Source organism: Pseudomonas sp. Irchel s3h9, assembly GCF_900187475.1.
GTDB classification, from domain to species: Bacteria; Pseudomonadota; Gammaproteobacteria; order Pseudomonadales; family Pseudomonadaceae; genus Aquipseudomonas; species Aquipseudomonas neuropathica.
On sequence record NZ_FYDH01000003.1, the window covers coordinates 344944 to 401507 of the forward strand.

Below are 56564 nucleotides of genomic sequence, written 5' to 3' on the forward strand. Positions count from 1 at the left end.
CGCCGGCACCGGCTTACCGGTTCGCAAACCCAACTCCCCGCGCCAATGAGCAATTGCCTTGCGTTGCACCGCCGGGCAATCGAGGGCGAAAAACAGTCGCTTCGCTTCTTCGGTCATGGCCCTGCTCCCCTGTTCAAAGTGATCCGCCGGATTCTACACAGCCTGATCTGACGACTCGTGACAGGAAGCTATAGTTCAAGGATTGCCATCAACCGGAGGCCGCCATGCGCGAGATCCTCAGCAAAGAACCGTGGTGGGCCCGGCCGCCCAATCCCGGGCAGGATGAAAGCGAACTGGAATGGGGCTGGCTGGTGCATTACAGCGAGGGCGAGCCGCGCTTCGAATTCGTCCGTGAACGCCCGACGGACGAGCAGATCCGCAACCGTAAAAGCTGCAGAATCACTCCCTCGGAGTGAACACAATACCTGTAGGAGTGAGCCTGCTCGCGATGGCGTTCGCACATTCAATGCTTCATTGACAGACCCACCGCGATCGCGAGCAGGCTCACTCGTACAAAAGATTTACGCTGGTTTCAGGGTTCGAGGATATTTTTAAAGCCACCAAAAATCATGCGCTGGCCATCAAACCCCATTGGATTGACGTCCGGTTGCATGCGCGGATCTTCCATCATTTTGCCCATGCCGGCGTCCCGAGTGGCCTTGTCGGGCCAGATCAGCCAGCCGGATGAAACCGTCTCGCCTTCCTTGAGTTTGACCGCCATCGGAAATGACGTGACCTTGCCCTCCGGCACGTCATCGCCCCAGCACTGCATCACATCCTGTGCACCGTATTCTTTAAACAGTTTCGCCGCGATTTCACAGTGCTTTTTGTACTGCTCACGATTGGCGGTCGGCACCGGCGCTACGAAAATATCGATGTAAGCCATGATCACTCTCCTTGCACGTTGGGTTCGATCTGCTGATTGGTCGATTGCGGCGGCTGCCATTCGACACGATTCCCCCCCAAGCCGACCGACGGTTCATCAACCCTATCCAGATTGCGCTCGACCTGCCCGGCCAGGTGCAACGTGCCGGCCATAACGCCAGTCGTCGGGCTCTGCACCAGTTTCAGCCAGGCTTTGTCGAAGGTGCTGCCCAGACTGGTGCGAATCAGCGCTTCGCTGTCGGGTCGGTCATTGGCCTGGATGATCGCGCGGATCCCCGCCACACCCACCGAGATCAGCCCTCCAGCCAGTTTCCCCGCCGCGGCCGCTACAGCACTGGCGGCCCCGCGCGGGGCCATTTCCGCTTCCATCCGCTGACTGGCGCGCTTGGCCACCGGGGCCATGCCAGCATCGGTCGAGGCAATGCCCTTGGCGCCGCCGTCAGTGTGGATCTTGTCGATCAACGCGGCATAGGCCGGCAAGGTGTTCAACGGTTCCGTGCTGATCACTTGAAACAACGAAGCATCCCGCGCTGGCGGCGGGCCCAGTGCAATGGCGGGGATTTTCTGCAAACGCCCGTTGAGCTGAGCGACAGGCACACCATGACGCTGGGCGATGAGCGGCATCTGCTGCGCCATCAACTGCGCATAGAACGCCGTCGCCTGCCCCAGAATTGCATCCGGATCGATCTCCACCGCCACCGGCGCCAGCACTCTTTCCTGATATTGCTCAAGCAGATACGCCGCCAGCCGCTTGGCTGATGCATCTTGCTCACCGCCGGCATTGATCGTGTACCAACTGACTTTCATCGACAGCCATTCCTGGGTCCAGTAGCTGCTGAACCACGGAATGAAATTTTCTTCAGTTTGCTGATAGACGCGAGTGCGCCAATGTTCCATCGAACCGCGGGCAAAGACTTTAACTTGCTCGGTGGACTGCTGCGAAGCGCTGACAATTTCCCGGTCGATCTGCTGCCAGGTGGCCGGCGAGACAAACACGGCTTGCGGCGCTGACACCGGCGCCCGCGCCGAAGTGGCGCAGCCGGCCAGCAACAACAGTGCGGCGACGAGCAGCGCACGCGAGTTCACGGTGGCGGTGTCCTTGAGATGAGTGGGATGCAGATTTGAGTATAGGTGTGTCAATTGAGCCTGATGTTGGATGTACCGGCCTCATCGCTGGCAAGCCAGCTCCCACAAGGATTTCCAGCAGCCGCAGATTTTGTGATCGCCTCAGAACCTGTGGGAGCTGGCTTGCCAGCGATAAGGCCATCAGCAACACCCCAAAAACTCTAACCATCACTGCCATCGATATTCACCATCGCCACGATTGCCTTCCGCCCACCGCCCATCAAAGGCACGATTGACCCATCCGAAACACAACGAGGAGTTCACAACATGATTCACACCCACGTCACACTCTCCGTGAGTTTCCCGGTGTTCGGCAGCAACTATTACGACCAGCACGCCGTGTCGCATAAGGCTCAAGCGCTGGTGTTCAACGAAGATTTCGAAGATCTGCTGATGCCCGCCGCCACGAATCATTTCAACAATGAAGTGGTCGGCATCAACGATCAGTTCCGTTTTCTGAGCGACATTCTCGCCACCCATTTGCTGGACATCGAGGCCTCTGTGCCTGCGCGATCCAGCGTCCGGGCGAGCGCTCATTTTTAATTGCAACAGGCACAAAAAAGCCCACTGGCCGTATCGGCGCAGCGGGCTTTTTCACATCAGGATTGCGCCGTTCAGCGCTTCCAGCACTCGGCGTAACGCGAGCAGACGTTGTACTGCGCATCCATTTTGGCCATACGGTCGAGATGGCGTATGACGGTTTCGCCCATGACCTCCTTGGACGACTGGAAGTAGTACGTGATCATGCCGGTTTCCATGTCGGCCTGCACCGCATTGCCACGCTTGCCGGAAGTACCATCGACGGCAGACCATTCTTTCAAGCGCTTGTCGTCGATACTGCGCAGACGTTTGCGATACTCGTCGCTGGAACGGGTGATCGCCTCGCTGGGAATCGCGGAACCCTCAATGTTGAAGGCGTCTAGATTCTGACGGTACAGCGCCCAGTAATCGTCTGGCAGTTCAAAGCCCATTTTCGCCTTGCGCTCGCTGACCAGCGAATCGAGTTTTTCCGGCGTAAACGTCGTCGCGGCGCGCGTCTTCGCGTCGGACTTCAACACCACGAAGAGGCTGCCATTGACGATGCGGTCGATCATGACCGTCCGCTCCGGCGTATCCGGCAGCAGCACTGGCGGCTTGGGAAAGATCGGGTTGCGCCCGGCACAGGCCGCCAGCCCCTCGCGTTTCATCGGGAGCGGCGTGCGTACGTCCTTGCCATCGATGCGCTGCACGCGCTGCATCAGCGTCGAACACTGGCGGCCCTTGAGGTCGAAGGTCAGCTCATATTCTGTATCGCGCTGAGGTTTGAAGCTGAAACCCGACCCGCACACGGCATAACCGGTCTGGGTGTTGACCTTCAGGTACATTTCCTTGTCGGGCGGCAGCTTGATTTCCAGGTAGCTCTTGGCCTTTTCCGGGGGCGCCACGCTCATGCCCACCCGGCGCGCACTGTCGACGATGAACAGGTTGTTGAGCAAGCCGGTGGTCTGGCCATCGCAATGCTCTGCATCGTAATAATCCACCGACGCGTTATCGGTGCTGGCGACAAAGCGCAGCTTAGCGGCATCAGGTGCGACCGAATCCTGATAGGTTCCCAACTGGGTGCACCCCGACAGCAGCAGGCCCGACAGAACTGCACTGATAACAACGGGTATACGGCGCGACAGCAAAGCCACAGACATGATCATCCTTGGGGGAGAAGGGGAAAAAAAACGGCGATGCTACTGAATTGCCATCATTGCGTCCACTCCCCCGCATCTGCGCGACTGTTCTACTAATGGGGCGCGCAGAACTCAGTCAATCATCATCCCGATCGCGGTAGTAGCGACGCCCGTCGCGACGATCATCGCGGTCGTCCCAGCGCCGGTCGTGGTCGTAATTGCGGCCATGATCGCGGTCGTAATGCCGGCCATGGCGGTGGTCATCATCAAAATCCGCCACACAGCCGCCGAGCAATACGGCGGCGGTCACGGTCAGCAGCATCGTTGTAGCGCGCTTCATTCAATACTTCCCTAAAACCAAGGTCTTGACGACGGAGTTGGCGACGCTGCCCGCGCCTTCAGGACGCGGTGCGCGCAGCCGCAGATACGACCGGGCAAAACGCCTTTGATTCAGTGGCCACTATCGACCGTTTGTCGCCCAGCCCGCGCTGACCGAACGGCGGCGAAACGCCACCTATACTCCTTGCAACCAAGCACCACGCAATGGATCTGCGCCCTCAATAACAACAAGCAGAGGTGGACCATGGTCTGGCAGCAAATTTACGACCCGTTCGGCAACCCGGTGATCTCCACGCTCATGGCCGCCGTACCGGTGGTGGTGATGCTTGCGGCGCTGGCGTTCTTCCACGTCAAGGCGCATCTCGCGGCGCTGCTGGCGCTGGCGTCCGCCCTGCTGATTTCGATTTTTGCCTTCGGCATGCCGGCGAGCATGGCCGGTTCTGCGGCGTTGTTCGGTGCGGCGAATGGCTTGCTGCCAATCGGCTGGATCGTCCTCAACATCATTTTTCTGCACCGTCTGACCACCGAGAACGGCTCGTTCAAAGTGCTGCAGGATTCCCTTGCGCGGATCACCGATGACCGCCGTTTGCAGTTGTTGCTGATCGCGTTCTGCTTCGGTGCGTTTTTCGAAGGTGCGGCGGGGTTCGGCACGCCGGTAGCGGTGACCGGGGCGATTCTGATCGGGCTGGGGTTTTCGCCGTTGGCCGCGTCAGGTCTGGCGCTGATCGCCAACACCGCGCCGGTGGCATTCGGCGCACTCGGTACGCCGATCATCACGCTGGCCAAAGTTACCGGGCTGGATGAAATGGAACTGTCGATGATGGTTGGTCGGCAGTTGCCGTTTTTCTCGGTGCTAGTGCCGTTCTGGCTGATCTGGGCCTTCGCCGGGTGGCGCAAGATGCTGGAGATCTGGCCGGCGATTCTGGTGGCCGGCGTCAGCTTCGCGATCCCGCAATTTCTGGTGTCGAACTACCACGGCCCAATGTTGGTGGACGTGATCGCCGCGCTGATTTCCATGGCCTGTCTGACGCTGTTTTTGAAGGTATGGAAACCGGCGACCATTCACACCTCAGCAGCGCTGTCAGGGCGCGTCGACAACTCCAAAGTCGAGGAAGAAAAAATCACTGCCAGCGCCGCGTTCAGCGATCAGGCGCGCCCGGCGGTGATGCGCGCGTGGATGCCGTGGATCATCCTCACCGTATTCGTTTTTGCCTGGGGCACTCAAGGCTTCAAGAATATGTTCGACACCCGGCCTGCGATTGATCCGGTCACCCAGTCGGCCAAGCTTGATCCCGCTGGCAAACCGCTGCGCGAGGCCAACCCGATTTTCGCCCCGGCGGTGACGTTCACCAGCCTGCACCTGCAAATCGAAAAAGTCCCGCCCGTGGTTGCCGCGCCGAAAGCGGAAGAAGCGGTGTACAAATTCACTTGGCTGACCGCCACCGGCAGCGGGATTCTGCTGGCAGCAATTGTCGGCGGTTTGCTGATGGGCTATTCCATCCCGCAACTGATCAAGCAGTACCTGCGCACGTTGTGGGTGGTGCGGTTTTCGTTGATCACCATTGCGGCGATGCTGGCGCTGGGGTTTCTCACGCGCTACTCGGGACTCGACGCGACCATGGGTCTGGCGTTTGCCGCGACGGGGATTTTCTACCCGATGTTCGGCACGTTGCTCGGTTGGCTGGGAGTGGCGTTGACCGGGTCGGATACCGCGTCGAACGTGTTGTTTGGTGGTTTGCAGCGGGTGACGTCGGAACAGCTCGGGATCAGTCCGATCCTGATGGCGGCGGCGAACAGCTCCGGCGGGGTGATGGGCAAAATGGTCGATGCGCAATCGATCGTGGTCGCCTCCACCGCGACCCGTTGGTACGGGCATGAAGGCGAGATTCTGCGCTATGTGTTCTTCCACTCGATTGTGTTGGCAATTCTTGTCGGCGGGCTGGTGACGTTGCAGGCGTATGTGGCGCCATTTACCTCGATGGTGGTGGGCGGGCATTAGTCCGGCCGAACACATTTCAAATGTGGGAGCGAGCCTGCTCGCGAAAGCGGCCGGTCAGGCAATGAAGATTTTGGCTGGGCCGACCTCTTCGCGAGCAGGCTCGCTCCCACAGGGATGTATGTAAGGCAGAAGATTGATGAGCTGTGCGCATAACTCTATAGCGCAAATCCGACAAAACCTTTTCCTCTTTCCGGCAGTCACTCCTTAACGAGACCGGCGATGACGCTGGCTGCCTGCTTGGGCCATTCACGACCCTGCTGCCCTGATGAAGAGAGAAAAGGAATCGAACCATGACGATTTCCCGACGCGGATTTCTGATCCTCGGCGCCGTGACCGCCACTGCCTTCGCGATGCCGCCGTTTATCAGCCTCAAGGCCTATGCGGCCAACCTGGAGCAACCGGCCATGAGCAAAGTGACGATCAACGTCAACGGCAAGCCGCGTGCGCTTGACGTCGACACCCGCACGACCCTGCTCGATGCCTTGCGCGAGCACCTGCACCTGAGCGGCACCAAAAAAGGCTGCGACCACGGCCAGTGCGGCGCCTGCACGGTGATCGCCGATGGTCGACGCATCAACTCTTGCCTGACCCTGGCGGTGATGCACGAAGGCAGCGAGATCACCACCATCGAAGGCCTCGGCATGCCGGACAATCTGCACCCGATGCAGGCCGCATTCATCAAGCACGACGGCTATCAGTGCGGCTATTGCACACCGGGGCAGATTTGCTCGGCGGTGTCAGTGATCAAGGAAATCCGCGACGGTATCCCCAGCCACGTCAGTGAGGGCCTCACCGAGGCGCCGCAGTTAATCGCCAGAGAGTTTCAGGAGCGCATGAGCGGCAATATCTGCCGCTGCGGTGCCTACTCGAACATCATAGAAGCCATTACCGAAGTCGCGGAGGTACCGGCATGAGACCGTTCAATTACAGCCGCGCCGACTCCCCCGCCGCTGCCGCTGCGCAAGCCGCACAGGTCGAAGGCGCACGCTTCATCGCTGGCGGCACCAACCTGCTGGACTTGATGAAACTCGACATCGAAACCCCGCTGCACCTGATCGACGTCAACCACCTCGGCCTGGATCAGATCGAAGCCACGCCCGAGGGCGGCTTGCGCATCGGCGCGCTGGTGCGCAACACCGATCTGGCGGCCGATATGCGCGTGCGGAAAGACTACGCCCTCCTCTCGCGCGCCTTGCTCGCCGGGGCTTCCGGACAGTTGCGCAACATGGCGAGCACCGCCGGCAACCTGCTGCAACGAACGCGCTGCCCGTATTTCTACGACACCCATCAAGCCTGCAACAAACGCAATCCCGGCAGCGGTTGCGCGGCGATTGGCGGGGTCAGTCGGCAACTCGGCATCATCGGCGTCAGCGACGCGTGCATCGCCACGCACCCGAGTGACATGGCAATTGCCATGCGTGCCCTCGATGCGCAGATTGACACGGTGAAACCCGACGGCAGCACCCGCAGCATCGCCATGGCCGACTTTCACCAGTTGCCCGGTACCACGCCGAACATCGAAACCAGCCTGACGCCCGGCGAGTTCATCACCTCGGTGACACTGCCCGCGCCCGTCGGCGGCACCCACATTTATCACAAGGTGCGTGATCGTTCGTCCTACGCATTCGCGCTGGTCTCGGTCGGCCTGATCCTGCAAAAAGACGGCAGCGGCCGCGTTGCGGTCGGCGGTATCGCGCCGAAACCGTGGCGGGTTGAAGCGGCCGAAGCGCTGCTGCCAAAAGGCGCCAAAGCCGTCAGCGAACGCCTGCTCGACGGCGCCACGCCGACCCACGACAACCAGTTCAAACTGACCCTGGTCGAGCGCACGCTCGGCTCGGTGTTGGCGCAAGCGAGGGATGAAGCATGAAATTCGACACGCCCGCCACCACCAACCCAATCGACCAGTTGAAGGTCATCGGCCAACCCACCGAGCGCATCGAAGGGCCGTTGAAAACCTGCGGCCAGGCCACGTATGCCTACGAGCAACATGAAGCGGCCGCCAATCAGGCCTACGGTGTCATGGTCGATGCGGCCATCGCCAAAGGGCGGATCAAAGCCATTCATCTGGACGAGGCGAAAGCCGCGCCGGGCGTGCTGGCGATTGTCACCGCCGCGAATGCCGGCAAGCTCGACAAGGGTCAATACAACGCCGCCCACCTGCTCGCCGGTCCCGAAGTGCAGCATTATCAGCAGGCCGTCGCGCTGGTCGTCGCTGAGACTTTCGAACAAGCCCGCGCCGCCGCGCAACGGGTCAAGGTCGATTATGAAACCACCGAAGGCAAATTCGATCTGGCCAGCGTGAAAGACTTGGGCGTCGAGCCGAAAGACGAGTTGCCCGACGTCAATCATGGTGACTTCGACAAGGCCTTTGCCGCCGCGCCGGTGCAGTTTGATCAGACTTACACCACACCGGACCAGTCCCACGCGATGATGGAACCCCACGCGACATTGGCAGCGTGGAAAGGCGATCAACTGACCTTGTGGACCTCCAATCAGATGGTCGCGTGGAGTGTCGGCGACATTGCGAAAACCCTCGGCCTACCGAAGGAAAAAGTTCGTTTGGTCTCGCCGTATATCGGTGGCGGTTTCGGCGGCAAGCTGTTCATCCGCGCCGACGCGATTCTCGCCGCCCTCGGTGCGCGCATGGCTGGCCGACCAGTGAAAGTGGCCCTCGCCCGCCCGCAGATGGCCAACAACACCACGCACCGTCCGGCGACAATTCAGCGCATCCGCATGGGCGCCACGGCGGACGGCAAGCTCACCGCCATCGCTCACGAAGGCTGGTCGGGCAACCTCGCCGACGGCAAGGTCGAGCTCGCCGCACAACCGAGCCAGTTGCTGTACGCCGCTGAAAACCGTCGCGTGAGCATGCGCCTCGCGCCGCTCGATTTGCCCGAAGGCAACGCCATGCGTGCGCCGGGTGAAGCACCGGGGTTGATGGTGCTGGAAATCGCCATGGACGAGATGGCCGAGCAACTGAAGATGGACCCGGTGCAATTCCGCATTCTCAACGATACGCAGGTCGATCCGGTGAAGACCGAACGACCGTTTTCCCAGCGGCAATTGATCAAGTGCCTGCAGACCGGGGCCGAGAAATTTGGCTGGGATCAGCGCAAGGCTCAACCGGGCAGCCGTCGTGAAGGTCGCTGGCTGATCGGCATGGGCGTGGCTGCGGCGTTTCGCAACAACCTGCTGGTCAAGTCCGGCGCCCGCGTTCATTTGGAGCGTGACGGCAAGATTGTTGTGGAAACCGACATGACCGATATCGGCACCGGCAGCTATACGATCATCGCGCAGACTGCCGCCGAGATGATGGGCGTAAGCCTCGACGCGGTGGTGGTGCGGCTGGGTGACTCGAACTTCCCCGTGTCGGCCGGCTCCGGCGGCCAGTTCGGCGGTAACTGCTCGACCTCCGGGGTCTATGCCGCGTGCGTAAAACTGCGCGAAGCAGTGGCGAGCAAACTGGGGCTGGCGGCGGACCAGGCCAAATTCATCGACGGTCAGGTGCGCGTCGGCAGCAAGAGCGTGCCATTGCGCAACGCGGCTGAAGGCGGCGCGCTGGTCGGCGAGGACAGCATCGAGTTCGGTGATCTGGCCGAGAAGTATCAGCAGTCGACCTTCGGCGCACATTTCGTCGAAGTCGCCGTCGACGCGGCCACCGGTGAAGTACGCGTGCGGCGCATGTTGGCGGTGTGCGCGGCGGGACGGATTCTCAACCCCACTTCGGCGCGCAGTCAGGTGATCGGTGCGATGACCATGGGCGTCGGTGCAGCGTTGATGGAAGAGTTGGCGGTGGACAAGAAACTTGGGTTTTTCGTCAACCATGATCTGGCCGGGTACGAGGTGCCGGTGCATGCCGATATTCCGCATCAGGAGGTGATTTTCCTCGATGAGACAGATCCGCTGTCTTCGCCGATGAAGGCCAAGGGTGTCGGTGAGTTGGGGATTTGCGGGGTCAGTGCGGCGGTGGCGAATGCTATTTACAATGCTACGGGGGCTAGGGTGCGGGAGTATCCAATCACCCTCGATAAAATCCTCTCTTCACTGCCGGAGATGATCTAAACGCCTGAAAAGAGCCCCTCACCCTAGCCCTCTCCCAGAGGGAGAGGGGACCGATCCGGGGATATTTGAGGGCTGCACCGACGTGAACGTCTTGCTGTGAATCCATAATCGACACCGCACTTTCAGGTCGGAGTGCTGTGAATCCGTAATCGACACGGCACTTTCAGGTCGGAGTGCTGTGAACCCGTAATCGACACGGCACTTTCAGGTCGAAGTGCTGTGAACCCGTAATCGACACGGCACTTTCAGGTCGAAGTGCTGTGAATCCGTAATCGACACGGCACTTTCAGGTCGAAGTGCTGTGAACCCGTAATCGACTCGGTCTCTCAGGTCGATGTATGGCGCAAGACACCTCGGTCGGCCCCCTCTCCCTCCGGGAGAGGGCTGGGGTGAGGGAAATCAGGTGGCGCACCAGCATGGGGTGCTAGTGCGCTACCAACAGCTTTCAGTCAGCTCGCGGATATTGCTCATCACTCACCTGCTCCATCCAATCCGCGACTTTGCCATCGAGCACTTCAGCAATCGCGATATGAGTCATCGCCGTGCCAGGCGCCGCACCGTGCCAATGCTTGGCCCCCGGCGCAATCCACACGGTATCCCCTGGACGAATCTCACGAACCGGCTGCCCCCACTCCTGCACAAACCCGGAACCGGCCGTGACGATCAAGGTCTGTCCCAACGGATGTGTATGCCACGCGGTGCGCGCGCCCGGCTCAAACGTCACCGTCGCACCACTGACCCGCGCTGCTTCGGTGCCTTTGAACGGCGCATCGACCCGCACAGTGCCGGTGAACCAGTAAGTTGGGCGGTTGGCCGAAGGTTGCGAACCATTCGGTGTGACGGTCACTCGTGGTGTTTCATTGGCCTGCACCTCACCCGCTAACAGGGAAAGGGTCAATGCAGAAGCGGCAATCGGGTTCATGGCGGTTCCTCCGGATAAACAAAGTCAGCACTCTACCGGCGTCAACTCTTCAGATAATCGACTAGAATTCGAAAAAACTTATGCAGGACACTCATCAATGCTTCGAGAAAACGCCACCGACCTGCTCGCCTTCCTCGCCGTGGCCCGCGAGCGCAGTTTCACCAAGGCCGCGGCCAAGCTCGGTGTCTCGCAGTCCGCGTTGAGCCATACCATCCGCGCACTCGAAGCCCGTTTGGGCCTGCGTCTGCTGACCCGTACCACCCGCAGCGTCTCGCCCACCGAGGCTGGCGAGCACCTGTTGCAAACCATCGGCCCGCGCTTCGAAGAGATCGAAGTGGAACTGGCGGCACTGAGCAATCTACGTGACACCCCGGCGGGCAAGATCCGCCTCAACGCCACCGACCATTCGCTGGACTGGCTGCTGCGCCCGGTACTCAAATCCTTTCTGCCGCAGTACCCGGACATCAGCGTCGAGGTGAGCTGCGACTATGGTTTCGTCGACATCGCCGGCCAGGGTTTCGACGCCGGCGTGCGCCTGGGCGAAGACGTCGCGCAAGGCATGATCGCCACCCGCATCGGCCCCGACATGCGCATGGCGGTGGTCGGTTCACCGGCCTATTTTGCCAAACGCGCCAAGCCGCAAACGCCCCGCGACCTGACCGACCACGCCTGCAACAACCTGCGCCTGCCGACCAATGGCGGGTTGTACAGCTGGGAGTTCGAGAAGGATGGCGAAAGCCTGAAAGTGCGGGTCTCCGGGCAAATCACCTTGAACGGTGTCTACCCGTTGCTCGACGCTGCGCTGGACGGTTTCGGCCTGAGTTACATCCCGGAAAACATCGTCGCACCGTATCTGGCCGACGGCCGATTGCGGCAAGTGCTGGAAGACTGGTGCCCGACGTTTGCCGGTTATCACCTGTATTACCCGAGCCGTCGTCAGGCTGCGCCGGCGTTTGCGTTGTTGCTGGAGGCGTTGCGCTATCGCGGCTGAGCGCCGTCTACGAGATCGATTAACCCAGCAGCGCAATCAACTGATGCCGCTGCGCATCGGTGAGCATCGGCCCGAACCCGGCCTTGGCGTTATCGGCCATATAGCGCGGATTGCCCGTGCCCGGGATCACGCAAGTCACCGCCGAATGCGAGAGCAGAAACTTCAACGCCAATTGTGGCCAACTGTTGACCTGCACATCCGACACCCAGCCCGGCAGCGATTTGCCTTTGAGCCGGGCCAGCAGTCCCCCGCCACCGAACGGCCGATTACAGATCACCGCGACGCCGCGTTCGCGGCACAAAGGCAAAATACGTTTCTCCACGCCTCGGTCATCGAGGGCGTAGTTAATTTGCAGAAAATCCAGTGGCTCGGCCTTCAGCACCGCTTCGACTTCGTCGTAGGCCGAGGGTGTGTAATGGGTGATGCCGATGTAACGGATGCGCCCCTGGGTTTTCCATTCACGTAGGGTCGGCAGGTGGGTTTGCCAGTCGAGCAGGTTGTGGATCTGCATCAGGTCGATGCGTTCGGTGCGCAGCAGGCTGAACGACTGCTCCATCTGCGCGATGCCTTCCTTGCGCCCGCGCGTCCACACCTTGGTCGCCAGAAATGCTGGCGAACGCGGTTCGTGGATCGATAGCAGTTCACCGGCAGTCTGTTCGGCGCGGCCATACATCGGTGAACTGTCGATCAGCGTGCCGCCCTTTTTGAACAGCTCATCGAGCACCGCCGGCAATTGCCGATAGGCCGGGTCACCGGGCGCGACGTCAAAGCCGCGATAGGTGCCCAGGCCCACGATTGGCAGCGACTCGGCACTGGACGGGATGGCACGGGTCTGCATGGTTTGGCCTCCGGTGGTCGCGGACGTGGTGGTTGTGGCCAGCGCCCGATCAAAGGTGAAGACCGCCGAAACCCCGGCAGCCAGCGTGAGCAATCGGCGACGGGAGTAACCCTCAGTGTGGCTCATGCTGGTTCCCCTGTTGCGCTGATCTGTTGCATGTTGTGTGTGCGAGCGGCCCGGTTGCAGGGCTGAACTACACTGCGACAGCGATCCTTCACACACCGTTAAAAGTAGCCGAATGTCCCGAACCTTGATGTCACTCGTCGCATTGATCGTTGCCGTGTACCTGGTGCTGTGCGCGGCGCTGTTCTTTTTTCAGCGCTCGCTGATCTATTTTCCGCAGCCCAATGCCGTCAGCGGCAGCGACTCACAACTGATCCTGTCGATGCCGGACGCGCGGGTTTCAGTGATCACCCGCGAGCGTGTCGGGCCACGGGCGCTGATCTATTTCGGCGGCAATGCCGAGGACGTGTTGCGCAATCTGCCGGAGTTTGCCGAGGCGTTTCCCGATTACGCGGTGTATCTGCTCAACTACCGCGGTTTCGGTGGCAGCGGCGGTTCACCGTCGGAAGCGGCGATTGCCGAGGATGCCTTGGCACTTTTTGATCAGGTGTACGCCAGCCACCCGCAGGTTTCGCTCATTGGCCGCAGCCTGGGATCGGGCGTCGCGGTGCGTCTGGCCAGTCAGCGGCCGCTGCAACATTTGATTCTGGTGACGCCTTACAACAGCCTTGAAGAAATCGCGGCGCGGCAATACCCGTGGGTGCCGGTGAAGTGGTTGCTCAAGGAGCGATTTGAGTCCGGCAAGTACGCCGCGCATATCCGCGTGCCGACGTTGCTGCTGGCAGCCAGTGACGACGAGGTGATCCCTCGCGCCAGCACCCAGCGTTTGCTGGAAAGTTTCCCGCAAGGCGTGGCGCTGCTCAGAGTGGTACCGGAGTCAGGGCATAACTCGATTTCCGACCGTGCGCAGTATTTGCAGTGGATGGGGGATCTGTTGAATCGCTAATGAGGATTCACCCGTGCTTTTTGTGTTGGCTGGGCGAACGCTATCGCTGGCAAGCCAGCTCCCACAGTTTTTGCGGTGAACACAATTTTTGTGTACGGCTCCGTCCCCTGTGGGAGCTGGCTTGCCAGCGATGAGGCCAGTCCAACCACGCTTAATCGTCCTGAAACATGCAGCAAGTCGTCGCCCCACAATAAACCCCCTCCCCGCCCCTTGAACCAAGTCCAAAAAGCCCAGTCCTACTCGCGCCGCTTTCTGCGGTTCACTCAACTTTTGCGCTGTCCTCCTTCAGAGCTGCCCGTCTCATGCGCCACGCCGTTCGTTCGTCTCGCTTCGTTTCGCTGTGCCTGCTGATCCTTTCACCGCTGTTCGCTGAAACCGCCCATGCCGGTGCGGAGCGACAACTGGTGGCTGCCATCAACGACTATCGTGCCCATCCGCAGCGCTGCGATCGACGCCCGGCGCAACGTCTGGCGCCGTTGGTGCTGAAGTCGAACCTGGCCTTGCCGATCGGTTATCGCTACGCCGGTGGCATGCGTGAAGCGCTGAAGTCGTCCGGGTATTCCGCCATCGCGGTGCGCAGTATTCGCGTGATTGGGGCCGAGGACGCCGAAGAGGCCTTCGACTTGCTGCAAGACGAACACTGCGCCGCGCTGCTGGATGCGAGCTACGCCGACATCGGTGTCAGTCGTTCGCGTAATGAATGGCAAGTGGTGTTGGCGCAACCGGTGCTCGACAGCCGTGTCGGCGATAACCGCAGCGTCGGCAAGGCCTTGCTCGCTGAGGTAAACGCCGCGCGCGCCCGGCCACGGATGTGCGGACGCCAGCGCTTCGCCGCCGCCCGGCCGTTGAGCTGGAACGCAGCACTGGGCGCAGCCGCGCAGGGGCACAGCAAAGCCATGGCTTACGGCAACTACTTCGCCCACCGCGATCCGGACGGCGACCTGCCTGCCGATCGCGCCCGGGCGGCCGGCTATCGCGGTCGGCAGATCGGCGAAAACATTGCTGCCGGACAGAGTTCACCGGGCAAGGCCATGGCTGGTTGGCTGGCCAGCCCCGGGCACTGCGCCAACCTGATGAATCCGATGTTTACCCAGGTCGGCGCCGGGTTTGCCAGTGAGACGCGCAGTGACGAAGGGGTTTACTGGACGATGGTGTTTGGCGCGCAGTGACTGGCAGCGTCCAGTGCCAATTTCAATAGTTCCTTGCGCAGCATTGAGGGTGCCCGCACGGCCAATCCGCCCTGCCAGTCGAGTGGCAACAAGCGATTGAGCTTTTGCTGGCTGACCTCGGCTGGCGCCAGAAAGCAGCTTTCGCGGTCGCGGATACTGATCACATTCAGCAGCCAGTCATCGCCCTGCTCTGCCATCCAGCAATTGATCATCGGCCGGTGCTTTTGCAGCAAGGTGTCGGCATCCCAAACAGTCATTTGCGCGAAAAAGCATGGCAGGTTGCTCTCGGGTTGCATCCGTTTCGAGTCGGCTGCCAATGCAGCGGCAAGGTTCGACTCGATGTTGGCCTGGCACTCGAGAAAATATTGCCGAGGCCAGTCTGCCGGCAGTTTTGCCCGTGAAGCGAGGTCGGCGTAAGCCTCGATGTCCGCTGGCGTGGTCATCTGTCCGGTGAAATTCTGCGTGTTGTCGAGAATCGCGGTGGCCAGCAAAGCGGCACTTTGCACGCTGATCTGCAGCAGCACACCGGCCGCCTGCCAGCGCTGAAAAACCTGAGTTGCCGCCGCGCCGATCGGGCGAATATCGGCAGCAGACCCAAGCTTCTGCGCCCAGTAATGCTCGTACCCCGGATGATGATCGATGACTTCCACCACCCGTTCGAGCACCACCAACGGGTCGAAATGGTGATAGTCCGAGACATCGACCAGGACAAACTCATCGTCCAGCGTCGGCTGGCAATCGTCAAAAGCAGCAGCCCAGCCAAGCACGGTGTGCGAAACGCTGGCGTTGGGTTGTGCGCTGCTCATGGCGCGGGCGGGAATGCCTCGCAGATTGAGCAGTTCTGCATAAGCGATGCAGCAGGCGTAGGCGTCGATGTCCAGATAGGACGCGCCGGAGGTGATGATTTTCATGGGCCGGCAAAATCGCACATTTTCATGACGTTGTGGTGACAGCGAAAAGATCGCAGCCTCCGGCAGCTCCTACACAGGATTTATGGTTTCCCTGTAGGAGTTGCCGAAGGCTGCGATCTTTTCATCTTCAAGCCGCCCGCTGCCCTCCCGCGACCATCGCCGAAGCCGCCAGCATCGCCCGCAACAACACCGCACACCCGGCCGCCAGATCATCCGGCGCGGCGTTCTCGATTTCGTTGTGGCTGATGCCGCCTTCGCACGGCACGAAGATCATCCCGGCCGGGCCGAGTTCGGCGAGAAAAATCGCGTCATGCCCGGCGCCGCTGACGATGTCCATATTCGACAAGCCAAGCCCTTTTGCTGCGCTGCGCACCGCTTCCACACAGCCTTTTTCGAAGTACAGCGGCGGGAAGTCCGCGGTCGGGGTCAGTTCATAAGTCAGGCCGTGTTCTTCGCAGGTGGCGTTGATGACTTGCTTTACTTCAGCGATCATCGAGTCCAGACGCGCCGGTTCCAGATGACGGAAGTCGAGGGTCATGCGCACTTCGCCAGGAATGACGTTGCGCGAACCGGGATAGGCTTGCAGGCAGCCGACGGTGCCGCAGGCATGCGGCTGGTGGCCGAGGGCGGCGCGGTTGACGGCGCCGACGATCACCGAAGCGCCGACCAGTGCATCTTTGCGCAGGTGCATCGGCGTCGGGCCGGCATGCGCTTCGACGCCGCGAAGTTTGAGGTCGAACCACTTCTGCCCCAGAGCACCGAGCACCACGCCGATGGTTTTCTGTTCGTCTTCGAGGATCGGGCCTTGCTCGATGTGCGCCTCGAAATAGGCGCCGACCTTATGCCCGCTGACCTTGCGCGGGCCAGCGTAGCCGATCGCGTTGAGCGCTTCGCCAACGGTGACGCCGTCGGCATCGACTTTGGCGAGGGTTTCTTCGAGGGTGAATTTCTCGGCGAACACACCGGAGCCCATCATGCATGGGGCGAAGCGTGAGCCTTCTTCGTTGGTCCAGACCACCACTTCCAGCGGCGCTTCGGTTTCCACACCGAGGTCGTTGAGCGTGCGCAGGACTTCGACACCGGCGAGCACACCGAAGCATCCGTCGAACTTGCCGCCGGTGGGCTGGGTGTCGATGTGGCTGCCGGTCATTACCGGCGGCAGGTTGGGATTGCGCCCCGGGCGGCGGGCAAAGATGTTGCCGACGGCATCGACCGTGACGCTGCATCCGGCGTCCTTGCACCATTGCACGAAGAGGTCGCGGGCCTGGCGGTCGAGATCGGTCAGGGCCAGGCGACAGACACCGCCCTTGACCGTGGCGCCGAGCTTGGCCAGCTCCATGAGCGACGCCCATAAGCGGTCGCGGTTGATGTGCTGATGGGTTGATTGCAGAACGTCTACGGCTGCGTTCATGGGGATCTCCTCAGGCTGCTTTTCCTATGGATACTGCTGTGGTGTCTGTCAGGCCGACATCGCTGGCAAGCCAGCTCCCACAGGTTTTGGGTTGAACACACAATTTGTGTACGACTCAATCCTTGTGGGAGCTGGCTTGCCAGCGATGGGGCCCTCACTTACACCGCTGATTTAACGACCGAAGGCTGCGCACGCATCACGCACAACCCGTAATAAATAATCCCGCCCAGCGCCGAGCCGGTGAACCAGCCATAGCTGTAGAACCAGCTGAACGCATCGCTACCCAGCGACAGCAAGGTCAGCACCACCGGCACACCGAACGCGAGAAACCCGGCCCAGTTCCACGCCGGATAGACGTCGTCGCGGTATAAACCGGCCAGGTCCAGTTGCTGTTTCTTGATCAGGAAATAGTCCACCACCATGATCCCGGCGATCGGCCCGAGCAGGCTCGAATAACCCAGCAGCCAGTTGGAATACACGGTTTCCAGGCTGACATCGGAGACGATCAAACCGAGTTTTTTCAGCAATTCATGACCCATCAGCAACAGTCCGACAAACCCGGTCAGCAACACCGCTTTGGTGCGGTTGATGACCTTCGGTGCGATGTTCTGGAAGTCGTTGGTCGGTGAGACGATGTTCGCGGCAGTGTTGGTCGACAACGTGGCGATAATGATCAGCGCCATGGCCACCGCGACCCACACTGGGCTCTGGATATGACCGATCAGAGTGACCGGATCGGAGACGGTCACACCGACCAGTTTCACCGAAGCGGCGGTCATGATCACGCCCAGCGATGCAAACAAAAACATCGTCAGCGGCAGGCCGAAAATCTGCCCGAGGATCTGATCCTTCTGGCTCTTGGCATAACGGCTGAAGTCAGGAATGTTCAGCGACAACGTGGCCCAGAAACCGACCATTGCGGTCAGCCCGGCGGCGAAGTAACTGACCACACTGGCGCCCTCCGGACGTTTAGCCGGAATCGCCAGCAACTCAGTCATCGACACATTGGGCATCGCCCACACCAGCAGCCCGATGCCGACCGCCACCAACAGCGGCGCCGACAGGGTTTCCAGCCACTTGATCGACTCGGCACCGCGAATCACCACCCACAGATTCAACGCCCAGAACACCATGAAGCCAATCACCTCCCCCGTGCCGCCGAGGGATTTCCAGCCCTCGAACACCGAGCCGAGAAACAGGTGAATCGCCAGCCCGCCAAACATCGTCTGAATGCCGAACCAGCCACACGCCACCAGTGCGCGAATCAGGCACGGCACGTTGGAGCCGAGAATGCCGAACGACGAGCGCAGCAACACCGGAAACGGGATGCCGTACTTGGTGCCGGGGAAAGCGTTAAGTGTCAGCGGAATCAGCACGATGACGTTGGCGAACAGAATCGCCAGCAGCGCTTCACCGACGCTCAAGCCGAAGTACGCCGTGAGCACGCCACCGAGGGTATAAGTCGGCACACAGATCGACATGCCGACCCATAGCGCGGTGATGTGCCACTTGTTCCAGGTACGTTCGCGCACCTTGGTCGGTGCCATGTCGTGGTTGTAACGGGGACTGTCGAGGACGTCGCTGCCGGCTTCGAGTTCGAACAAGCCGTCGCGCTCGGTCACTTGCGATCTGATCTGTTGCATGGCCGCTCCACTGTTCTTCTGATTATTTTTTTGCTCATCAGGCGGCTTGCACACGAGTGCGCGAGCCGGACGATGGCCGGAGGAACTGACAACTTTCGTGCACCGGCCATGGTGTCAGCGGCGGCATCAATAAACGTGCCGGGTGCCCCGCTTACGCATCGGGCGGTGTTTCAAACGCTTTGCAACTTTCTGATATTCATAAGTTTTAATTATTCACCGGATGAGTTCGCGGAAACTTGTCTGGGTGCTCAGGCTAAACACTTGGCAAGTTGTCCGAACAGACAGGACTCAATCTGGTGCACTGCATTTATTTTCACCGTGAGCGAGCAACCGCAGCTCAACTTCAAGCGGCTGATTTCACATAGGAAATCTTGCTCATATTTCCATCCTGTCAAGTGCGTCAAAATGGTGAACGGCCTCACCATTTTGGTGATTTATAGTTTTTATTCTTATTTTTCATACACTTAAAACAGTCATAAGCTTATAAAAAATAATCTTGATCTATTGCAAATCTGCGACTAGCTTCTATTCCTGACAGCGCTGACAGGAATACGACCTGCAACGCTGTACATCAATAAAACATCTAGAACCGGCACAAGTCGGTCAATGCCTGCGAGGAACTCGGAATGTCTCTGTTGATCCGTGGCGCCACCGTTGTTACCCATGATGAAAGTTATCGCGCCGACGTCTATTGTGCCGACGGCGTGATCAAAGCCATCGGTGAAAACCTTGATGTTCCCGCCGGCGCCGAAGTCCTCGACGGCAGCGGGCAATACCTGATGCCTGGCGGCATCGATCCGCACACGCACATGCAACTACCGTTCATGGGCACCGTGGCCAGCGAAGATTTCTATAGCGGCACGGCGGCCGGTCTGGCCGGCGGCACCACATCGATCATCGATTTTGTGATTCCCAATCCGCAGCAGTCGCTGATGGAAGCCTTTCATCAGTGGCGCGGCTGGGCGGAAAAGTCGGCTTCCGACTATGGCTTCCACGTCGCAATCACCTGGTGGAGCGAGCAGGTGCGTGAGGAAATGGCCGAGCTGGTCAGCCATCACGGGATCAACAGCTTCAAGCATTTCATGGCTTACAAGAACGCAATCATGGCCGCCGACGACACGCTGGTGGCGAGTTTCGAGCGCTGCCTGGAACTCGGCGCGGTGCCGACCGTGCACGCGGAAAACGGCGAGCTGGTTTATCACTTGCAACGCAAGTTGATGGCCCAGGGCATCACCGGGCCGGAGGCGCATCCGCTGTCGCGGCCCTCGCAGGTTGAAGGTGAAGCGGCGAGCCGGGCGATTCGTATTGCTGAAACCATCGGCACGCCGTTGTATCTGGTGCACGTTTCGACCAAGGAAGCCCTCGACGAAATCACTTATGCGCGCAGCAAGGGCCAACCGGTTTATGGCGAAGTCCTCGCCGGGCATTTGCTGCTCGACGACAGCGTCTATCAACACCCGGACTGGCAGACCGCTGCCGGTTACGTGATGAGCCCGCCGTTCCGTCCGCGGGGTCATCAAGAGGCGCTGTGGCACGGACTGCAAAATGGCAATCTGCACACCACCGCGACTGACCATTGCTGCTTCTGCGCCGAGCAAAAAGCCGCCGGGCGCGATGACTTCAGCAAGATTCCCAACGGTACGGCGGGTATCGAAGATCGCATGGCAGTGCTTTGGGATGAGGGGGTTAACTCCGGGCGTTTGTCGATGCAGGATTTCGTCGCCCTCACCTCCACCAACACCGCGAAGATCTTCAACCTGTATCCACGCAAAGGCGCGATTCGTGTGGGTGCCGATGCCGACTTGGTGCTGTGGGATCCGCAAGGCACCCGGACCATTTCCGCCAAGACCCACCATCAGCAGGTGGACTTCAACATCTTCGAAGGCAAGACCGTGCGCGGTGTGCCGAGCCATACCGTCAGCCAGGGCCGGGTGGTCTGGGCCGATGGCGACCTGCGCGCCGAGCGCGGGGCCGGGCGGTACATCGAACGGCCGGCGTATCCGGCGGTGTTTGATTTGCTGAGCAAGCGGGCTGAGTTGCACAAGCCAGTTGCTGTGAAACGCTGAAAGCGGCCTTCGGCCTATCGCTGGCAAGCCAGCTCCCACAGGGATCTGTGGTGCTCACAAAACCTTGTGGGAGCTGGCTTGCCAGCGATGAGGCCATCTCGAACGCCACAAAAACCACTGCCCGATAGAGGCAGAGAACCTCAATAACCGTGAGGCACAAAACCGTGATCGAGCCCCTGAACCATCTCCCCCACCCGCACGAAAGCGCGGCCGCCCTCGCCGGGCATTTCACCGATTTAGCGCCGCCGCTCAATGCCCGGCAGGCGCATCTGGAAGCCTCGCGCTGCCTGTATTGCTACGACGCGCCGTGCGTCAACGCGTGCCCCAGCGAGATCGACATCCCGTCGTTCATCCGCAACATTCATCAGGACAACGTCCCCGGTGCTGCGCAGAAAATCCTCTCGGCGAACATCCTCGGTGGCAGTTGCGCGAGGGTGTGTCCGACGGAAATTCTTTGCCAGCAAGCCTGCGTGCGCAATAACGCCCAGGAATGCGCGCCGGTGTTGATCGGCCTGTTGCAACGCTACGCCGTGGACAACGCGCACTTCAGCGAGCACCCGTTCCAGCGCGCGGCTGCCAGCGGCAAACGCATCGCCGTGGTCGGTGCCGGGCCGGCCGGTTTGTCCTGTGCGCATCGCAGCGCCATGCACGGCCATGACGTGGTGATTTTCGAAGCTCGGGAAAAGGCTGGCGGCCTCAATGAATACGGAATCGCCAAGTACAAACTGGTCGACGACTACGCGCAGAAGGAACTGGATTTCCTTCTGCAGATCGGCGGCATCGAGATTCGTCACGGGCACAAGCTCGGCGAGAATCTGACGCTGAGTGAACTGCATCAGCAGTTCGACGCGGTGTTCCTCGGCCTCGGCCTCAACGCAAGCAAGCAACTCGGTTTGGCCCACGAAGATGCCCCCGGCCTGCTCGCTGCCACCGACTACATTCGCGAATTGCGCCAGGCCGATGACCTCACGCAACTGCCACTGGCCGAACGCTGCATCGTCCTTGGCGCCGGTAACACCGCGATCGACATGGCCGTGCAAATGGCCCGCCTCGGTGCCCGCGACGTCAATCTGGTGTATCGCCGTGGCGCCGCCGACATGGGCGCCACCGGTCATGAACAGGACATCGCCAAAGCCAACCAAGTACGTCTGCTGACCTGGGCGCAACCGGAAGAGGTGCTGCTCGACGCTCAGGGCCAGGTGCGCGGCATGCGTTTCGCCCGCACCGATCTTGTCGACGGTCGCCTGCAAACCACCGGCGAAACTTTCGAGCTGGCCGCTGATGCGATCTTCAAAGCCATCGGTCAGGCCTTCGACGGCAGCGCCCTCGCCGACCCGTTGGCCCGTGAACTCAAGCGTCAGGGCGAACGCATCTACGTCGATGAAAACCTGCGCACCAGCATCCCCGGCGTGTATGCCGGCGGCGACTGCACCAGCCTCGATCAGGACCTCACCGTGCAAGCCGTACAGCACGGCAAACGCGCCGCCGAGGCGATCAATGCTCAACTGATGCTTAACGTGGAGGCTGCGTAAATGGCCGATCTGTCGATTGTCTTCGCTGGCATCAAAGCGCCGAATCCTTTCTGGCTGGCCTCTGCGCCACCGACCGACAAAGCTTACAACGTGGTCCGCGCCTTCGAAGCGGGCTGGGGTGGCGTGGTCTGGAAAACCCTCGGAGAGGATCCGGCGGCGGTCAACGTGTCGTCGCGTTACTCGGCGCACTACGGCAATAACCGTGAAGTGCTGGGCATCAACAACATCGAGCTGATCACCGACCGTTCGCTGGAAATCAACCTGCGCGAAATCACTCAGGTGAAGAAGGACTGGCCGGATCGCGCGCTGATCGTTTCGCTGATGGTGCCGTGCGTGGAGGAATCGTGGAAACACATTCTGCCGCTGGTGGAAGCCACCGGCGCTGACGGTATCGAGCTGAATTTCGGCTGCCCGCACGGCATGCCCGAGCGTGGCATGGGGGCGGCGGTCGGTCAGGTGCCGGAGTACGTCGAACAGGTCACGCGCTGGTGCAAGACCTATTGCTCGCTGCCGGTGATCGTCAAACTGACGCCGAACATCACCGACATCCGCGTCGCCGCCCGCGCCGCCCATCGCGGCGGTGCCGATGCAGTGTCGCTGATCAATACGATCAACTCGATCACCAGCGTCGACCTGGAACACATGGTCGCCCTGCCCACCGTCGGCAGCAAAAGCACCCACGGCGGTTATTGCGGCTCGGCCGTGAAGCCGATTGCGCTGAACATGGTCGCCGAAATCGCCCGCGATCCGCAGACCCAGGGCTTGCCGATCTGCGGGATTGGCGGCATCGGCAGTTGGCGCGATGCCGCGGAATTCATGGCGCTGGGCAGCGGCGCAGTGCAGGTGTGCACGGCGGCGATGCTGCATGGGTTCCGCATTGTCGAAGAGATGAAGGATGGGTTGTCGCGGTGGATGGACAGTCAGGGTTACGCCAGCATCGCCGAGTTTTCCGGGCGCGCGGTGGGCAACACCACGGACTGGAAGTACCTCGATATCAACTATCAGGTGATCGCCAAGATTGATCAGGACGCGTGCATTGGTTGCGGGCGTTGCCACATTGCTTGTGAGGACACTTCACACCAGGCGATCAGCAGTCTGAAGCAGGCGGACGGCACGCATAAATATGAAGTGATTGATGAGGAGTGTGTGGGCTGCAATCTGTGCCAGATCACGTGTCCGGTGGCGGACTGTATCGAGATGGTGCCGATGGAGACTGGGAAGCCGTTTCTGGACTGGAATCATGATCCGCGGAATCCGTATCACGTTGCGGTCTAGCCCCTCACCCTAACCCTCTCCCAAAGGGAGAGGGGACTGATTGGGGGATGCTTCAGAAATCCACCGACATGAACGATTTGCTTTGAATCCGCAATCGACTCGGTTCTTCAGGTCGATGTACCTCGAGAGACACCTCCGTAGACCCCCTCTCCCTCCGGGAGAGGGGACTGATTGGGGGATGCTTCAGAAATCCACCGACGTGAACGATTTGCTTTGAATCCATAGTCGAAACAGCCACAGGCTCGGACGGCTTTGAATCCGCAATCGACTCGGTTCTTCAGGTCGATGTAACTCGAAAGACACCTCGGTCGGCCCCCTCTCCCTCTGGGAGAGGGCTGGGGTGAGGGTCTGCTTCTAGGGCTCCAGCCCGATCCCACGCAATATCACACTCGTCACCGTCTGCACCGCCCGCTCAAACTGCATATCCGACAACGGCTGATGCTCATTCAGAATATTCACCTGATGATCAAAGTCGGCATAGTGCTGCGTCGACGCCCAGATCATGTACAGCAAACTCGACGGTTCCACCGGCAGAATCCGCTTGTCCTCGACCCACTGACGAATCTTCGCTTCCTTCATTTTCGCCCAGTCATACAGGCTGACATCCAGCGCCTCGCCCAACGTTGGCGCGCCGTGGATGATCTCGTTGGCCCAGACTTTCGAGCCGTACGGTCGGCTGCGCGAGTGGTTCATCTTGGCGCGGATGTAGCTGCTCAGCACCACGCGCGGATCGTCGAACATCTCAAAGCACAGCGCATCCTGTTTCCATACTTCCAGCAGATCGAACAGCACCGCGCTGTAAAGCTCGCTCTTGGTGCTGAAGTAGTAATGCAGGTTGGAGCGCGGCAGTTGCACTTCAGCCGCGATGTCGGCCATGGCCGTGCCGCCGAAGCCTTTTTCGGCGAAGACTTTTTCCGCCGCGAGGAGAATTTTCTCGACGTTGTTGCGACGAATCTCGATCTTGTGATTGCCCATGAGGGCTCCCTGACAACAGCGTTGCCCAAGACTAGCATCCGCTCTGGTCCGCGGGCGACCGCTGCAAACAAAACTTCGTACTGGCGTGAGCGGATGGCTAAACTGACGCTTCTTCACTCCTGCCTCAGAGGTATTCGCGATGCTGTTCAAGAACGTCCTGACCACCACTGCCCTGCTAGCTTCGCTGTTCGCCGCATCTTCCGTATTTGCCCACGCCCACCTGAAAAGCCAGATCCCGGCCGCCGATAGCACAGTCGCAGCTCCCGCCGATTTGCGCCTGACCTTTTCCGAAGGTGTCGAGGCCAGTTTCACCAAAGTCACGTTGACTCGCGATGGCGCACCGGTCGTGGTCAAACCGCTGACCACCGAGGGCGACAAGAAAACCCTGATCGTTACCCCCGCAGCTCCTTTGAGCGCCGGCGAGTACAAAGTCGAATGGCACGCAGTGTCTGTCGACACGCACACAAGCGAAGGCGCCTACCAGTTCAAGGTGAGTCAGTAATTCATGAGTGAAGCGCTGGTGCTGTGCCGCTTTGTGCATTTCATCGTGGTGTTGATGCTGTTCGGGGCCTGGTTGTTCAGGCCGTTGCTGCTCAAGGATGAAGCGCCGCAAGTGGACCGGCACCTGGCGCGACTGGCGCGTTGGCTGGCGACTGTGGCACTGCTCAGCGGAATTGCCTGGGCGCTGTTGATCACCGCGAGCATGGCCGGTTCGGCAGCGGCGGCGTTTGACCCAGACACGGTTGCGCTGGTGCTGGGTCATACGTTTTTTGGTCAGGTATGGCGCTGGCATCTGCTGATCAATGCCGCGCTGTTGGCGCTGTTGTTCACGCCTTGGCGTTCGAGCATGCCGTTGCGTTTGGGCTTGAGCGCATTGTTGCTCGCGACCCTGGCACCGGTCGGGCATGGTGCGATGCTCGATGGTTTGAGCGGGCAATTGCTGATTCTCAACCAGATCGTTCATCTGACCTGCGTGGCGGCGTGGTTGGGCGGGTTGTTGATGCTGGTGCTGGTGCTGATTCTGCGTCAGCCGACGGAGCCGATGCGTGAAATTTTGCGGCGCTTCAGCGGGATCGGTTATGCCTTGGTCGCGGGGTTGCTGATCACGGGGTTGATCAATGTGCGCGTGCTCACTGGCCAGTGGTGGCCGACGCCGCTGTTCAGCGGGTTTGCCTTGATTCTGTTGATCAAGGCGCTGCTGGTGTTGGCCATGCTCGGATTGGCGCTGTTCAACCGCTTGCGGGTTGAGGATTGCGAGCAGCGGATGGGCGCGCTCAGGCGCAGTGTGATGCTCGAATGGCTGCTGGGCATTGGCGCGGTTGCGGCTGTCTCGCTGCTCGGTACCCTGCTCCCGATGATCACAACCTGAAAATCAAAAGATCGCAGCCTTCGGCAGCTCCTACATGGGTAATCTGTAGGAGCTGCCGAAGGCTGCGATCTTTTGATCTTAATGGGGTTGGGTGTCGCCCGCTGCGGTGTCGATGCTGACCACCACCGACATCCCCGGCCGCAAACGCTCCTCTTCCTGCTGATCCGGATCGATGGTGATCCGCACCGGCACCCGCTGGGCAATTTTGACGAAATTGCCGGTGGCGTTGTCCGCCTGCAACAGGGCAAATTCCGAGCCCGTCCCCGGCGAAATATGCTGCACATGCCCGGTGAATCGGCGGTGATTCAGCGCATCGACGGTGAAGCGCACCGGTTGCCCGACGCGCACGTTATCCATCTGGGTTTCTTTCATGTTGGCGATCACCCATTTCTGGTTTGGCACCAACGCCATCAACTGCGCTCCGGAGTTGACGTAGGCACCGAGGCGCACGCCGATCTGCCCGAGCTGGCCGTCACGCGGGGCGACGATGCGCGTATTCGACAGATCAATCCGTGCCAGTTGCACCGCCGCTTCGGCGCTGGTCACGGCCGCCTCCAGCGAGCCACGATTGACGATCACCGTTTGCAGATCCTGACGGGCGATTTCCAGATTGGCCTTGGCTTGCGCGACCGCCGCAATGCTTTGCGCATTCGCCGCCAGCGCGACGTCCATCTCGCGCTTCGACACCGAACCGTCGCGTACCAATTCCTGATTCCGGCGCAGATCCGCTTCACTCTTGCGCAACTGCGCTTCGCTGTCGGCCTGCGCCGCCTGACGCAATTTGATCGTCGCCTCGGCGCTGTTGCGTTGCTGCACCACATTGGCCAACGCGGCTTTCTGCACCGCCAGTTGCGCCAGTGACTGGTCGAGTCGCTGCTGATAGATGCGGTCGTCCAGACGCACCAGCAAATCCCCGGCCTTCACGTACTGGAAATCCTGCACCGGCACCTCGTAAACATAACCGGCGAGTTGCGGGCCGATGATCGTCACCTGCCCGCGCACCAAGGCGTTTTCGGTAGTCTCAACCGCACTGCTGAACGGCGGCAATTGCCAGGCATACAAAACGATCAACACGCCGACGATGGCAATCGCGGCAAAGCCCAGCGAAGAAATGATCCGCACGCGCAGCGAGCGCGGCTCGGTGTTCGGCGATGACGGCGGTGCCACACCCTCGGGCGTGGCGGCAATGGCATTGGTGGTTGTGGTGGTCGGTTCGGTCATGAAGAAGTGGCACCGCTCGAAGGTGTGGAAGGCGCGGGGGCGACGGCTTTGGTGGTGCTCATCAGCCACAGCGCACGAATGGACAGCCAGATCATGGTCAGCACCGCAATTACGGCGATCAACATGAACACATCGTTGTAGGCCAGTACATTGGCCTCACGGGTGGCGGCATTGGACAGGCTGCGAATACCCGCCAGATTGCGCAAACTCGGGTCGGCCAACAGCGAGCCATACGCCGAACCACCGCTCTGCACACGCGCAGCCACCAAAGGGTCAGACAGCGTCAGGTGCTCAACGATTTGACTGGAATGAAATTTTTCCCGGACGATCTGGAAAGTGCCCAGAAGCGCCGCACCGAGCAGGCCACCGAGGTTGTTGCAGATCCCGAACAGCACGGAAAAACTCACCAGATTGCGCGGATTGGTCAGCACGTTGCGCGTACCGAAAACCATGGTCGGGCCGAGGAAAAACGTGCTGCCGAAGGCCAGCAGAAACTGGCTGAAGTAGAGGTTTTCCGGGCGGGTCAGGTTGTTGGAAAAGCTGTCCATCACCGACCCGGTGGCCATCAGTGCCAGCGAGATAATCAGCGGCATCAGCAGGTGTTTGGGGTCGATGGTCAGCGCACTGGTCAACAATCCCGCGACACTGCCGATCAGCATCACCACGTACAGGCTGTGCAGTTGCTCGTAGCCCATGTTCAGGTTCTGCATGAAACCGACCGCACCGGTGGACTGCTCCGAGGTGACCATGCGAATCAGGGTCACCGCCAGCGCCAGGCGGATCATCGTCCCGCTGCCAAGCCAGCGGGTCATCAGCAGCGGGTTGCTGCGGTTATGTTCGATGGCCAGACCGGCGAGGATCAAAGCAATCGAGGCAGCCAGCGCGTAGCCGATCCAGTTGGCCTCCAGCCACCAGTCAATCCGCCCCAGCGACAACACCGCACACAGCAGCGCCACGCCAGTGGCGAGAATGGCGAAGGTGAGAAAGTCGAGTTTTTCGAAGGTTTTGAAGCGGTCGCCCGGTGGCAACTTGAGCATCAATACGCAGCCCAGCGACAGCAGTGCCATGCCTAGTTCGAACAGATACAAGCCGCGCCATTCGGCGATCTGCAGCAAGTCTTCGGAAAATAATCGCGCCAATGGCAAGGCCAGTTGCGAGGTGCCGAGGCCGAGTACCAGCGCCTTCAGCCGCCACTTCGCCGGGAACGCCTGGACCATGTAATACAGGCCCAGCGAACTCAGCGCCGCGCCCACCATGCCGTGGGCCGCGCGCACCGCCACCGCGGAATTCAGGTCGTTGACGAACAGATGGCCGAAAGTCACCAGCGCATACAGCACCAGAAACACTTCGGTGAATGCACGCAAACCGAACTGCTGACGAAACTTCACCAGCAACAGGTTCATCGACACGTTGGTCATTACGTACGCCGCCGGTAACCAGGCCATTTCCGCCGTGGTCGCGCCGAGTGCGCCTTGCAGATAAGGCAGGTTGGCCACCACCAGCGAGTTGCCCAAGCCACCGGTCACCGCCACCAGTAAACCGACCAGCGCATAGGCCAGGCGCTTGGGGTTGGAGTGCAACGGCGTCGAGGGGGAACCGGGCAGACTGGGTTTTTCGTGGGGCTGCCAGTTGCGCGGGGCGTATTGATCCATGGAAAGGCCTTGTGCGGAACGTGGGTGAAGTTTGCCGCAAATTCACCGGCAACACACATCCCATGGACAACACAAATCTTTGTAGGAGCTGTCGAGTGAAACGAGGCTGCGATCTTTTGATCCTGTTTTTTAAAAAGCCAGATCAAAAGATCGCAGCGTGCCGCAGCTCCTACAAAGTGATCTGCGTCGCGACGGCAAGTCATCGTATAACTTGCTGTTGACATTCCCGGAAAACCGAGGAAATATCCGCAACCATGTTGTACGACGACGTATGACAAATAATAAAAACAACAAACGCAACAGGGAGCGTCACAGTGAGCACACTCGTCTGCAGTTCCGTCCGCCCTTCCCGCTTTGCCACGCTTCGCCCGCGTTCCACCCTCGGCCTGATCGGCTGCAGCAGCCTCGCCCTTGCCTTACCGATGAGCGCCGATGCCGAAGGCTTTCTCGAAGACAGCAAAGCCACGCTGAACCTGCGCAATGCCTACTTCAACCGTAACTTCGTCAACCCGGCCAACCCGCAGGGCAAGGCTGAAGAGTGGACGCAGAACTTCATTCTCGATGCCAAATCCGGCTTCACCCAAGGCACGGTCGGCTTCGGGCTCGACATCCTTGGCATGTACTCGCAGAAGCTCGATGGCGGCAAAGGTACGGGCGGTACGCAACTGTTGCCGATCCACGATGACGGGCGTCCGGCCGACAATTTCGGACGGCTCGGCGTGGCGTTGAAGGCCAAAGTCTCCAAGACTGAATTGAAGGTCGGCGAATGGATGCCGGTGCTGCCGATCCTGCGTTCCGACGATGGCCGCTCGCTGCCGCAGACCTTTCGCGGCGGCCAGATCACCTCCACCGAGATCAATGGCCTGACTGTCTACGGTGGCCAGTTCCGTGGCAACAGCCCGCGCAATGACGCGAGCATGGAAGACATGTCGATGAACGGCCGCGGCGCGTTCACTTCCGACCGCTTCAACTTCGGCGGCGGCGAATACACCTTCAACGACAAGCGTACCCTCGTCGGCGTGTGGTACGCCGAACTCAGCGACATCTACCAGCAGCAGTATTTCAACCTCAGCCACAGCCAGCCGTTGGGCGACTGGACCCTCGGCGCCAACCTCGGTTTCTTCACCGGCAAGGAAGACGGCAGCGCCCAAGCTGGCGACCTCGACAACAAAACCGCGTTCGCCCTGCTTTCGGCCCGCTACGGCGGCAACACCTTCTATGTCGGTCTGCAAAAGCTCAGCGGCGACGACGCGTGGATGCGGGTCAACGGCACCAGCGGCGGCACCCTCGCCAACGACAGTTACAACGCCAGTTATGACAACGCCAAGGAACGCTCCTGGCAGTTGCGCCACGACTACAACTTCGTCGCCCTCGGTGTTCCGGGCCTGACCCTGATGAACCGCTACATCAGCGGCGACAACGTGCACACCGCCACCACCAATGACGGCAAGGAATGGGGCCGCGAGTCGGAACTGGCCTACACCGTGCAAAGCGGCCCGCTGAAGAATCTCAACGTGAAATGGCGCAACGCGACGATACGCCGGGACTTCAGCACCAACGAGTTTGACGAGAACCGGATCTTTATCAGTTATCCGATTTCGTTGTTGTAAAGCCAGTCGTCACACCGAGTTTCCCTGTGGGAGCGAGCCTGCTCGCGAAGGCGGCGTGTCAGTCGATGCAAGAGTTGCCTGGGCCGGCCTCATCGCTGGCAAGCCAGCTCCCACAGGATTTTGTGGTGAATGCGGTAATTGAAAACAACGCTGATACCTGTGGGAGCTGGCTTGCCAGCGATGGCGGCGGCAGATTCAGCATTGATGTTGATTGGCACACCGCTTTCGCGAGCAGGCTCGCTCCCACATGGGATTGCATTGCAAGTACGGAACGGTGGTGATCGAAAAGAGAACCGGGCCTTCCGTCATTTACACCAAAAGTCGCGTTGACAAGTTCCGGAAACCCTACCGATACTTCAGCTCAGTCATACGACAACCTACAACAAACCTAATAACAACGTGTAAGGGCTTGCCATGACGTCTACCTCTACTCCCCACGCCCCGTTCAACCGTCTGCTGCTGACCGGCGCTGCCGGGGGCCTGGGCAAAGTTCTGCGCGAACGTATGCGCCCTTATGCCAATGTCCTGCGCCTGTCGGACATTGCCGCCATTGCCCCGGCCGTCGATGATCGCGAAGAAATCGTCCCTTGCGATCTGGCCGACAAACACGCCGTGCATCAACTGGTCGAAGGTGTCGATGCGATCCTGCATTTCGGCGGCGTCTCCGTCGAGCGGCCCTTCGAAGAAATCCTCGGCGCCAATATCTGCGGCGTGTTTCACATCTACGAAGCGGCGCGCCGGCATGGCGTGAAGCGAGTGATCTTCGCCAGTTCCAACCACGTCATCGGCTTCTACAAACAGGACGAACCGCTCGACGCCAGCTCCGCGCGCCGCCCGGATGGCTACTACGGCTTGTCCAAGTCCTACGGCGAAGACATGGCCAGTTTCTACTTCGATCGCTACGGCATCGAGACCGTCAGTATCCGCATCGGCTCCTCGTTTCCCGAGCCGCAAAACCGCCGAATGATGCACACCTGGCTGAGTTTCGACGACCTCACGCAATTGCTCGAACGCGCGCTGTACACGCCGAACGTCGGCCACACCGTGGTCTACGGCATGTCCGCCAACAAGGACGCCTGGTGGGACAACCGCTTCGCCAGCCACCTCGGCTTTGAGGCGAAGGACAGCTCCGAAGTGTTCCGCGAAAAAGTCGAGGCGCAACCGATGCCGGCCGCCGATGACCCGGCGCGGATCTATCAGGGCGGCGCGTTTGTCGCCGCAGGTCCGTTCGGCGACTGATCACCCTGACAACGACGCGAAGGAATGAGTATGCAAGCCGAATTGATCGTCGATGCCCGCAACGCCGTGGGCGAAAGCCCGGTCTGGGTGCCGCAGGAAAACGCGCTGTATTGGGTGGATATTGCCAACGGCGGGCTGCAACGCTGGAGCGCCGACACCGGCCACGTGCATGCCTGGAAAACCCCGGAAATGCTCGCCTGCATCGCCCACCATAGCGGTGGCGGCTGGGTCGCCGGCATGGAGAGCGGCTTTTTTCATCTGCACCCGCACAGCGACGGCAGCCTCGACAGCGAACGGCTGGCCAGCGTCGAGCACAGTCGCGCAGACATGCGCCTCAACGATGGTCGCTGCGACCGACAGGGCCGTTTCTGGGCCGGCAGCATGGTGTTGAACATGGGGCTGAGTGCGCCCGAAGGTCGGCTCTATCGCTACGGCGCCGGGCAGTCTGGCGTGATCGCAGCCCAGCTCGACGGTTTCATCGTGCCCAACGGCCTCGGCTTCAGCCCTGACGGCAAGACGATGTACCTGTCCGATTCGCACCCCGACGTGCAACTGATCTGGGCGTTCGATTACGACACCGAGACTGGCACGCCGTCGAACCGTCGTGTGTTCGTCGACATGAACCACTTCCCCGGGCGGCCAGATGGCGCTGCCGTGGATGCTGAAGGTTTCTACTGGATCTGCGCCAACGACGCCGGCCTGATTCACCGCTTCGCGCCGGACGGTCGTCTTGATTTCTCACTGGAGGTGCCGGTGAAAAAACCGACCATGTGTGCCTTCGGCGGCAGCCGCATGGACACTTTGTTCGTCACCTCGATTCGTCCCGGCGACGACCACGATCCGCACTCTCTGGCCGGTGGCGTATTCGCCCTGAACCCCAACGTCAAAGGCCTGCCGGAACCGCTGTTCAACGATTTGCTGTAACACCCGCCTCTGCTGCACCGCTGCGCCTTGAACACAACAATAACAAGACTGGAGACTCACCCCCATGTACTTCAAACGCACCTTGCTGGCCGCTGCAATCCCGCTGATGTTTACCTTCACTGGCGCCGCTCAGGCCCTGCAACTCAAATTCGCTGACATTCATCCCGCCGGTTATCCAACCGTGGTGGCCGAAGAAAACATGGGCAAGACCCTGACCAAGGAAACCAACGGCGAGCTGACCTTTCAGTACTTCCCCGGCGGTGTGCTGGGTTCCGAAAAGGAGGTCATCGAGCAGATGCAGGTCGGCGCAGTACAGCTGTCTCGCGTCAGCCTGGGTATCGTCGGCCCGGTGGTACCGGACGTGAACGTGTTCAACATGCCGTTCATCTTCCGCGACCATCAACACATGCGTAACGTCATCGACGGCCCGGTGGGCGACGAAATCCTCGACAAAATCACCAACTCCGAATTCGGTTTGGTGGCCCTGGCCTGGATGGACGGCGGCACGCGCAACGTCTACACCAAGAAACCGGTGCGCAAGCTCGAAGACCTCAAGGGCATGAAAATCCGCGTGCAAGGCAACCCGATGTTCATCGACATGATGAACGCCATGGGCGGCAACGGCATCGCCATGGACACCGGAGAGATCTTCAGCGCCCTGCAGACCGGCGTAATCGACGGCGCGGAAAACAACCCGCCAACCCTGCTCGAACATAACCACTTCCAGAACGCGAAGTACTACAGCCTCACCGGTCACCTGATCCTGCCAGAGCCGATCGTGATGTCGAAAATCACTTGGGAAAAACTGACCCCGGATCAGCAGACGCTGGTCAAGACCGCCGCCAAGGCTGCCCAAGCCGAAGAGCGCGTGCTGTGGGACAAGAAGTCCGCTGCCAGTGAAGAAAAACTCAAGGCCGCCGGCGTCGAGTTCATCGAGGTCGACAAGAAACCCTTCTACGACGCCACCGCTCCGGTGCGGGAAAAGTACGGCGCGAAGTACGCCGACCTGATCAAGAAAATCGAAGCCATTCAGTAACGTCTCCCGCTCCGTCCTCATGAACAAGGCCCGGTGCGCCCGATGACTGCGGCGCGCCCGGTTACGGTGGAACCCGATGAAGAATCTACTGCTGCGTATCAACGACAAGATCTACATGACGTGCATCTGGGTCGCCGGCCTTTCCGTTCTGGCGATCTCCCTGATGATTCCCTGGGGCGTGTTCGCCCGCTACGTGCTGGGCACCGGCTCGAGCTGGCCCGAGCCCACGGCGATCCTGCTGATGATGGTGTTTACCTTCATCGGCGCCGCCGCCAGTTACCGCGCCGGTGCGCACATGGCCGTGGCCATGCTCACCGATCGCATGCCTCCACAACTGAGATCTGCAGCGGCGATATTTTCACAACTGCTCATGGCGGCGATCTGCATCTTCATGACGATCTGGGGCGCCAAACTGTGCATGTCCACTTGGAATCAGTTCATGGCTGCTCTGCCCGACCTGCGGGTTGGCGTGACCTACTTGCCCATTCCCGTGGGCGGTTTGCTGACGCTGATTTTCGTGCTGGAAAAACTCTTGCTCGGTGATCAGAGCAAACGGCGGGTCGTGCAGTTCGACCTGGTGGAAGAAAGTGAAGGTGCCGCTTAATGGACGCTTTGATACTGCTGGGCAGTTTTATCGTATTGATCCTGATCGGCATGCCCGTCGCCTACGCACTGGGCGCCGCCGCGCTGATCGGTGCATGGTGGATCGACATCCCGTTCCAGGCGGTGATGATCCAGGTCGCGTCAGGAGTGAACAAATTCTCGCTACTGGCCATTCCTTTCTTCGTGCTGGCCGGTGCGATCATGGCCGAGGGCGGCATGTCTCGCCGGTTGGTGGCGTGTGCCGGGGTACTGGTGGGTTTTGTCCGCGGCGGTCTGTCACTGGTCAACATTGTCGCCTCGACCTTTTTCGGCGCGATCTCCGGGTCGTCAGTGGCCGACACCGCGTCGGTGGGTTCGGTGCTGATTCCGGAAATGGAACGCAAGGGCTATCCACGGGATTTCTCCACCGCCGTGACCGTCAGCGGCTCGGTGCAAGCCCTGCTGACTCCGCCAAGCCATAACTCGGTGCTCTACTCCCTGGCCGCCGGTGGTACGGTTTCGATTGCCTCGCTATTCATGGCGGGCATCGTGCCGGGCTTGCTGATGAGCGCCTGCCTGATGGTGCTGTGTCTAATTTTTGCGAGAAAACGCGATTATCCCAAGGGTGAAGTGATCCCGATGCGCCAGGCGTTGAAAATCGTCGGCGAAGCCCTCTGGGGCCTGATGGCGATGGTGATCATCCTCGGCGGCATCCTCTCGGGGATCTTCACCGCGACCGAATCGGCGGCGATTGCCGTGCTGTGGTCATTCTTCGTCACCATGTTCATTTACCGCGACTACAAATGGAGTGAACTGCCGAAACTGATGCACCGCACCGTGCGGACGATTTCGATCGTGATGATCCTGATCGGTTTCGCCGCGAGCTTCGGCTACATCATGACCCTGATGCAGATCCCGGCGAAGATCACCACGCTGTTCCTGACCCTGTCGGACAACCGCTACGTGATCCTGATGTGCATCAACGTCATGCTGCTGTTGCTCGGCACGGTGATGGACATGGCGCCGCTGATCCTGATCCTGACGCCGATCCTGATGCCGGTGATTCTCGGTATCGGTGTGGATCCGGTGCAGTTCGGCATGATCATGCTGGTCAACCTCGGGATCGGGCTGATAACACCGCCGGTAGGCGCGGTGCTGTTTGTCGGTTCGGCGGTGGGCAAGGTCAGCATCGAGAGCACTGTGAAAGCGCTGCTGCCGTTTTACGCGGTGCTGTTCCTGGTGTTGATGCTGGTGACCTACATTCCGGCGATTTCGCTGTGGTTGCCACATCTGGTGTTGTAAGCGGTTAATGGATCGCAGCCCTCACGGGCTGCGATTTTTGCTTTACGCCCGCAACAACATATACCCCGCCACCACCAGACAGACACTGGCAAATCCCACCTGCAACGCCCGCGCCGGCACCCGCGCACAGAGCTTGCGCCCAATGATCATGCCGACAATGCTGGCGACGATAAACGCCGCGCCCTGCGCATCAATCCGCACACCGGCGTGAAACGAGCCGATCACCCCGATCGCCGAGATCAGACTGATCACCATCAACGACGTCGCGACAATCCCGCGCATCTGCACGTCAGTCAGTTGCTTGAACGCCGGCACGATCAAGAAGCCGCCACCGACCCCAAGCAAACCGGACACCACCCCGGTAATCGCGCCCAACGCCGCCAGCGTTGCGGTGCATTTGGCAGTCCAGTCGAAGCGCCCGGTTTCTTCATTGAGCATGCAATTCTTCTGACCCCAACTGGCATGGCCATGATCACTCGGCCCTTCCTGCTGACGCTCGCGGCGCAGCATGCGCCAGGCCACCATGACCATAAGCAGACTGAACAGGATCATCAGGATTTTCTCCGGCAACTGGTGCGCGAAGTAAATGCCCAACGGCGAAAACACCGCGCCGAGCGCGGCAATCAACAACGCCGCACGATAGCGCACCAGGCCATGACGCAGGCCATCGATCGCACCGACCGCCGCCGCACTGCCCACCGCAAACAACGCCACCGGCGCTGCCTGAGTCATCGTCCAGCCGAGGCCGAGGACCAGCGCCGGCACCGCGAGAATCCCACCGCCGGCCCCGGTCAAACCGAGCACCAACCCCATCACCACACCAAACAGGCTTGCCAGCAACATAGGATGTTCTCAGTCGACTTTGGACAGGCCGGTCAGCCACTCGCGCCCTTTGAGCATGCCGTTCCAGTAGAACCACGGCAGCAGCGTCGCCTTGAGCAACCACGCCGAGCGCCGCGCCACGGTCGGGTCCAACGGGAAGGTCGGCAGCAACTTACCGGCATAACCGAACTCGGCGAGGATCACCTTGCCCTTCTCCACCGTCAGCGGGCAGGAACCGTAACCGTCGTACTTCAGCGGCAGCGATTGTTGCTTGCGCAGGGCCAGCAGGTTTTCCGCGACCACCACGACTTGTTTACGCACTGCTGCGGCGGTTTTCGCGTTGCTGGTGCCGCAGATATCACCCAGCGCGAACACGTCTGGATAACGCGGATGCTGCAGGCTGTGCGGATTGACTTCACACCAGCCGGCCGCGTCGGCCAAGGGACTTTGCGCGATGAAGTCCGGCGACACCTGCGGCGGCACCACGTGCAACAGATCGAAGGTTTTCGCTACGCGGCTGACGTTGCCGTCGGCGTCCTTGATCTCGAACCAGGCGGTTTTCGCCGGGCCGTCGACCTTGACCAGATTCGAATTGAACGCCAGTTGCGCGTTGTACTTTTCGATGTACTTCATCAACGGCGGCACAAACGTCGCCACGCCGAACAGTGCGGCGCCAGCGAGATTGAATTCGACATGGATGTTGTTCAACACGGCGGTTTTACGCCAGTGATCGCAGGACAGGTACAGCGCCTTTTGCGGCGCACCGGCGCATTTGATCGGCATCGCCGGCTGGGTGAACAGCGCTTTGCCGCCGCGCAGTTTCTGCACCTGATCCCAGGTGTACTGCGCGTGCTGATAGCTGTAATTGGAGGTGACGCCGTGCTGGCCGAGGCTCTCTTGCAAGCCTTCGATCTTCTCCCAGGCCAGACGCAGGCCGGGGCAAACAATCAGGTTTTGATAGCTGACTGTGCGTTGATCGTTGAGGGTGAGCTGGCGCTTGTCCGGGTCGATCGCGGTGACTGCCGCTTGCAGCCAGTTTGCTTGCTTGGGCATGACCTTGTTCATCGGCCGGGCGGTGTCTTTGACGTCGTAGGCACCACCGCCGACCAGCGTCCACGCCGGTTGATAGTAATGCTGGGCGCTCGGTTCAATCACGGTGATTTTCAGCGCCGGATCACGCTTGAGCAGGCTGGCGACAAAACCGATACCGGCCGTACCGCCGCCGATGACCACGATGTCTGCACTGATGGATGGGCCCCAGTGTTGATCGTTCATTGCTTGTTCCTTTTGCTGCACGCAAGGATTTCTCAGCCTTCACACAAATCCATTGTAGGAGTGAGCCTGCTCGCGATAGCGGTGGGTCAGCCATATCTTTATTGACTGATACACCGCTATCGCGAGCAGGCTCACTCCTACAGGGGTTGTGTGTTGGCTGGCATTTATTGATGGCCGAGACTTTTCAGCACGGCGCCGCAATACAACCCGGAAAGCGTTTTCATGACCTGGATGACTTCCGGACTGGCAAGGCCGTAAAAAATGTATTTGCCTTCACGACGGGTCGCGACCAGTCCCTCATCACGCAGGATGCCCAGTTGCTGGGACAGCGTCGGCTGGCGCACACCGGTCATTTTTTCCAGTTCGCCGACGTTGCGCTCACCCTGAGTCAGTTGACAGAGGATCAACAGGCGATCCTCATTGGCCATGGCCTTGAGCAACGCACAGGCCTTGGAGGCCGAGGCGCGCAGTTGGGCGACTTCACATTCGGTCAGACTGGATTGCATTTGCACGATGCCTTCAAGGTCACTTAAGCTGCGAACATTATGTTTTTAGATAAAGTGTTGCAACCCATTTTCCTCGTTCAGGTTGGTGTCCATGCCCGCGCAGATTGAAGCTTTCCTCGACCCCGCCTCCTCGACTTACAGCTATGTGGTCTATGAAGCCGACGGCGGGCAATGTGCAATCGTCGATCCGGTGCTCGATTACGACGGCGCCGCCGGGCGCACCTGCACCGCCCAGGCCGACAAAATCATCGCCTTCGTTCGCGCCCACAACCTGCAAGTGCAGTGGCTGCTGGAAACCCACGCGCACGCTGACCACCTGTCCGCCGCGCCGTATCTGCGCCGGGAGCTGGGCGGGAAAATAGCTATTGGTGAATCGATCAGCAAAGTGCAGAACGTGTTCAAGGCGCTGTTCAATCTGGAGCCGGAGTTCTGCGTCGACGGCTCGCAGTTCGATCACCTGTTTGCGCCGAACGAATCATTCCGGATCGGCAATCTCAAGGCTACGGCCCTGCATGTGCCCGGGCATACGCCGGCGGACATGGCCTACTTGATCGACGGCGAACAGATTCTGGTGGGCGACACCCTGTTCATGCCTGATGTCGGCACCGCGCGTTGCGACTTTCCCGGTGGCAATGCCCACCAATTGTTCAACTCGATTCACAAACTGCTGGCCTTTCCGGCCAGCGTGAAACTCTACGTTTGCCACGACTATCCGCCCGAGGGTCGTGAGTCGCAGTGCCAGACCACTGTCGGTGAGCAGCGCAAAGGCAATATTCATGTGCATGACGGGATCAATGAAGCGGCGTTCGTCGAGATGCGCACCAAACGTGATGCCGGGTTGGGCATGCCGACTTTGCTGCTGCCGGCGATTCAGGTGAATGTGCGGGCGGGGAATCTGCCGGCGGCTGAGGACAATGGCGTCGTGTATCTGAAGATCCCGATCAACAAGCTTTAACATCAAAAGATCGCAGCCTGCGGCAGCTCCTACAGTTGGAACGCGTTTTCCCTGTAGGAGCTGCCGCAGGCTGCGATCTTTTGATCTTCACGTCCCCAACGTCAAACCGTTCGCCGGCAGCGGCAATGCAGTTTTGTATCTCACCTGCTTCAGCGCAAAACTCGACCGGATATTCGCCACACCCGGCACTTTGGTCAGGAAGTCCATCATGAAGCGCTCAAGCGACTGAATCGTTGGCACCAGGACCCGGATGAGGTAATCCGGGTCTCCGGCCATCAGGTAGCACTCCATCACCTCCGGACGATCAGAAATCGCCTCCTCGAAATGCTGCAACGCCTCCTCCACCTGTTTCTCCAGGCTGACATGGATGAACACGTTCACATGCAGCCCCAGCAGGTCGGCATCCAGCAGCGTTACCTGCTCGCGAATCAGCCCTAATTCCTCCATCGCCTTGACCCGGTTGAAGCACGGTGTCGGCGACAGATTGACCGAGCGTGCGAGGTCGGCGTTGGTGATGCGCGCATTCTCCTGAAGGCTGTTGAGAATGCCGATGTCGGTACGGTCCAGTTTGCGCATGAGACAAAACCACCTGTTTTTTATGTTTATGCAGAATTTCTATCTGCAAATCATCTCCAGCGCAACGAAACAGAGATAAATATTCTTCTTGCCCGGGCCTATGATTGTTGTAGGACAAGATTTCTTCTACCGAAGAATGACTGCCAGCTCACTACAAGAAATTCACAAGATCGAGCGTAGAAGCCATGACCCAAGCGTATGAACCGCTGCGTCTGCACGTCCCTGAACCCTCGGGCCGTCCAGGCTGCAAAACCGACTTTTCCTACCTGCATCTGACCGATGCCGGTACGGTGCGCAAACCTTCCATTGACGTCGAGCCTGCCGACACCGCCGACCTGGCGCGTGGGCTGATTCGCGTGCTCGACGATCAGGGCAACGCCCTCGGCCCTTGGGCCGAAAACGTCCCGGTCGAGATCCTTCGCAAGGGCATGCGCGCCATGCTCAAGACGCGGATCTACGACAACCGCATGGTGGTCGCCCAGCGTCAGAAAAAGATGTCGTTCTACATGCAGAGCCTTGGCGAAGAAGCCATCGGCAGTGCTCAGGCATTGGCCTTGAACATCGACGACATGTGCTTTCCGACTTATCGCCAGCAAAGCATTCTGATGGCCCGCGAAGTGCCGCTGGTCGACCTGATCTGCCAACTGCTGTCCAACGAGCGCGATCCGCTCAAGGGCCGTCAGTTGCCGATCATGTACTCGGTCAAGGACGCCGGTTTCTTCACCATCTCCGGCAACCTCGCCACCCAGTTCATTCAGGCCGTCGGCTGGGGCATGGCTTCGGCGATCAAGGGCGACACGAAAATCGCTTCGGCGTGGATCGGTGACGGCGCTACCGCCGAATCGGACTTCCACACCGCCCTCACCTTCGCCCACGTTTATCGCGCGCCGGTGATCCTCAACGTGGTGAATAACCAGTGGGCGATCTCGACCTTCCAGGCCATCGCCGGTGGTGAAGCCACCACCTTCGCCGGACGCGGCGTCGGTTGCGGCATCGCCTCGCTGCGCGTGGATGGCAACGACTTCTACGCGGTGTACGCCGCTTCTGCCTGGGCTGCCGAACGCGCCCGCCGCAACCTCGGCCCGACCATGATCGAGTGGGTCACCTACCGCGCGGGCCCGCACTCGACTTCCGACGATCCATCCAAATACCGCCCGGCCGATGACTGGAGCCACTTCCCGCTCGGCGACCCGATCGCCCGTCTCAAACAGCACCTGATCAAGGTCGGCCACTGGTCAGACGAAGAGCACGCCGCCGTCAGCGCCGAGCTTGAAGCCGAAGTGATTGCCGCGCAGAAACAGGCCGAACAGTACGGCACCCTTGCCGGCGGCCAGATTCCAAGCGCCGCGACCATGTTCGAAGACGTTTACAAAGAGATGCCGGAGCACTTGAAGCGCCAGCGTCAGCAGTTGGGGATCTGACATGAACGATCACAACAACAATATTCAGTTGGAAACCGCAATGACCACGACCACCATGACCATGATCCAGGCCCTGCGCTCGGCCATGGATGTGATGCTTGAGCGTGACGACAATGTGGTGGTGTTCGGTCAAGACGTCGGCTACTTCGGCGGCGTGTTCCGTTGCACCGAAGGCCTGCAGACCAAGTACGGCACCTCGCGCGTATTCGACGCCCCGATCTCCGAAAGCGGCATCGTCGGCGTGGCCGTGGGCATGGGCGCTTACGGTCTGCGTCCGGTCGCCGAGATTCAGTTCGCCGACTACGTCTACCCCGCCTCCGACCAGATCATTTCCGAAGCGGCGCGCCTGCGTTATCGCTCGGCCGGCGAGTTCACCGCGCCGATGACCCTGCGCATGCCTTGCGGCGGCGGCATCTACGGCGGCCAGACCCACAGCCAGAGCATCGAGGCGATGTTCACTCAGGTTTGCGGTCTGCGCACGGTCATGCCATCCAACCCGTATGACGCCAAAGGCTTGCTGATCGCCTCCATCGAAAACGATGACCCGGTGATCTTCCTTGAGCCGAAACGTCTGTACAACGGCCCGTTCGACGGCCACCACGATCGCCCGGTAACGCCGTGGTCGAAACACCCGCAAGCCCAGGTGCCGGACGGCTACTACACCGTGCCGCTGGACGTCGCCGCGATCACCCGTCCGGGCAAGGACGTGACCGTGCTGACCTACGGCACCACCGTCTACGTCTCGCAAGTCGCGGCCGAAGAATCCGGCGTTGATGCCGAAGTCATCGACCTGCGCAGCCTGTGGCCGCTGGACCTGGAAACCATCGTCAAGTCGGTGAAGAAAACCGGCCGCTGCGTGGTGGTTCACGAAGCCACCCGCACCTGCGGTTTCGGCGCCGAACTGGTGTCGCTGGTGCAAGAGCATTGCTTCCATCACCTGGAAGCGCCGATCGAACGCGTCACCGGTTGGGACACCCCCTACCCGCACGCGCAAGAGTGGGCGTATTTCCCAGGGCCGTCCCGAGTGGGCGCAGCGCTGAAACGGGTTATGGAGGTCTGAATGGGCACGCACGTTATCAAGATGCCGGACATCGGCGAAGGCATCGCAGAAGTAGAACTGTCGCAGTGGCACGTCAAGGTTGGCGATCTGGTCGTTGAGGATCAGGTGCTGGCGGACGTGATGACCGACAAGGCGATGGTCGATATTCCATCGCCGGTACACGGCAAGGTAATTGCCCTCGGTGGTCAGCCGGGTGAAGTGATGGCGGTTGGCAGTGTGCTGATCAGCATTGAAGTTGAGGGTGCTGGCAACCTGAAAGAGTCCGCCGCTCCTGTTGTTACGAAAGAGCCTGTTGCGCCGAAAGTTGAAGCGGTTGTTGAGAGCAAACCTGCTCCAGCCGCTCCACGTCCGGCTCCTGTTTGCCAAGGCCCGATGGTTGCCCGCGAAGCGGATGAGCGCCCACTGGCCTCCCCGGCCGTGCGCAAACATGCGCTGGATCTGGGCATTCAACTGCGTCTGGTGCGCGGTTCCGGCCCGGCCGGTCGTGTGCTGCACGAAGACCTTGAAGCCTATCTGGCGCAAGGTCAGTCCAACGCTTCGGCACCAGTGGCCGCCGCTTACGCCCAGCGTAACGACGAAGAACAGATTCAAGTCATCGGCATGCGCCGCAAGATCGCCCAGCGCATGCAGGACGCCACTCAGCGTGCCGCGCATTTCAGCTACGTCGAAGAAATCGACGTCACCGCGATTGAAGAACTGCGCGCACATCTCAATGAAAAACATGGCGCCAGCCGTGGCAAGTTGACCTTGCTGCCGTTCCTCGTTCGCGCTCTGGTCGTTGCCCTGCGCGACTTCCCGCAGATGAACGCACGTTACGATGACGAAGCCCAGGTCATCACCCGTCTCGGCGCGGTGCATGTCGGCGTCGCCACACAAAGCGATGTTGGCCTGATGGTGCCGGTGGTGCGTCACGCCGAGGCGCGCAGCCTGTGGGACAGCGCCACAGAAATCTCGCGTTTGGCCAACGCCGCACGCAATGGCAAGGCCAGCCGCGATGAACTGTCCGGCTCGACCATCACCCTGACCAGCCTCGGTGCGCTGGGCGGCATCGTCAGCACGCCGGTGCTGAATCTGCCGGAAGTAGCGATCGTCGGCGTGAACAAAATCGTCGAACGGCCAATGGTCGTCAAAGGCCAAGTGGTGATCCGCAAGATGATGAACCTCTCCAGCTCCTTCGATCACCGCGTGGTCGACGGCATGGACGCGGCGCTCTTCATCCAGGCCATTCGTGGCTTGATCGAACAACCTGCCACTTTGTTTGTGGAGTAAGGCGCGCATGCAATCTCTGAACACTACGCTGCTGATCATTGGCGGCGGCCCCGGCGGCTATGTAACGGCGATCCGCGCCGGACAACTGGGCATCCCGACCATTTTGGTTGAAGGCCAATCGTTGGGCGGCACCTGCCTGAACATCGGCTGCATCCCGTCGAAAGCGCTGATTCATGTGGCTGAGCAGTTTCACCAGACCCGGCATCACAGCCAGCATTCGGCGCTGGGCATCAGCGTTTCGGCGCCGACGCTCGACATCACTAAAAGCGTCGAGTGGAAGGACGGCATCGTTGATCGCCTGACCACCGGCGTCGCTGCACTGTTGAAGAAGAACAAGGTTCAGGTCATCAACGGCTGGGCCAAAGTCATCGACGGTAAAACCGTGGATGTCGGCGACACGCGCATCCAGTGCGAGCATCTAGTGCTGGCCACTGGTTCGACCAGTGTCAATCTGCCGATCCTGCCGATTGGCGGGCCGATCATCTCCTCCACCGAAGCGTTGGCGCCGAAATCCGTGCCGAAACGTCTGGTCGTGGTCGGCGGTGGTTACATTGGTCTGGAACTGGGCATCGCTTATCGCAAGCTCGGTGCCGAGGTCAGCGTGGTTGAAGCGCAGGATCGAATCCTGCCGGCATATGACGCTGAACTGACGCAACCGGTGCATGACGCGCTGAAGCAACTGGGCGTGAAGCTGTACCTCAAACACAGCGTGCTGGGTTTCGATGGCACCTTGCAGGTGCGCGATCCGGAGGGCGAAACCCTGAACCTGGAAACCGATCAGGTGCTGGTCGCCGTCGGCCGCAAACCGAATACCCAAGGCTGGAACCTCGAAGCGCTGAACCTGGATATGAACGGTTCGGCGATCAAGATCGACAGTCGCTGCCAGACCAGCATGCGCAACGTCTACGCCATCGGCGATCTGAGCGGCGAGCCGATGCTGGCCCACCGCGCCATGGCTCAGGGCGAGATGGTTGCCGAGTTGATCAGCGGCAAAACCCGTGAATTCAACCCGACTGCGATTGCTGCCGTGTGCTTCACCGACCCGGAACTGGTAGTGGTCGGCAAGACGCCGGACGAGGCCAAGGCTGCGGGGCTGGACTGCATTGTTTCGAGTTTCCCGTTCGCCGCCAATGGCCGGGCGATGACGCTGGAGTCAAAAAGCGGCTTCGTGCGCGTGGTCGCTCGTCGGGACAACCATGTGATTGTCGGTTGGCAAGCGGTGGGCGTTGGCGTGTCGGAGTTGTCGACAGCGTTTGCGCAAAGCCTGGAAATGGGCGCGCGGCTGGAAGACATCGGCGGCACGATCCATGCGCATCCAACCCTGGGTGAAGCGGTGCAGGAAGCGGCGTTGCGTGCCCTGGGGCATGCGTTGCACCTGTAGCTGCGTTGATCGTTCCCACGCTCTGCGTGGGAATGCAGCCGGGGACGCTCTGCGTCCCAAAAGCCGAACGCGGAGCGTCCGATGAGGCATTCCCACGCAGAGCGTAGGAACGATCAAGCGTGGGAACGATCAGTGGAGCGAATTCCGGCTGCGAAACCGCTCAAGAATGAAGTATTGTTGTGCCCATCCAAAAAACGTCAGAAGCCTTGAACCGTTTCGGCGGTTGTTCAGTGATAGAGGGTGTCATGGGTAACGAGAGCATCAATTGGGACAAGCTGGGTTTTGACTACATCAAGACCGACAAACGCTATCTGTCGTACTTTCGCGATGGCGAGTGGGACAAAGGCACCCTGACCGAAGATAACGTGCTGCACATCAGCGAAGGCTCGACGGCCCTTCACTATGGCCAGCAATGCTTCGAAGGCATGAAGGCCTATCGTTGCAAGGACGGCTCGATCAATCTGTTCCGCCCGGACCAGAACGCCCTGCGCATGCAACGCAGCTGCGCGCGTCTGCTGATGCCGACGGTCGACACCGAGCAGTTCATCGAAGCCTGCAAAGCCGTGGTTCGCGCCAACGAACGCTTCATTCCGCCATACGGCACCGGCGGCGCGCTGTACCTGCGTCCGTTCGTGATTGGCGTCGGTGACAACATCGGCGTGCGCACTGCGCCCGAGTTCATCTTCTCGATCTTCTGCATCCCGGTCGGCGCCTACTTCAAGGGCGGCCTGACCCCACACAACTTCCAGATCTCCAGCTACGACCGCGCCGCCCCACAAGGCACCGGCGCAGCCAAGGTCGGCGGCAACTACGCGGCCAGCCTGATGCCGGGCTCGAAAGCGAAGAAAGCCAACTTCGCCGACGCGATCTATCTGGACCCGATGACCCACACCAAGATCGAAGAAGTCGGTTCGGCCAACTTCTTCGGGATCACCCACGACAACAAGTTCATCACCCCGAACTCGCCGTCGGTTCTGCCAGGCATCACCCGCCTGTCGTTGATCGAACTGGCCAAGACCCGTCTGGGCCTGGAAGTGGTTGAAGGTGATGTGCTGATCGACAAGCTGTCGGACTTCAAGGAAGCCGGCGCTTGCGGTACGGCTGCGGTGATCACCCCGATCGGTGGTATCAGCTACAACGACCATCTGCACGTGTTCCACAGTGAAACCGAAGTCGGCCCGGTGACCCAGAAGCTCTACAAAGAGCTGACTGGCGTGCAGACCGGCGACATCGAAGCGCCAGCGGGCTGGATCGTCAAGGTTTGATCTGACGGCAATTGATGTAGAAAAGCCCTCCACCGAGTGATTGGTGGGGGGCTTTTTTATGGCGTTTGGCGGGGATTGTTGTGTAGGGCTTGAGATCTTTTCCCCCTCACCCCAGCCCTCTCCCCCAGGGGGGCGAGGGGGAAAGGGAGCCGATCTATGTGGTATTCAAAATCTGAGTTCGACGCGGACTTTCAGGTCGATGGATCAAGTCCAAACACCTCGGTCGGCCCCCTCTCCCTACGGGCGGTCCGACGTTTCGGGAGGGCTGGGGCGAGGGTATGCTTTTAGCTCTTCAAGGCAATCCGTTTGCCTGCACGGTTGGCAATCCCACTCGCCTGCCCATTCTGCTGCTTCCCCATCCGCGCCTGCGTAATCAACCCGGGAATCAACTCCCCCTCCGGCAGATTCTTCCAGAACCGCGCCGGCAAATGCCCCTGCATGACCTTCTCGTTCAACCGCGCTGGATTAAAGATGTGGCTGTAATAGGTCAGCCAAAGATCACCATGAGGATCGTCGACATTCTGCGCCAACTGCTGCCATTCCAGCGGGCATTGACGCTGATGGATCAATTGCTCGCCATCGTAATAGACCCCGTCACGCGGGGTGGCGATCAACCAGCGATGGCGACCCATCCGCCCAATAAAATGCTCACTGGCGCTGTGCAGAATGTCATGGGCCGGCTCATGCCACGCCACGTATTGCGGGCCTGCGCTGGATGACGGTCGCTCGATGAAACGCACAAACGCATGCAGATGATGAGCTTCCCGATGCACTTGTTTGATCCGCCGCTGCAACTCGCTACCGAGTTTGTCCCCGGCCATCATCGCGGTACGGTCGCCGTGGCTGACGCGCCACAGCACTTCATACAGCAAACTCCAGCGTTGATCACCGCGATAACGCGAGGCCTGTTCCAGGGTGTCGAGCAGCGCTCGCGGAATACGTGCCTGAAATGGCCCCTGCCCTTCAGGCACCGGCTCGTCACTGGCAAACAGATCACCCACACCTTGCGAGGCCCAGCTCACCAGACTCGGATCGACTTCATGGCTCAGCAGCCAGCGCGCCTGCTGGCGCCAGGTGTCGAACAGGTCGTCGCAATCGAGATTGATCATCCCCACAACCCCATCTGCTGCGGCATCGGCCGGTCACGCAATTGCTGATAAAGCATATGGCTGGTGACCTCGGCCTGCTGCGGGTGATAGTCGCTGGTGATGATGAACGGCTTGGCCTTGGCCAGCACGCAGCGCATGCGTGCGACGTCTTCGTAACGGATGCGCCGCTGGCGGCGCAGCTCGACTAGACGTTCGGTGGTGCGCAAGCCGATGCCGGGAATACGCGCAATCAAGGACGCTTCGGCCCGGTTCAGATCGAGCGGAAACACTTCGCGGTTCTGCAACGCCCAGGCCAGTTTCGGGTCGATGTCCAGCGCCAGATTACCCGGTCCCTTGAGCAATTCATCAGCACTGTAGCCGTAGCTGCGCAGTAGAAAATCGGCCTGATACAAACGGTGTTCGCGCATCAGCGGCGGCGCGGCCAGCGGCACGCTTTTCGGGCTGTCGGGAATCGGGCTGAAGGCCGAATAGTAGACCCGGCGCAGACGGAAATTGCCGTACAAGGCCTGGGCGCTGTGAAGGATGGTGCTGTCATCGGTGTCGTCGGCGCCGACAATCAACTGTGTGCTCTGCCCGGCCGGGGCGAACTTCGCCGAGCGCGGTTCGTTCAACACGGTCTGCACGCCAGTGTAGATGGTGTTCATCGCCTGTTTGATCGAAGTGATGTCCTTCTCCGGCGCCAGCACTTGCAGGCTGGCATCGGTGGGCAGTTCGATATTGACGCTCAGGCGATCGGCGTAGCGGCCAGCCTCTTCAATCAATGCCGGATCGGCTTCGGGAATGGTCTTGAGATGGATGTACCCGCGAAACTCATGCTCTTCACGCAGCAGCTTCGCCACCCGCACCAGTTGCTCCATGGTGTAGTCCGCCGAACGAATGATGCCGGAACTGAGAAACAGCCCGCTGACGCAGTTACGCCGGTAGAAATCCATGGTCAGCGCCACGACTTCCTCGGGGGTGAAACGAGCGCGCGGAACATCGCTGGAGCGGCGGTTGACGCAGTATTGGCAATCGTAAAGGCAGAAATTGGTCAGCAGAATCTTCAACAACGACACGCAGCGCCCGTCCGGCGTGTAGCTGTGGCAGATGCCCATGCCATCTGTCGAGCCCAGCCCGCTCTTGCCTTCGGAGCTGCGCTTGGGCGCGCCGCTGCTCGCGCAGGAGGCGTCGTACTTGGCGGCGTCGGCGAGGATGCTCAGCTTGTCGATGATTTGCATGGCGCGGGCTCTATACTGTTTGTATATACAGTATAGGGTCGACAGCGGTGATACAAGGTGGCAGATGCGCCCCTCGTCGGTCAGAAGCTGAAAATCAAAAGATCGCAGCCTTCGGCAGCTCCTACAGGGATTCGGTACGGTCGGAATTTATCGGGTGGGCACGCTTTACGGCTGGCTGCGATCTTTTGATCTGCCCGTCTACCGGTAACTCAACGCCAAACCGCGCACCGATCTCCTTGCGCCCCGCCGCCGTCAACGCCAGCGCCCGACTGTCCAGATCCTGGGTCACCCACTTGCGCTTCAACGCGGTCTGCAACAGCGCCGCCCCCAGCGAACCACCGAGATGCGGCCGGCGCATGCTCCAGTCCAGGCACCGACAGGCAAACTTGCGGCGCAGGCTGGTCAAATCCTGCACGTCTATTCCCAAACCAAGAAACAACGCCTCGCCGGTGTCACTCAAACGATACGCCTGCTCGTCGCTTGCCACCAACCAACCAGCCTCGAGCAAACGGTCGTGCAGCAACACCGCCAGCGTCCCGGCCATGTGGTCGTAGCAAGTGCGGGCGAATTGCAGGCGATCCGGGGTGTGCGCCTTGAACGTCGGGGCGGCGTTCTGGCCAATCACCATCAACGCTTCCAGCGCCTGCGCCACGCGCTGATCGGCAAGGCTGTAATAGCGATGACGGCCCTGCACATGCAGGCGCAGCAGTGCCAGGTCCTTGAGTTTCGCCAGGTGCACACTGGCGGTAGAGGCGCTGACTTCGGCGATCGTCGCCAATTCAGTGCTGGTGCGGGCGTGGCCGTCCATCAGCGAACAGAGGATTTTCGTTCGCGCCGGCTCGGCGATGGCGGCGGCCACCTGCGATAGGCCGATGTCTTGATGTTCTGCGTGCATAGTTCGCTCCCGGACGAATCATCGTCGTTGCGCAGTGGAGATAGTAGCAACACTTTCCCCGCCGACAAGGATGCAAACCATGAACCCGATCAGCGCCGCAACGCACGCCGATCCTTATCCCTACTACGCCGAACTGCGCGCAGCAGGTGGACTGACGTTTCATCCAGGGCTGAAACTGTGGGTCGCCAGCAGTGCCCGGGCGGTGTGTGCGGTGTTGGCCCACGCCGATTGCCGGGTGCGTCCGGCGCAGGAGCCAGTGCCCAAAGCAATTGCCGAAAGCATGGCCGGCAAAGTCTTTGGCCAACTGATGCGCATGAATGACGGCGAACGCCAGCGCTGTCCGCGTTCGGCCATCGAGCCTGAGCTGGCAGCGCTAGACCTTGAACCAATCAATGCTTTGGTCGCCGCACGACTGATCACAGCGGATACCGACGGTCTGTACAAAGCCATGTTCCGTGGCCCTGTGTGCGTGGTCGCGGGACTTTTGGGATTCACCCCGGCGCAAGCGCGGGCGATCAGTGAATTGACGGCGGATTTCGTTGCCTGCCTGTCGCCGTTGAGCAATGACCTGCAACTGGCCGCAGCAGAGGCGGCGGCTGAACAACTGCGCGGTGACTTCATCGAATTGCTCGCCGAGCCGGCCAGCCCGTTGCTCAGTGCAATCCAGCAGCGCTTCACCGGCGATGAGGAAACCTTGATCGCCAACCTGATCGGCCTCTGTTCACAGACGTTCGAAGCCTGCGCCGGCCTGATCGGCAATACGCTGCTGGCGCTACGTCGGCAGCCAGCGTTGCGCGGCGAATCCATCGAAGCACTGCTCAGCGAAGTCCAGCGCTTCGACCCGCCCGTGCAGAACACCCGGCGCTTTGTCGCCGCGTCCTGTGAGATTGCTGGAGTACGTGTCGAAACGGGCGATGTGATTCTAGTGCTGCTGGCCTCGGCCAATCGAGATCCGGCGCTCAACGAACAGCCGGAGGAATTTGTGCCGCAGCGCGCCGACCGCCGCAGTTTCAGTTTTGGCAGTGGCCGGCATGAGTGTCCGGGGCAAGCGCTGGCGATGAGTATTGCCGGGGCGACGGTGAGGGAAATACTTGGGCGAGGCATCGATCTGAATCGCTTGAACTGGCACTACCGGCCTTCGCTCAATGGGCGCGTTCCAATGTTTAGCGATGTCGGCGCCTGAAACTCCGCATTCGCGAGGAGGCTCGCTCCCACAAGGTTACGAGGTGTACACACTGTTGAAATCACCTTGGAAACTGTGGGAGCGAGCTTGCTCGCGAAGAGGCTAGCCCAGTCACTGCAAAATATGGCTCAAACCGCCCACTGCAAAATCAACCAGCTGTTAGCGCCGCTGATCACCACAAACAACCCCCACGCCAACACCCGTGTCGGCCAGCGATTCACAAACGGCCCCATCAGTTGTTTGTCGTTAGTCATTCGAATGAGTGGATACAAGGCAAACGGCAACTGCAGACTCAACACCACCTGACTCAACACCAGCAACTTGCCGATCGCGTTATCGCCCATCAGCCACACGCCGACGAATGCCGGAATCAACGCCAGTCCGCGAGTAATCAAGCGCCGCTGCCAGCACGGGATCCGCAGGTTCAGATAACCCTCCATGATCACCTGGCCGGCGATGGTGCCGGTGAAGGTCGAACTCTGCCCCGATGCCAGCAGCGCGACGCCGAACAACACGCTGGCCAGCGCGCCGCCCACCAGCGGGTCTAGTAAGTGGTAGGCGTCCTGAATATCCACCACCTCGGTGTGCCCGGACTGGTGAAAAGCCGCCGCAGCGAGAATCAGGATCGCCGCATTGACCAGCAACGCCAGCGCCAGCGAACCGATGGTGTCGATGCGCGCCAGTTTCACCGCGTCCTGCTTGCTTGCGAGGTCCTTGCCGATCATCCGCGTCTGCACGATCGAGGTATGCAGATAGAGGTTATGCGGCATCACCGTCGCGCCGAGAATACCGATGGCCAAGTACAACGGCGCCGCCTCGCTGATCGCCGCCAGCGACGGTTTGAAACCTTGGGCGACGTCCGGCCAGTAGGGTTTGATCAACAGCAGTTCGACGAAGAAACACACGCCAATGGTCGCGACCAATACCAGCATGATTGCTTCCAGACGGCGGAAGCCGCGATTTTGCAGGGCCAGCACCAGCAAGGTGTCGAACGCCGTCAGGGCAATGCCGAAGGTCAGCGAACAGCCGAGCAGCAAATGGAACGCCAGCGCACACCCAAGCACTTCGGCCAGATCGGTGGCGATAATCGAGATTTCCGCCAACACCCACTGCAAGCGCGCAGTCGGCGTGCTGTAGCGCTCGCGGGACAGTTGCGCCAGATCGCGCCCGGTGGCGATGCCCAACCGCGAACACAGGCATTGCACGACCATGCCCGCCAGACTCGCCAGCAACACCACAAACAACAGGCTGTAACCGAAGCGTGAACCGGCCTCGATGGCGGTGGCCCAGTTGCCCGGATCCATGTAACCGATAGACACCAGCAACCCGGGGCCGGCGAAACGCAGCACGCGTTTGAAGAACGAGGCATTGGGATCTACCGCGACACTGCCAGCCACTTCCGGCGGGCAAAACGGCGCGGTGGCGATTTTGGGCAAGCTGAATTTCACGCACACATCCAGAAACAAATCGGAAAGACGCAGCTTAGACGTTTCAGCCGAAGCCTAAAAGATCAAAAAAATCTATCGACTCACACCCAACAACTGCTCACGCAACTCGGGATTGCGCGTACGCGGATCGAGCCAGATATCAAAAAACGCCCGGGCAAACAGCGGGTCATCAATCTCATGCTGTAATTGCTGGCCGACAAAAAACCGCGCGCCCTGCCCTGGCAGATAGACCCCAGTAATCCGCGTGCCAGCCTGCACATCGACGAACGATTGCTGCATCTGTACCTGCCAACCGGCCAATTGCGTCGGGCTGACGCTACTCCCTGACAGTCGTTTGATTTCATCGACGCTGGCCTTGACCAGGTCGTCGCGAGAAATCTTGCGACGGTAAATCAACTCCAGCGCAAACGGCTGGTCGTCGTCCAAGGGCCGCGCGGCGCTCCACAGGCGTGCGTTGTAGACATCGAACCCGAACACGCTGAAATCACCGGTGCCGATGATCTGCGCGCCGGGCACGGCGTCCTGCCAATTGGCCCAGGTCGGCGTCAGCAACAACGCCCACAAGCCGATGCCGCAGCATCCTCGCACCAGCTTCGGTGTTCTTCTCATCGCGGCATCGACTCCGGTAAACCCTGATACACACAGCATAGCCGGGTATCGCCCTCGATAGTTTGTATACAAAAACTGCGCACATAGGCAGCAATCGCCGATCGACAATGCTACCGTGGCCTACCCTCAACGGACGGAGACACCTGCGTGCTGATCCTCAAACTGCTGCTGATTCCCGGTTTTCTGCTGCTGATTTCCCTGGCAGGCAAACGCTGGGGGCCGAGCGTAGCCGGGTGGCTGTCGGGATTGCCGGTGGTGGTCGGGCCGATTCTGTTTTTCCTCGCCATCGAGCAGGGTCCGGCGTTTGCCGCGCAATCAGCGGTGGCGGCGTTATCGGCGATGTTCGCGATGATTGCGTTCTGCATCACCTATGCGCAGGTCGCGCAACGGGCGAACTGGCCGTTGGCGCTGACGGCTTCGCTGTCGGTGTGGGCCGTCATCGCGGGGGTGTTGGCACTGATCCCGGCGTCGCTGCCGTTTTCCGTGGCGGTGGCGGCAATTGCGCTGCTGGCATCGCCGTATCTGTTCCCTACGGTGCAACCGGTGTTGAACGGCCCGGCGCCGAAGTCGGACAAACTGATCTGGCGAATGATCGCCGGCGCCGCGTTGACACTGGTGGTGACGATGCTCGCCAGCACCGTCGGCGAGCGCTGGAGCGGTTTGCTCGCGGTGTTCCCGGTACTCGGCAGTGTGATGGCGGTGTTCTCGCAACAAACGCGCGGCCCGGCATTTACCGCCGCATTGTTACGGGCGACGGCGACCGGCATGTATTCGTTTTCGGCGTTTTGTCTGGTCTCGGCGCTGACCTTGCCAAGCATGGGGCTGAGTGGATTCGCCGTCGGTGTCGCGGTGTCGGTGGCCATGCTCGGCGTAACCAAACGCCTGTTGGCCCGTCCGTTGGCGAAAGCGCAGGCGCAGTAACCGCTCAGACGATTCGCGCTGGAACGCCCGCCCTCCTCCGTGGGATGATCGCCCGCCTCGCGCGACCATCCACCGGAGATTCACATGTCATTGTTGAGCAAAAAAGCCGTCGTCCTGCTGGTGGCGGCCCTCGCCGGTTTCGGCGCCCTTCACGCGCAAGCGGCCAAGGAAAAAGCCACCGCCGAGAAAGTCTCGATGCTCGATGGCAAGTTCACTTTTGTGCTGCCTAAAGGTTTCATCGCCGACCCGCTGCCGGCCAGCCCGAGCGGGACCAAGGGCACGATGTACACCAACGAGGCCACAAAAACCGTGGTCATTACCGCTGAAAACCAAATCCCCGAAGGCCAGCACGTCAAGGACAACGACGGCCAGTTCCTCGACAGCACCGTCTCGAGCTTCATCGACGACCAACGCAAGGCCCTGCCGGACTTCAACAAACTCAGCGAAAAAAGCCTGACCCAGAAAGGCACCGGCCTTGGCTTGCGTCAGGTCGACAGCACCGCGACCCAGGGTGGTGGCCAGACCCTCAACACCACGCTGATGGCCGGCTCCGGCACGAAGATGGTGTTGGTGCAGGTGATCTCCCGCGCCAGCGACAAGAAAGGTCACGATGCTTTGGTGAAAACCATCCTCAAGGATTGAGCTGCTGCAGCCAGCCACTCAAGTCGCGCAGCTCGGCCGCACTGATACTGTGGCCGACGCCGGGATAGGCATGGAACTGCGGCTTGTAACCGAGTTTCTGTAGTTGCGTGTTGGCCTCGGTGCCGTTTTTATACGGCACCGGATCATCGGCGGTGCCGTGGCCGATAAAGATACTCAGCGGCAACGGCTGCTGCTCGCCTTTGAGTTCAGCTTTCAACACTGGCAATAAACGCCCGCTCAACGCAGCGATCCCGCCGACAGCGACTGGCGGCCGCAGCCCCACTTCGTAGGTCATCATCGCGCCCTGGCTGAAACCGATCAGGTACACCTTGCTCGGGGTGGTGTGATATTTCTGCGCCGCTTGCGCGACAAAATCGCGCAGTTTCTGGCCACTGACCTTCAGATCATCGGTCTCGCCGTTGTAGGCACCTTCGCCTTTCTTGCGAAACCACTGGAAACGTCCTTCGCCCAACGACAACGGCGCCTGCACCGACAGGTAGTTGTATTGCGCCGGGAGCTGGAATTTCATGCCGATCAGATCGGCTTCGTTACTACCGTAGCCGTGAAGAAAAATCACCAACGGACGCGCCTCGGCGTCGGCGTGCACCTGTTCGATGTACTTGAGTGGCAGATCGGATTGCAGCGTGGTTTGCGCCTGCACGGCGCTGGACGCCAGTAGGGTCAAGAGAGCAAAGACCTTCAACATAGAGCCTTCCTTCACGGAGTGTCGGGTTCGGGGGGGAGCCTAACATCCTGCGGTGAGGATCCAAATTCGGTGGTGCTGTCGATGCCGCCATCGCTGGCAAGCCAGCTCCCACAGGATTTGTGTGAACACAATGTTTGTGAACACCTTCAATCACTGGGGGAGTGTCGGGTTCGGGGAGAGCCTAAAATCCTGCGGCGTGGTTCCAAACTCAATGGTGTTGCTGATACCGCCATCGCTGGCAAGCCAGCTCCCACAGGATTTGTGTGAACACAATGTTTGTGAACACCTTCAATCACTGTGGGAGCTGGCTTGCCAGCGATGAGGCCGTCAGATCCAATGAAGGGCTATCAGCAGTGTGCCGCCGATGGCCCCTTCGCGAGCAAGCTCGCTCCCACATTGGAAATGCATTCCCCTGTGGGAGCGAGCTTGCTCGCGAAAGGGCCGGTGAATCCCGTGAAGATCCGTCAGTCGTTGGTCAGTTTCCCAGTACGAAACGCCACCCGCCCCGCCACTTTCGCCTGCCAGATCCCCGGCTCGGTGTAACGCCCGCGATCAAGCGCAAACAACACGCCACTGGTGCCCGCGCGCACGGTGGTGACACGATCCTGCAACGGATCCACCACCTCAAACAACGCATCGCCCTGCTCCACCCATTCGCCGGCATTGCGCAGAAAACTCACCACGCCATGATGCGGCGCGAACAGGTATTCGGTGCCCTCGAACGGCAGGCCTTCACAGCACTCGCTCGGTGCTGCCGGCCACTCGCCGCTGATGAAACCCTGCTCCGCGAGGAAGCCGAGAATCGCCTCACAATTGGCTTGAGCCTGATCGACCCGGGTATCGCCCATGCTACCCAGTTCCAGCGTGGTCGCCAGGTTCGCCGCCGGAATCGCAGCATTCGGGAATGCCCGCGCCAGACGCAACCACGGCGTCGAGCAGGATTCATCGAACGAGCTGCCACCGGAATCTTCACACAGCAGCGCCACGCCGGCCTTCAAGCGCGCCGCCAGCGATTGCCACTGTGGCCAGTGCTGCGGCAGCGCGTACAAGTGAATCGCCGCGTCGAAATCACAATGCAAATCGAGGGTGATGTCGGCATCGCAGGCATGGCGCAGCAACAGGCGATGCAAGGCTTCCAGTTGCGAGGCCGGTGCCGGCAGTTCATCGAATACCTGGCCCATGGTTTGGCGGATCAGTGCAACGTTGGCCTCGGCATCAGTGCCCAGACGCTCACCGATCAACGCCCCGACCGGCGCGCTGAGTTCGACGAAGGCGCGGTTGAAATTCTTGCCGCTGCCCAGTTCGAAGCGGCCCATGTGCGCGCCTTGCACGTGTTGATCGAGGCCGATCGGGTTGGCCACTGGCACCAATTCGATCACGCCCTGCAAACGGCCTTGCTGCTCGAGTTGGTTGAGGCGTTGTTTGAGTTCCCACGCAGTGCGCATGCCCGGCAGTTCATCGGCGTGCAGGCTGGCCTGGATGTACACCTTGCGTGGGCCGGCGCCATAGCGGAACACACTTAGCGAACGTTCGCTGCCCAAGTGGCTCCAGGGCAGAAC

General features: G+C 60.4%; 53 protein-coding genes (2 of these 53 only partly in view). 29 read left to right on the plus strand and 24 right to left on the minus strand.

Annotation, left to right across the window (positions count from 1 at the left end):
- On the minus strand, positions 1-117 hold the 5' portion of the coding sequence (gene thpR, locus CKW26_RS06580) for an RNA 2',3'-cyclic phosphodiesterase (protein WP_095047964.1). 405 nt of this gene lie to the left of the window's left edge; the window shows 117 of its 522 coding nt (coding positions 1-117); its start codon is at positions 115-117; its stop codon lies beyond the left edge, outside the window.
- Between the two features lie 107 nt (positions 118-224).
- On the opposite strand from thpR, the gene CKW26_RS06585 reads away from it, so the two are divergent.
- Complete coding sequence (locus CKW26_RS06585; RefSeq protein WP_095047965.1) at positions 225-416, plus strand: hypothetical protein; 192 nt, start codon at positions 225-227, stop codon at positions 414-416.
- Between the two features lie 116 nt (positions 417-532).
- On the opposite strand, the gene CKW26_RS06590 is transcribed toward CKW26_RS06585, so the two are convergent.
- Both CKW26_RS06590 and CKW26_RS06595 read right to left on the minus strand, forming a co-directional pair.
- A complete protein-coding gene (locus CKW26_RS06590; RefSeq protein WP_093440829.1) occupies positions 533-886 on the minus strand; it encodes a DUF1428 domain-containing protein in 354 nt (117 codons plus the stop codon).
- A gap of 2 nt (positions 887-888) precedes the next feature.
- Entirely contained in the window at positions 889-1971 is a 1083-nt protein-coding gene (locus tag CKW26_RS06595) for a hypothetical protein (RefSeq protein WP_095047966.1), read from the minus strand.
- 306 nt (positions 1972-2277) lie between these two features.
- Here CKW26_RS06595 and CKW26_RS06600 point away from each other — a divergent pair, with 306 nt between their 5' ends.
- On the plus strand, positions 2278-2553 hold the full coding sequence (locus tag CKW26_RS06600) for a hypothetical protein (RefSeq protein ID WP_095047967.1): 276 nt from the start codon (positions 2278-2280) through the stop codon (positions 2551-2553).
- A gap of 71 nt (positions 2554-2624) precedes the next feature.
- On the opposite strand, the gene CKW26_RS06605 is transcribed toward CKW26_RS06600, so the two are convergent.
- The gene (locus CKW26_RS06605) at positions 2625-3689 is read right to left on the minus strand and encodes a hypothetical protein (RefSeq protein WP_095047968.1); all 1065 of its coding nucleotides are present in this window, start codon (positions 3687-3689) and stop codon (positions 2625-2627) included.
- A gap of 115 nt (positions 3690-3804) precedes the next feature.
- The gene (locus CKW26_RS06610; protein ID WP_007918829.1) at positions 3805-4008 is read right to left on the minus strand and encodes a hypothetical protein; all 204 of its coding nucleotides are present in this window, start codon (positions 4006-4008) and stop codon (positions 3805-3807) included.
- Positions 4009-4251: 243 nt separating this feature from the next.
- Between CKW26_RS06610 and CKW26_RS06615 the strand changes: the two genes are divergently transcribed.
- The 4 genes from CKW26_RS06615 (at position 4252) to paoC (ending at position 10068) form a co-directional block, all read left to right on the plus strand.
- The gene (locus CKW26_RS06615) at positions 4252-6006 is read left to right on the plus strand and encodes an L-lactate permease (RefSeq protein ID WP_095047969.1); all 1755 of its coding nucleotides are present in this window, start codon (positions 4252-4254) and stop codon (positions 6004-6006) included.
- Between the two features lie 290 nt (positions 6007-6296).
- Positions 6297-6920 (plus strand): aldehyde dehydrogenase iron-sulfur subunit PaoA, encoded by a 624-nt coding sequence (gene paoA / locus CKW26_RS06620; protein WP_095047970.1) that lies wholly within the window; start codon positions 6297-6299, stop codon positions 6918-6920.
- Positions 6917-7873 (plus strand): xanthine dehydrogenase family protein subunit M, encoded by a 957-nt coding sequence (locus CKW26_RS06625; protein ID WP_095047971.1) that lies wholly within the window; start codon positions 6917-6919, stop codon positions 7871-7873. The genes paoA and CKW26_RS06625 overlap by 4 nt, the downstream gene beginning before the upstream one ends.
- A complete protein-coding gene (paoC, locus tag CKW26_RS06630; protein WP_095047972.1) occupies positions 7870-10068 on the plus strand; it encodes an aldehyde oxidoreductase molybdenum-binding subunit PaoC in 2199 nt (732 codons plus the stop codon). The genes CKW26_RS06625 and paoC overlap by 4 nt, the downstream gene beginning before the upstream one ends.
- 445 nt (positions 10069-10513) lie before the next feature.
- Here the strand turns inward: paoC and CKW26_RS06635 are convergent, their stop codons facing one another.
- Positions 10514-10990, minus strand: a complete 477-nt coding sequence (locus tag CKW26_RS06635; RefSeq protein WP_095047973.1) for a cupin domain-containing protein — start codon at positions 10988-10990, stop codon at positions 10514-10516.
- Between the two features lie 97 nt (positions 10991-11087).
- On the opposite strand from CKW26_RS06635, the gene CKW26_RS06640 reads away from it, so the two are divergent.
- Positions 11088-11981, plus strand: coding sequence for a LysR family transcriptional regulator (locus tag CKW26_RS06640; RefSeq protein WP_095047974.1), 894 nt, complete (start codon positions 11088-11090; stop codon positions 11979-11981).
- A gap of 19 nt (positions 11982-12000) precedes the next feature.
- On the opposite strand, the gene CKW26_RS06645 is transcribed toward CKW26_RS06640, so the two are convergent.
- Complete coding sequence (locus CKW26_RS06645; protein ID WP_177409229.1) at positions 12001-12945, minus strand: aldo/keto reductase; 945 nt, start codon at positions 12943-12945, stop codon at positions 12001-12003.
- A gap of 112 nt (positions 12946-13057) precedes the next feature.
- Here CKW26_RS06645 and CKW26_RS06650 point away from each other — a divergent pair, with 112 nt between their 5' ends.
- Positions 13058-13828 carry an alpha/beta hydrolase gene (locus CKW26_RS06650; RefSeq protein WP_095047975.1) on the plus strand — a complete coding sequence of 257 codons (771 nt, stop codon included), beginning with the start codon at positions 13058-13060 and terminating at the stop codon, positions 13826-13828.
- Positions 13829-14130: 302 nt separating this feature from the next.
- Positions 14131-14997 (plus strand): CAP domain-containing protein, encoded by an 867-nt coding sequence (locus tag CKW26_RS06655; protein ID WP_095047976.1) that lies wholly within the window; start codon positions 14131-14133, stop codon positions 14995-14997.
- On the opposite strand, the gene CKW26_RS06660 is transcribed toward CKW26_RS06655, so the two are convergent.
- The 3 genes from CKW26_RS06660 to CKW26_RS06670 all read right to left on the minus strand — a co-directional run bounded on the left by CKW26_RS06660 (position 14967) and on the right by CKW26_RS06670 (position 18962).
- Positions 14967-15908, minus strand: coding sequence for a bifunctional oligoribonuclease/PAP phosphatase NrnA (locus CKW26_RS06660; RefSeq protein ID WP_095047977.1), 942 nt, complete (start codon positions 15906-15908; stop codon positions 14967-14969). The two genes, CKW26_RS06655 and CKW26_RS06660, sit on opposite strands and share 31 nt — an antisense overlap.
- A 127-nt stretch (positions 15909-16035) precedes the next feature.
- A complete protein-coding gene (locus CKW26_RS06665; RefSeq protein WP_095047978.1) occupies positions 16036-17319 on the minus strand; it encodes a Zn-dependent hydrolase in 1284 nt (427 codons plus the stop codon).
- A 158-nt stretch (positions 17320-17477) separates the two neighbouring features.
- A complete protein-coding gene (locus tag CKW26_RS06670; protein ID WP_095047979.1) occupies positions 17478-18962 on the minus strand; it encodes an NCS1 family nucleobase:cation symporter-1 in 1485 nt (494 codons plus the stop codon).
- Positions 18963-19588: 626 nt separating this feature from the next.
- Here CKW26_RS06670 and hydA point away from each other — a divergent pair.
- The 3 genes from hydA (at position 19589) to preA (ending at position 23835) form a co-directional block, all read left to right on the plus strand.
- A complete protein-coding gene (gene hydA / locus CKW26_RS06675; protein ID WP_095047980.1) occupies positions 19589-21028 on the plus strand; it encodes a dihydropyrimidinase in 1440 nt (479 codons plus the stop codon).
- Between the two features lie 164 nt (positions 21029-21192).
- Positions 21193-22560: an NAD(P)-dependent oxidoreductase gene (locus CKW26_RS06680; RefSeq protein WP_095047981.1), complete on the plus strand. Its 1368-nt coding sequence runs from the start codon at positions 21193-21195 to the stop codon at positions 22558-22560.
- Positions 22561-23835: an NAD-dependent dihydropyrimidine dehydrogenase subunit PreA gene (preA, locus tag CKW26_RS06685; RefSeq protein ID WP_093440896.1), complete on the plus strand. Its 1275-nt coding sequence runs from the start codon at positions 22561-22563 to the stop codon at positions 23833-23835.
- Between the two features lie 354 nt (positions 23836-24189).
- Here preA and CKW26_RS06690 read toward each other — a convergent pair whose 3' ends face one another.
- A complete protein-coding gene (locus CKW26_RS06690) occupies positions 24190-24810 on the minus strand; it encodes a TetR/AcrR family transcriptional regulator (protein WP_007919317.1) in 621 nt (206 codons plus the stop codon).
- 139 nt (positions 24811-24949) lie between these two features.
- Here CKW26_RS06690 and copC point away from each other — a divergent pair, with 139 nt between their 5' ends.
- A complete protein-coding gene (copC, locus tag CKW26_RS06695; protein ID WP_095047982.1) occupies positions 24950-25312 on the plus strand; it encodes a copper homeostasis periplasmic binding protein CopC in 363 nt (120 codons plus the stop codon).
- Positions 25313-25315: 3 nt separating this feature from the next.
- Positions 25316-26179 carry a copper homeostasis membrane protein CopD gene (gene copD, locus CKW26_RS06700; protein ID WP_095047983.1) on the plus strand — a complete coding sequence of 288 codons (864 nt, stop codon included), beginning with the start codon at positions 25316-25318 and terminating at the stop codon, positions 26177-26179.
- Positions 26180-26257: 78 nt separating this feature from the next.
- On the opposite strand, the gene CKW26_RS06705 is transcribed toward copD, so the two are convergent.
- Together CKW26_RS06705 and CKW26_RS06710 are read right to left on the minus strand one after the other, a co-directional pair.
- On the minus strand, positions 26258-27400 hold the full coding sequence (locus tag CKW26_RS06705) for an HlyD family secretion protein (protein WP_095047984.1): 1143 nt from the start codon (positions 27398-27400) through the stop codon (positions 26258-26260).
- Entirely contained in the window at positions 27397-29052 is a 1656-nt protein-coding gene (locus tag CKW26_RS06710; protein WP_095047985.1) for an MFS transporter, read from the minus strand. Before CKW26_RS06710 ends, CKW26_RS06705 begins: the two co-directional genes overlap by 4 nt.
- 314 nt (positions 29053-29366) lie before the next feature.
- On the opposite strand from CKW26_RS06710, the gene CKW26_RS06715 reads away from it, so the two are divergent.
- The 6 genes from CKW26_RS06715 to CKW26_RS06740 all read left to right on the plus strand — a co-directional run bounded on the left by CKW26_RS06715 (position 29367) and on the right by CKW26_RS06740 (position 35745).
- Positions 29367-30662: an OprD family porin gene (locus CKW26_RS06715; RefSeq protein WP_095047986.1), complete on the plus strand. Its 1296-nt coding sequence runs from the start codon at positions 29367-29369 to the stop codon at positions 30660-30662.
- 414 nt (positions 30663-31076) lie between these two features.
- Positions 31077-31901, plus strand: coding sequence for an NAD(P)-dependent oxidoreductase (locus CKW26_RS06720; protein ID WP_095047987.1), 825 nt, complete (start codon positions 31077-31079; stop codon positions 31899-31901).
- Between the two features lie 30 nt (positions 31902-31931).
- Positions 31932-32825, plus strand: a complete 894-nt coding sequence (locus CKW26_RS06725) for an SMP-30/gluconolactonase/LRE family protein (protein ID WP_095047988.1) — start codon at positions 31932-31934, stop codon at positions 32823-32825.
- Between the two features lie 64 nt (positions 32826-32889).
- On the plus strand, positions 32890-33861 hold the full coding sequence (locus CKW26_RS06730; RefSeq protein WP_095047989.1) for a TRAP transporter substrate-binding protein: 972 nt from the start codon (positions 32890-32892) through the stop codon (positions 33859-33861).
- Between the two features lie 76 nt (positions 33862-33937).
- The gene (locus tag CKW26_RS06735) at positions 33938-34465 is read left to right on the plus strand and encodes a TRAP transporter small permease (protein ID WP_038365548.1); all 528 of its coding nucleotides are present in this window, start codon (positions 33938-33940) and stop codon (positions 34463-34465) included.
- Positions 34465-35745 (plus strand): TRAP transporter large permease, encoded by a 1281-nt coding sequence (locus CKW26_RS06740; protein WP_095047990.1) that lies wholly within the window; start codon positions 34465-34467, stop codon positions 35743-35745. The genes CKW26_RS06735 and CKW26_RS06740 overlap by 1 nt, the downstream gene beginning before the upstream one ends.
- Positions 35746-35787: 42 nt before the next feature.
- Here CKW26_RS06740 and CKW26_RS06745 read toward each other — a convergent pair whose 3' ends face one another.
- From CKW26_RS06745 to CKW26_RS06755, 3 genes are all read right to left on the minus strand, one after another.
- Positions 35788-36588 (minus strand): sulfite exporter TauE/SafE family protein, encoded by an 801-nt coding sequence (locus tag CKW26_RS06745; RefSeq protein ID WP_095047991.1) that lies wholly within the window; start codon positions 36586-36588, stop codon positions 35788-35790.
- A 9-nt stretch (positions 36589-36597) separates the two neighbouring features.
- The gene (locus CKW26_RS06750) at positions 36598-37842 is read right to left on the minus strand and encodes an FAD/NAD(P)-binding oxidoreductase (protein ID WP_095047992.1); all 1245 of its coding nucleotides are present in this window, start codon (positions 37840-37842) and stop codon (positions 36598-36600) included.
- A gap of 164 nt (positions 37843-38006) precedes the next feature.
- Positions 38007-38348 (minus strand): helix-turn-helix transcriptional regulator, encoded by a 342-nt coding sequence (locus CKW26_RS06755; RefSeq protein ID WP_007915092.1) that lies wholly within the window; start codon positions 38346-38348, stop codon positions 38007-38009.
- Between the two features lie 91 nt (positions 38349-38439).
- On the opposite strand from CKW26_RS06755, the gene CKW26_RS06760 reads away from it, so the two are divergent.
- A complete protein-coding gene (locus CKW26_RS06760) occupies positions 38440-39303 on the plus strand; it encodes an MBL fold metallo-hydrolase (protein WP_095047993.1) in 864 nt (287 codons plus the stop codon).
- 87 nt (positions 39304-39390) lie between these two features.
- Here CKW26_RS06760 and bkdR read toward each other — a convergent pair whose 3' ends face one another.
- On the minus strand, positions 39391-39879 hold the full coding sequence (bkdR, locus tag CKW26_RS06765; protein ID WP_008059350.1) for a Bkd operon transcriptional regulator BkdR: 489 nt from the start codon (positions 39877-39879) through the stop codon (positions 39391-39393).
- Positions 39880-40064: 185 nt separating this feature from the next.
- Here bkdR and CKW26_RS06770 point away from each other — a divergent pair, with 185 nt between their 5' ends.
- The 5 genes from CKW26_RS06770 to CKW26_RS06790 all read left to right on the plus strand — a co-directional run bounded on the left by CKW26_RS06770 (position 40065) and on the right by CKW26_RS06790 (position 46275).
- Positions 40065-41300, plus strand: a complete 1236-nt coding sequence (locus CKW26_RS06770) for a 3-methyl-2-oxobutanoate dehydrogenase (2-methylpropanoyl-transferring) subunit alpha (protein WP_016985244.1) — start codon at positions 40065-40067, stop codon at positions 41298-41300.
- Position 41301: 1 nt separating this feature from the next.
- Complete coding sequence (locus tag CKW26_RS06775) at positions 41302-42360, plus strand: alpha-ketoacid dehydrogenase subunit beta (protein WP_003224000.1); 1059 nt, start codon at positions 41302-41304, stop codon at positions 42358-42360.
- Entirely contained in the window at positions 42361-43629 is a 1269-nt protein-coding gene (locus tag CKW26_RS06780) for a dihydrolipoamide acetyltransferase family protein (RefSeq protein ID WP_095047994.1), read from the plus strand.
- Between the two features lie 7 nt (positions 43630-43636).
- Positions 43637-45010: a dihydrolipoyl dehydrogenase gene (gene lpdA / locus CKW26_RS06785; RefSeq protein WP_095047995.1), complete on the plus strand. Its 1374-nt coding sequence runs from the start codon at positions 43637-43639 to the stop codon at positions 45008-45010.
- A gap of 245 nt (positions 45011-45255) precedes the next feature.
- Complete coding sequence (locus CKW26_RS06790; protein WP_007915073.1) at positions 45256-46275, plus strand: branched-chain amino acid aminotransferase; 1020 nt, start codon at positions 45256-45258, stop codon at positions 46273-46275.
- Between the two features lie 284 nt (positions 46276-46559).
- Here the strand turns inward: CKW26_RS06790 and CKW26_RS06795 are convergent, their stop codons facing one another.
- The 3 genes from CKW26_RS06795 to CKW26_RS06805 form a co-directional block, all read right to left on the minus strand.
- Positions 46560-47384, minus strand: a complete 825-nt coding sequence (locus CKW26_RS06795; protein ID WP_095047996.1) for a TIGR03915 family putative DNA repair protein — start codon at positions 47382-47384, stop codon at positions 46560-46562.
- Entirely contained in the window at positions 47381-48601 is a 1221-nt protein-coding gene (locus tag CKW26_RS06800) for a putative DNA modification/repair radical SAM protein (RefSeq protein ID WP_093440974.1), read from the minus strand. The genes CKW26_RS06795 and CKW26_RS06800 overlap by 4 nt, the downstream gene beginning before the upstream one ends.
- Positions 48602-48722: 121 nt before the next feature.
- The gene (locus tag CKW26_RS06805; protein ID WP_095047997.1) at positions 48723-49496 is read right to left on the minus strand and encodes a helix-turn-helix transcriptional regulator; all 774 of its coding nucleotides are present in this window, start codon (positions 49494-49496) and stop codon (positions 48723-48725) included.
- Positions 49497-49575: 79 nt separating this feature from the next.
- On the opposite strand from CKW26_RS06805, the gene CKW26_RS06810 reads away from it, so the two are divergent.
- Complete coding sequence (locus CKW26_RS06810; RefSeq protein ID WP_095047998.1) at positions 49576-50679, plus strand: cytochrome P450; 1104 nt, start codon at positions 49576-49578, stop codon at positions 50677-50679.
- Between the two features lie 128 nt (positions 50680-50807).
- Here the strand turns inward: CKW26_RS06810 and CKW26_RS06815 are convergent, their stop codons facing one another.
- Together CKW26_RS06815 and CKW26_RS06820 are read right to left on the minus strand one after the other, a co-directional pair.
- Positions 50808-52127: an Nramp family divalent metal transporter gene (locus CKW26_RS06815; protein WP_095047999.1), complete on the minus strand. Its 1320-nt coding sequence runs from the start codon at positions 52125-52127 to the stop codon at positions 50808-50810.
- A 72-nt stretch (positions 52128-52199) separates the two neighbouring features.
- The gene (locus CKW26_RS06820; protein WP_095048000.1) at positions 52200-52736 is read right to left on the minus strand and encodes a chalcone isomerase family protein; all 537 of its coding nucleotides are present in this window, start codon (positions 52734-52736) and stop codon (positions 52200-52202) included.
- A gap of 147 nt (positions 52737-52883) precedes the next feature.
- Here CKW26_RS06820 and CKW26_RS06825 point away from each other — a divergent pair, with 147 nt between their 5' ends.
- Positions 52884-53657 carry a hypothetical protein gene (locus tag CKW26_RS06825; RefSeq protein ID WP_095048001.1) on the plus strand — a complete coding sequence of 258 codons (774 nt, stop codon included), beginning with the start codon at positions 52884-52886 and terminating at the stop codon, positions 53655-53657.
- Between the two features lie 84 nt (positions 53658-53741).
- Positions 53742-54299 (plus strand): hypothetical protein, encoded by a 558-nt coding sequence (locus tag CKW26_RS06830; RefSeq protein ID WP_095048002.1) that lies wholly within the window; start codon positions 53742-53744, stop codon positions 54297-54299.
- Here CKW26_RS06830 and CKW26_RS06835 read toward each other — a convergent pair.
- Both CKW26_RS06835 and CKW26_RS06840 read right to left on the minus strand, forming a co-directional pair.
- A complete protein-coding gene (locus CKW26_RS06835; RefSeq protein WP_095048003.1) occupies positions 54289-55005 on the minus strand; it encodes an alpha/beta hydrolase in 717 nt (238 codons plus the stop codon). The two genes, CKW26_RS06830 and CKW26_RS06835, sit on opposite strands and share 11 nt — an antisense overlap.
- Before the next feature lie 464 nt (positions 55006-55469).
- Positions 55470-56564: the 3' portion of a M14 family metallopeptidase gene (locus tag CKW26_RS06840; RefSeq protein ID WP_095048004.1), read on the minus strand. Its footprint extends 18 nt past the window's final position; the window shows 1095 of its 1113 coding nt (coding positions 19-1113); its start codon lies beyond the right edge, outside the window — the gene reads right to left on this strand; it ends in the stop codon at positions 55470-55472.

Excerpts from the sequence above, each read along its gene's own strand:
- CKW26_RS06585 (WP_095047965.1), top strand. The coding sequence starts at position 225 with ATGCGCGAGATCCTCAGCAAAGAACCGTGGTGGGCCCGGCCGCCCAAT.
- CKW26_RS06590 (WP_093440829.1), bottom strand. The coding sequence starts at position 886 with ATGGCTTACATCGATATTTTCGTAGCGCCGGTGCCGACCGCCAATCGT.
- CKW26_RS06600 (WP_095047967.1), top strand. The coding sequence starts at position 2,278 with ATGATTCACACCCACGTCACACTCTCCGTGAGTTTCCCGGTGTTCGGC.
- CKW26_RS06605 (WP_095047968.1), bottom strand. The coding sequence starts at position 3,689 with ATGTCTGTGGCTTTGCTGTCGCGCCGTATACCCGTTGTTATCAGTGCA.
- CKW26_RS06610 (WP_007918829.1), bottom strand. The coding sequence starts at position 4,008 with ATGAAGCGCGCTACAACGATGCTGCTGACCGTGACCGCCGCCGTATTG.
- CKW26_RS06615 (WP_095047969.1), top strand. The coding sequence starts at position 4,252 with ATGGTCTGGCAGCAAATTTACGACCCGTTCGGCAACCCGGTGATCTCC.
- paoA (WP_095047970.1), top strand. The coding sequence starts at position 6,297 with ATGACGATTTCCCGACGCGGATTTCTGATCCTCGGCGCCGTGACCGCC.
- CKW26_RS06625 (WP_095047971.1), top strand. The coding sequence starts at position 6,917 with ATGAGACCGTTCAATTACAGCCGCGCCGACTCCCCCGCCGCTGCCGCT.
- paoC (WP_095047972.1), top strand. The coding sequence starts at position 7,870 with ATGAAATTCGACACGCCCGCCACCACCAACCCAATCGACCAGTTGAAG.
- CKW26_RS06635 (WP_095047973.1), bottom strand. The coding sequence starts at position 10,990 with ATGAACCCGATTGCCGCTTCTGCATTGACCCTTTCCCTGTTAGCGGGT.
- CKW26_RS06640 (WP_095047974.1), top strand. The coding sequence starts at position 11,088 with ATGCTTCGAGAAAACGCCACCGACCTGCTCGCCTTCCTCGCCGTGGCC.
- CKW26_RS06645 (WP_177409229.1), bottom strand. The coding sequence starts at position 12,945 with ATGAGCCACACTGAGGGTTACTCCCGTCGCCGATTGCTCACGCTGGCT.
- CKW26_RS06650 (WP_095047975.1), top strand. The coding sequence starts at position 13,058 with ATGTCCCGAACCTTGATGTCACTCGTCGCATTGATCGTTGCCGTGTAC.
- CKW26_RS06655 (WP_095047976.1), top strand. The coding sequence starts at position 14,131 with ATGCGCCACGCCGTTCGTTCGTCTCGCTTCGTTTCGCTGTGCCTGCTG.
- CKW26_RS06660 (WP_095047977.1), bottom strand. The coding sequence starts at position 15,908 with ATGAAAATCATCACCTCCGGCGCGTCCTATCTGGACATCGACGCCTAC.
- CKW26_RS06665 (WP_095047978.1), bottom strand. The coding sequence starts at position 17,319 with ATGAACGCAGCCGTAGACGTTCTGCAATCAACCCATCAGCACATCAAC.
- CKW26_RS06670 (WP_095047979.1), bottom strand. The coding sequence starts at position 18,962 with ATGCAACAGATCAGATCGCAAGTGACCGAGCGCGACGGCTTGTTCGAA.
- hydA (WP_095047980.1), top strand. The coding sequence starts at position 19,589 with ATGTCTCTGTTGATCCGTGGCGCCACCGTTGTTACCCATGATGAAAGT.
- preA (WP_093440896.1), top strand. The coding sequence starts at position 22,561 with ATGGCCGATCTGTCGATTGTCTTCGCTGGCATCAAAGCGCCGAATCCT.
- CKW26_RS06690 (WP_007919317.1), bottom strand. The coding sequence starts at position 24,810 with ATGGGCAATCACAAGATCGAGATTCGTCGCAACAACGTCGAGAAAATT.
- copC (WP_095047982.1), top strand. The coding sequence starts at position 24,950 with ATGCTGTTCAAGAACGTCCTGACCACCACTGCCCTGCTAGCTTCGCTG.
- copD (WP_095047983.1), top strand. The coding sequence starts at position 25,316 with ATGAGTGAAGCGCTGGTGCTGTGCCGCTTTGTGCATTTCATCGTGGTG.
- CKW26_RS06705 (WP_095047984.1), bottom strand. The coding sequence starts at position 27,400 with ATGACCGAACCGACCACCACAACCACCAATGCCATTGCCGCCACGCCC.
- CKW26_RS06710 (WP_095047985.1), bottom strand. The coding sequence starts at position 29,052 with ATGGATCAATACGCCCCGCGCAACTGGCAGCCCCACGAAAAACCCAGT.
- CKW26_RS06720 (WP_095047987.1), top strand. The coding sequence starts at position 31,077 with ATGACGTCTACCTCTACTCCCCACGCCCCGTTCAACCGTCTGCTGCTG.
- CKW26_RS06725 (WP_095047988.1), top strand. The coding sequence starts at position 31,932 with ATGCAAGCCGAATTGATCGTCGATGCCCGCAACGCCGTGGGCGAAAGC.
- CKW26_RS06730 (WP_095047989.1), top strand. The coding sequence starts at position 32,890 with ATGTACTTCAAACGCACCTTGCTGGCCGCTGCAATCCCGCTGATGTTT.
- CKW26_RS06735 (WP_038365548.1), top strand. The coding sequence starts at position 33,938 with ATGAAGAATCTACTGCTGCGTATCAACGACAAGATCTACATGACGTGC.
- CKW26_RS06740 (WP_095047990.1), top strand. The coding sequence starts at position 34,465 with ATGGACGCTTTGATACTGCTGGGCAGTTTTATCGTATTGATCCTGATC.
- CKW26_RS06745 (WP_095047991.1), bottom strand. The coding sequence starts at position 36,588 with ATGTTGCTGGCAAGCCTGTTTGGTGTGGTGATGGGGTTGGTGCTCGGT.
- CKW26_RS06750 (WP_095047992.1), bottom strand. The coding sequence starts at position 37,842 with ATGAACGATCAACACTGGGGCCCATCCATCAGTGCAGACATCGTGGTC.
- CKW26_RS06755 (WP_007915092.1), bottom strand. The coding sequence starts at position 38,348 with ATGCAATCCAGTCTGACCGAATGTGAAGTCGCCCAACTGCGCGCCTCG.
- CKW26_RS06760 (WP_095047993.1), top strand. The coding sequence starts at position 38,440 with ATGCCCGCGCAGATTGAAGCTTTCCTCGACCCCGCCTCCTCGACTTAC.
- bkdR (WP_008059350.1), bottom strand. The coding sequence starts at position 39,879 with ATGCGCAAACTGGACCGTACCGACATCGGCATTCTCAACAGCCTTCAG.
- CKW26_RS06770 (WP_016985244.1), top strand. The coding sequence starts at position 40,065 with ATGACCCAAGCGTATGAACCGCTGCGTCTGCACGTCCCTGAACCCTCG.
- CKW26_RS06775 (WP_003224000.1), top strand. The coding sequence starts at position 41,302 with ATGAACGATCACAACAACAATATTCAGTTGGAAACCGCAATGACCACG.
- CKW26_RS06780 (WP_095047994.1), top strand. The coding sequence starts at position 42,361 with ATGGGCACGCACGTTATCAAGATGCCGGACATCGGCGAAGGCATCGCA.
- lpdA (WP_095047995.1), top strand. The coding sequence starts at position 43,637 with ATGCAATCTCTGAACACTACGCTGCTGATCATTGGCGGCGGCCCCGGC.
- CKW26_RS06790 (WP_007915073.1), top strand. The coding sequence starts at position 45,256 with ATGGGTAACGAGAGCATCAATTGGGACAAGCTGGGTTTTGACTACATC.
- CKW26_RS06795 (WP_095047996.1), bottom strand. The coding sequence starts at position 47,384 with ATGATCAATCTCGATTGCGACGACCTGTTCGACACCTGGCGCCAGCAG.
- CKW26_RS06800 (WP_093440974.1), bottom strand. The coding sequence starts at position 48,601 with ATGCAAATCATCGACAAGCTGAGCATCCTCGCCGACGCCGCCAAGTAC.
- CKW26_RS06805 (WP_095047997.1), bottom strand. The coding sequence starts at position 49,496 with ATGCACGCAGAACATCAAGACATCGGCCTATCGCAGGTGGCCGCCGCC.
- CKW26_RS06810 (WP_095047998.1), top strand. The coding sequence starts at position 49,576 with ATGAACCCGATCAGCGCCGCAACGCACGCCGATCCTTATCCCTACTAC.
- CKW26_RS06820 (WP_095048000.1), bottom strand. The coding sequence starts at position 52,736 with ATGAGAAGAACACCGAAGCTGGTGCGAGGATGCTGCGGCATCGGCTTG.
- CKW26_RS06830 (WP_095048002.1), top strand. The coding sequence starts at position 53,742 with ATGTCATTGTTGAGCAAAAAAGCCGTCGTCCTGCTGGTGGCGGCCCTC.
- CKW26_RS06835 (WP_095048003.1), bottom strand. The coding sequence starts at position 55,005 with ATGTTGAAGGTCTTTGCTCTCTTGACCCTACTGGCGTCCAGCGCCGTG.